This is a genomic window from Paraburkholderia sp. 22098 (assembly GCF_052045935.1).
Classification (GTDB): Bacteria; Pseudomonadota; Gammaproteobacteria; order Burkholderiales; family Burkholderiaceae; genus Paraburkholderia; species Paraburkholderia caledonica.
Window position 1 is genome coordinate 229532 of record NZ_JBQEPV010000010.1, and the last position, 57206, is coordinate 286737.

A 57206-nucleotide genomic window follows, 5' to 3' on the forward strand; every position below is an offset into this window, starting at 1 on the left:
CGTCGATAGCGTCGAAGTCGGTCACGTCCAGCACGCGGCCCCATGCGCTGTCAGGTGCAAGCGCCTCGAACTCTCTTTTCGACGCTTCGCTGCGCACCGTGCCAATCACACGATGACCCGCCGCAAGCGCTTCCTGAGCCAGCGCGCGGCCGAAGCCGCTGCTCACGCCGGTGATCAGCAAAGTCTTGGTCGATGCCATGATGCCTCCTTTCTCAAGTTGAACAGAAAGTGCATACTATTCTCTTCAACCCGCCGGTTTGAGGCCGAATCGTCGATTTTTCTTGCCTATTCTTATGACGACCGAAAAAACGCCCCCGGAGGCGCGCGCTGCCAGCCGACCCGCTCGCCGACCTGCTGGTCAGGAGCAGCAGAAAATGGCGGCCCTGCTGCGCGCACTGGCGCCCCAGGAGGGCTACAACCTGACGGCCTTGCCGGGCGTTCGCATCCTGCGCTCCGACCGGCCGTTGTCGTCCACGCCCGTGCTGTACGACCCTGGCATCGTGATCGTCTGCCAGGGACGCAAGCGCGGCTATTTCGGCGATCAGCTTTACGTGTACGACGAGCAGCACTATCTCGCGGTGTCGGTGCCAGTGCCCTTCACTATGGAGACCGACGCGACGCCGGAGCACCCGCTCCTCGCTATCTACATGCACCTCGACTTCAAGCTGGCCGCGGAACTGATGGCCCAGATCGAGCGTCATGAAATGCCCAACCATGCACAAGCGCCGCAGAGCATGATGTCGAGCCCAATGGACGAGGCGCTGCGAGACTCGGTGCTGCGCTTCCTGGAAGCGATGAACCGCCCGCTCGATGCAGCGGTTCTTGGCCCAGAATTATTGCGCGAGCTGTACTTTCGGGTTCTCACAGGTGCGCAGGGCAGCGTGATGCGCGCCGCGCTCGGCATGAACGGGCAGTTCGGCAAGATTGGCAAAGCGCTGCGCCGCATTCATTCCGACTACGCCGACGCGCTCGACCTCGCGGAACTCGCGAGCGAAGCCGGCATGAGCGTTCCCACGTTTCATACGCACTTCAAGGCGATCACGCGTACATCGCCGATGCAGTACGTGAAGTCGACGCGCCTGCACCAGGCCCGCTTGCTGATGTTGCGACAGGACATGACGGCCGAGGCCGCAAGCAATGCGGTCGGTTATGCGAGCACGTCGCAGTTCAATCGCGAGTTCAAGCGGCTTTTCGGGCTCACACCTGCCGCGGAAGCGCGGCGCATGCGGGCGAGTTTCGCCATACCGCCCGCGCACGCCGGTTCGGAGTTTGTCTCTTCGCATTGAGGCCGACGGTCGCGCCATCGGTCAACGCGCCGCCACTTGGATTGAGTTCGCTGGCTACACGCGCCCGCCAGGAGCGTGGACAGGCCCGCACGTCGCGAGCCCCGGCTCAGTCCGCTCGCTTCGCGCCTGGCTCGCGCCCGGTTCGCGCCCGGTTCGCCCCCGACTCGGTGCCACGTGCTAGCCCGCAGTGCCTGCGTACGCCGCCTTTAGCGCGGCGACGTCGAACTTCACCATCTTCATCATGGCCTCGGCGGTGCGCCGCGCTTTTTCCGGATCCGGATCGGCCATCATGGCGATGACATCGGCCGGCGCAATCTGCCACGACACGCCGAAGCGGTCTTTCAGCCAGCCGCACGCGTCGGGCGAGCCGCCGCCTTCGAGAAGCGCGTCCCAGTAGCGGTCGACTTCCGCCTGATCGGCGCAATTCACAAGGAGCGAAACGGCATGGTTGAACGGTTCGTTGCCGGGGGAGCTCATGGCAATGAACGGCTGTCCGAACAGAACGAACTCGACGACCTTCGTCGAGCCGGCGCTCGGCACCGGCGTGACGCGGACTATGCGCGAGTCCGGAAAGATGCTTGTGTAGAAGGCCGCAGCCTCCTCGGCTTCGGTGGAATACCAGAGAAAGGGGGTGATCTTCTGAATCGTCATTGAGCGTCTCCTGTCAATATCGGCCAGATGAGCGGCGAGGCCGCATGCCGCTATGGGGACGACGAAAGAAGACCATCAAAATCGACACGCCGGGAAGAAAAATACGGCTCGCGAGCCGCCCCCGGATAACGCAACGACTGCGCCGCTCCACCGGAGCCGATTATAGGCAATCAAGCGGGCAATCAAGCGCTTCGCTATCCGTCCGATACATCCCCGCGCGCTCGGTCAGGCACCAAGGCGCTGCCACCGCGAACTACCCGAATCACGGCGCGCGTGGCAATCGGAAAGAGGCCTACGAGAGCAGACACCTCGTGCCGCGCTGACGCAGCGCACTCCCTCACGCGATTCTGCATGCGCCAACGGCCTCCGGGACCGGAAGCATCGGCGACCGCGCGCGCAGCTACATGACGACGCTGACTGCGATCGTAGCGCGCCTTGTCATGGACGGGCGCGCCAGCGTTCTCGCAGCCTTTACTGCTTGACCTCACCCGTTCGGCCCGTCCCGGACGCTCCTTGCGGCGACAGCGCGTTTGCGCGCTTATCCATCAGCGTTCCCGGTTTGTTGCCGGGCGCGCCCATGGCCGCGGGCTCGTCGACGGTGTGCCCGGCCTGTCCAGGCTGCGCCTGCGTGCCGCTCTGCGTGCCACTGTTCGCCGGCGCGTTACCGCTTTGTTGCGCATAGACCGTGCTGCCCACGCACAGCACCAACGCGACACCTGCCACTTTCAGCATACTCATGACTGTCTCCCGATTTCACGGCCTTTTGCCGTTTTAAAGGAATCCAGCATGGCGCGTGCCGCGAACCGAATTACGGCGCGCAAAGCCCGGCACAACCAAGGGAAGCAAGGACAGCGCCGCTATTCGACGCGCCGCCGTGTGGAAATTGCAGAGGCCGTTGAAATGACCAGATCGGCGAAGCGCTTCTCGTCGCGATCCGCCTGCCAGCGCGAGCGGGCCACCGCAATATTGACCGCGCCGATGCCGCGCCCGTGCGCGTTCGTGATCGCCGCCGCCGTCGAAATATCGCTCACGAAGTATTCGTCTTCGGTATGCGCGTAGCCCTGCTTGCGGATCTGCGCGATCCGCTCCCTGATCTTGCGCGGCTGGTAGACGGTGGACGCCGTGTATGCCACGAGATTCGTGCGCGACAGAATGTCGTCGATTTCGCCGTCGGCGAGCGTCGCCAGAATAGCGAGGCCGGGCGCAGTGCAATAGGCGGGCAGCCGCGAGCCCGTGATGACATGTGCGTTGAACACGTTGCGGCTCACGATCCGCAGCACGAACACGATGTCCGTATCGTCCAGCACGGTGAGGTTGGTTGCCTCTTCCGTTTCGGAGCCGAGCTGCTGCAGATAAGGCGTCGCACGGCTCACGAGATCGTTTGACGTGAGATAGTGATACGTGAAGTCCAGAAGCCGCGGCGACAATTCGTACTTGCGACTGTCCGGGTCCTTGAAGAGATAACCGAGCGCGGCGAGCGTATAAGTGAAGCGCTGCGTCGCGCTCATGTCGAAACCCGTGAACGACGAGATTTCCGAGAGCGACAACTGACGCTTGCTGCCGTCGAACGCGGTGAGCACCTTCATCGCCTTTTCCACGGACTGCACGTAAAGCGAAGACGCGGTCGGGTCGACGGCTTCGGCCGACGGCTTTGCCGCAGAAGTCTTGCGCTTGCGCGGGGCTTTGGGCTCGTCGCTCATCAGGTCAGTTCGTATCCGGTTTGAACGGAGAATTATCGCATAGCCCTAAAGCGCTATCTATATACGATAGCTACTGCTTTGCGGTGGCGAGCCGGTCCCACGCGTTCCCAGTGTCGCGGGACAGCAGGTGTTTCTTCACGCGCTCGCTCGCCGTCATCTCGAAGCCGGCCACCGCGCGGTAATAGCGCGGCAACTGGAAACTTGCGAGCCGCTCGCACGCCCACGCGTGCAATGCGGGCCACTCCACCGGTTCGTCCTTGAACTGCACGTCGAGCAAGATGTCCTGCTCGCCGATCGCCGACGCGACACCAATTGCCGCGCTAGCGCGGATCGCCGGATGCGCCGCAAAAATGCGTTCGATTTCCCAGGCGGACACGTTCTCGCCGCGCACGCGCATGCTGTCCGTCTGCCGGCCGATAAAGAACAGATCGCCGTCCGCATCGCGGCGCGCCCGGTCGCCGGTATGAAGCCGGCCGTTGCGCAAAGCGGCTCTGGTTGCGTCGGGATTCTTCAGATACGCCGGCAAAAAAGTGCCCTCTACCTTGCTTGTCAGCACGATCTCGCCCGCCTCGCCCTCTTTCACCGGACGGCCATTTTCATCGAGCAATGCGATGTCGATCCAGGGCAACGCACGGCCGATCGAACCGGTCTTGCCCGTCACGTTCGCCGTAGCGAAGCTCGAACATTCGGTCATGCCGTAGCACTCGCGCAGCGACACCTTCAACCGCGTCTGAATCGGCTCCCACGATGTTGCGCTCACGCCCGCGCCCCACGCAACGCGCAACGTGTGCTTTGCGGGTTGTTCCGTCTCGGGCAACTGCATCAGGATATCCAGCACGCCGCCGAGATAATGGAGTTGCGTCGCGCCCGCGCGCTCGATCTGCGTCCAGAACTGCGATGCGGAGAAGCGCGGCACGGCGTGCAGCGTCACGTTTGCAAGAAACGGCAGCAGCAGCATCTGAGCACCGCCGATGTGGCACAACGGCTCCCACAGAAAGAGCCTGTCGCTGTCGCGCACGTCCGCCACGCGAAGTGCCGCCTCGCTCGCGATACGCATCATCCGGTGCGTGAAGACGACACCTTTCGGCGCGCCGGTCGTACCGGACGTGTAGATGACGCACAGCGGATCGTGCACGCCGATAGCCGGCGTCGCGAATTCCGCGCTCGTATCGTGCGCTTCGAATGCCGGCAGATGCGTGCGGCGCGCCGCGCCGCAATCGAGCTGCGCCGTCACCGCGTCGAATTCATCGTCGACAACGAAGAGCTTGGGCTCTGCATGCTGCAGCAGATATTCGAGGCCCGCCGCGCGCAGCTTCGTGTTAACAGGCACCCACACCAGACCGCTCAGATGCAGCGCGTAGATCAGATGAATATGCTCGGGACTGTTGCCGAGCATCACGGCAACACGGTCGCCCTGCTTCAGACCTTGCGCGGCAAACCAGCGCTGCAATTGCACGACGTGGCGCGCGGCGTCTTCGCACGAAATCGCGCGATCCTCGAAGTGCACGATGGTGCGCGCGGCGTCGCGGCGCAATCCCGCCGCGAGCAGCGGTACGCAGTCGAGTTCGTCGTTGCTGTGCCGGTGAGCGAAATATTCTGGATAACGATGCATGTGTGAACCGGTCGAAATACGAAGACTCAGCGCGTCTTGCGCTTGAGCCAGGAGGAAACCGCGACGACGAGCGCGATCAGAATGACGAGTGTTGTCGACACGGCTGCAAGTGTCGGCGTAATCGCAAGCTGGATGTCGTCCCACATCTGCTTGGGCAACGTCGAGTTGATGCCGCCGGAAACGAAGATCGCAATCGTGAGGTCGTCGAACGAAACGAGGAATGCGAACAGGAACGCAGCCGTCACGCTTGCCATGAGAAGCGGCAACACGATCGACGTAATGCGCCGCAATGGCGACGCGCCCATCACGCGCGCGGCGTCGTCAAGACGCCAGTCGAAGCGCTGGAAGCCGGCAGCGAGCGTGACGACCACATACGGAATGGCGAGCACCGTATGACCGATCACGAGGCCGAGGTTGGTGCCTGTAAGGCCGAAACGTCCGAACAGATAGAGCAAGCCGACTGCCACCACGATACGCGGCACGATCAGCGGTGCGACCAGCAGCGCGAAGATCGGCTTGCTCGCGCGGCGCGGCATGCGCGTCATCGCGAGTGTGGCGCCGAAGCCGAGCAGCAGCGACAGCAGCGCGGTGCCGAGACCCACTTCGAACGAGCGGACGATCGCGCTTTGCCACACCGGCGAATCCATGAACGTGCCGAACCAGCGCACGCTGAAAAGCTTCGGCGGGAAAGAAATGTAGTCGCTCTTCGTGAACGCATAGGGAATCACGGAAAGCACCGGCACGACGAGCACGATCATGATCGCGCACGTATAGAAACCGAGCGGGCTGACCGCGCGCGCGCCCTCTTCGGCGTGCGTCTTGCGGCGCATCACGAACGGCGCAAACACCCGGCCCGCCGCGATCAGAAGCGCGAGTTTGATGCCTTGCGCACGCGAGCCGCGCTGACGCTCCGCCACTTCGCCGGTGAGCGACGTGAGGCCCACCATGCGGTCGTACACGAAGAAGATCACGATCGAGCAGACCAGCAACACGGTCGACAACGCGCCGGCAAAGCGCATGTCGAAAAGCTCCAGCACCGACGAGATCACGAGTTGCGCGATCATCGTTTCCTTCGGCGAGCCGAGCAGCGCCGGCACGATGAAGAAGCCGAGGCTCGAGATAAACACGAGCAGGCCGGCCGCCGCGACGCCCGGCGAGGACAGCGGCAGAAACACTGTGAAAAAGCTCGTGCTGCGTTCGGCGCCGAGCGTTTCGGCGGCTTGCGTGAGCCGATCGTCGATGCCGCGCATGACCGGCAGCATGGTCATCACGGCGAGCGGCAGCATCGAATGCACCATGCCGATCAGCACGCCGGTGAGCGATGGAATCGTGCCGCTCGTCTCGCGCACGAGGCCGAGCGATAACGCGATGGTCGACAGCACGCCGGTCTTCGAAAGCAGCAACATCCATGCGTAAGTCTTCACCAGATAACTGGTCCAGAACGGCAGCATGATCCACAGCAGCCAGCGTTCGCGTGCTCGCTCAGACAGGCGGCTCAGCATGTAGGCAACCGGATAGCCTAGCAGAATGGATAGCGCCGCCGTCATGAACGAAATGGCGAAGGTGATCCTCAACACTTTGGCGTAGACCGGTGTGCGTGCAATGCGCTCGAACTGCGCGAAGCCGACCTGCCCTTCGGCGCTGACAAGTCCCCCTTGCAGGATTTCGCCGACCGGCACTATGAAGAACACCAGCAGGAACACTAGCGTCGGCACGATCGGCAAAAAGCGCATGCAGCGCGCGAGCCACACGGAGCGGCCGCGGCGCGAGGCTTCGTTCTCGCGGCGCGCATGAAGAGCGATGGTCATCGTGGTCCTCTCAGGCCTGCAGAAGCGTCGTGCGATATGGGTCCCACACGAGGCCGACCTTGTCGCCGATGCGCGGCGAGAGGCTGCGCTCGCAGCGCACGGTGAGTTCGCTGCCGTCGTTCATCGCGAGTTGCACACGTGTATCGCTGCCGAAGAACACGATGTCCGCAATCGTGCCGTCGACAAAGCCGCGTTCGGGTTCGACAAGTCGCGGCGCCTCCGGGCGGACCAGCAGCGTGTGACGGGTGCCGGCCGCGCCGGATGCAACGGATGCGTTCATTGCGTTCATTGGCAGCGGAATGCGGCCGCCCGCCGCGAGCAGAATCGCCTCGCCGCTTGCGCCGCGCGTATCGTCGAGCGCGCCTTCGAGCAGGTTCGAATGACCGATGAAGCCGGCCGCGAAGCGCGTCGCGGGACGGTCGTACAGATCGGCAGGCGTGCCCACCTGCTCGATGCGCGCCTGATTCATCAGGCAGATGCGGTCGGACAGCGTGAGGGCTTCGTCCTGATCGTGCGTGACATATACGAACGTTGCGCCGAGCTCCTTATGCAAGCGGCGAATCTCCGACTGCATATGCTCGCGCAGTTTCTTGTCGAGCGCGCCGAGCGGCTCGTCGAGCAGAATTACCGAAGGCCGGTACGCAAAGCAGCGCGCGAGCGCAATCCGCTGCTGTTGTCCGCCCGACAACTCCTTGGGAAAACGCTTGGCATATTCGGTCATGCGAACCATCGCGAGCGCGTCGTCGACGGCCCCGCGCACTTCGTCGCGCGACTTGCGTCGCATGCGCAAACCGTACGCGACGTTGTCCCACACGCTCATGTGCGGAAAGAGCGCGTAGCTCTGAAACACCATGCCGATGCCGCGCTTGCCGGGTTCGACATGCGTGACGTCGCGCCCGTCGATCTCGATACGGCCCGCGCTCGGCGCGACGAGTCCCGAGATCATCTGCAACAGCGTGGTCTTGCCCGAGCCCGACGGACCGAGCAGCGTCAGGAACTCGCCGGCCTGCACGGCGAGGTCCGTCGGTTCCAGCGCGACCGCATCGCCGTAGCGCTTTGCAATGCCGATCGCCTCGAGCTTCGAACTCATGATGCGGTCCTTACGAAATGATCCACGAATTGAACCGCTCAGTGACCTTCTGACGGTTCGCTTCCCACCATTGAGGGCTCGGCAGCCGCATATCGCGAATGTTGTCGGGCGCCGTGGGCAACAACGTCGCGCGGTCTTTGGAGATCGTCTCGAACGCTTTCTTGTTGGTCGGACCGTAGGCAAGCGTGCGTGTGAGCAGCGCCTGACGCTTCGCGTCGGCGCAAAAGCGCACGAACTGCTTTGCCGCCTCCGCGCGCGGCGTGCCCTTCGGAATGCCCCAGCCTTCGATCGAATAAAGACCTTGGTTCCATACGATCGTGACCGGCGCGCCGCCGTCCTTCGCGGCTTGCGCGCGGCCGTTCCACGCCGAGATCATGTCGACGTCGCCGCTCTGGATCGCCTGCATGGCTTGCGCGCCCGAGGTCCACCAGATGTTGACGTGCGGCTTGATCTTGTCGAGGCTCCTGAACGCGCGATCCACGTCGAGCGGATAGAGCTTGTCGAGCGGCACGCCGTCGGCGAGCAGCGCCTGTTCGAGCGTGTCGAGCGGACTGCGCCGCAGGCAGCGGCGGCCGGGGAATTTCTTTACGTCCCAGAAGTCGGCCCACGATTTCGGACCGTTGTCCTTGAACTTGTCCGCGCGATACGCGAGCACCGTCGAATACACGTCGACGCCGAGCCAGTTCGGCGTGATCGCGTCGGGCATGATGTCCGGATAGTCGCTCGTCTTCAGGCCGATGGGTTCCAGCAGCCCTTTCGATTCAAGGTACGGAATATCGGCCGACAGCGTGAGCGTGGTGACGTCCCACACATAGTTCTTCGTCTGCACCATCGCCGCGAATTGCGCGACCGGCTGCGATTCACGCGCGACGCTCACGACCTTGATACCGGTTGCTTTCTCGAACGGGTCGTAGAACGCTTCGCGATAAGCGGTCGTATAGGGGCCGCCCGGGTCCGATACCACGATCTGCTTCGATTGGGCTCGCGCGGCGAGCGGCATCGCGCTCGCGACGGCAAGCGCGCCCGCGCCATGAAGAATGCGACGGCGCGTTGCGTTGAAGTCTTGCGTCATTGTTCAGGTCTCCCGCACATGGGTTGAGATTGGAACGGTGCGACTTTGACTCGATTCTGGCGGCTTCGGGCTCCGCATTCAGCCCCGCTCGCGGCCGGCTACTTTCCGCGCTTACGGAAGAACTCTTCCATCATGCGAGCGGGTTCGCCCGAGTCGTACGCTTCACGCTGAATGCGCTCCCCCGCTTCGATGCAGTCGACGAACCCCGGCTCCGTCATCTCACGAAAGCGCTGCTTGTCCAGACGCATCGCGACGGGCGGCTTCGCGGCGAGTTCGGTGGCGATTTCCAGCGCCTTGTCGAACACCTTGTCTTCGTCGACCAGATGATGGATGAGGCCGATGCGATGACACTCGTCCGCGTCCATCAGACGACCCGTCAGCGTGAGCTCGATGGTGCGCGACATGCCGAGCATCGAGTTCATGATCCAGGGGCCGGTCGTGCTGGCAATGCCCGCATTGATTTCCGGCTGGCCCATGCGCACACCTGCATGTGCGACGCGAATATCGCCGAGCAGCGCCACCTGGAATGCCGAGCCCGCGGCTGTGCCGTTCAGCGCCATGACGAGCGGCTTCGCAAGACTGCGCAGCGCCGTGTAGTAGCGCTGCCATTCCTTGACCCACGCCACCGCGCGTTCGCCGTCGAAATCATGTGCTTCCGACAGGTCCTGGCCCGCCGAGAACGCCCGGTTGCCCGCCCCCGTCATGATGATCGCGGCGACGTCGGGGTCGTTGTTAAAGCGCTCCAACGCCTCGATGATCATTTCGCGCATCGGCGTGGTCCACGCGTTTAAACGCTCAGGACGATTGAGAGTGATGACCGCGACGCGGCCGTGATTCGAGAACAGCACGTCATTGCTCATGGATTATCGCATCGCAATAGTTGATGGTGTAATGCAATATAGGCGCATCAAAATTAAGGTGCAAGCGGGTTTACCAGAGAGATGATCGGTGAAGCTCCCTGGCGCACGCTCTGCGCGTTTCGAGCGCTTAATAGTTAGTTGGACGATCGGACACAACCGCGTCGAAGTGCGCGGTGGAGCTTGGTTTAATAGAGGGAGGATTGGCACCGCGGCGCTGACGCACAACGGCATTGCGCCGCTGGAAACGATCACGACAGATCGCGGATCGCGGAGCACGGAACCACAGAGGCCCGCATCGATGACAAAATCGACGCGCAGAAAAAAGCCGCAGACAAGCTGCGGCGAACAAACACACACGCCGAACGTTTGGGAACGCTGACGCCTGATGAATCGTAGCGACGTTTGCGGGGCATGAACATCGGGTGTTTTGTATGAAAGCATGCGCTGAGCGCGTCAGAAGCTTGTGGCACGTGCGTGTCGGCGCAACTGGCTCTTCGTCAAGTCGCGAAAAAACAACGCGAAGCGCACGACAGTCCGCCCCATACATGGCGGGCGATGGAAGCGATCGCCGGTCGACGTCCGCGCAACAATGTAAAATCACACGCCGGTCGAATGCTGCAACCCCGCTGCAACCCTTATTCGCGCAGTCACCGCGATGCGCGTGTATCGCTTCGTCACCAGGCCACGCTGTGCGGACGTGCAGCACGGTTCCCGCGTGGCGTCTTTGGCTTCCATCTCGTTCGCAAGACTGCGGACGATTCCGTGTTCAGCACGAAATTGATTCGGCGCGACGACCAACGTGCTCGCACCGGGTGGTAAAACGCCAGCCGGTCCAACTTATTACTCAGGTTTCAATTTGACTCCACTATCCGTCTACGTTCTCACATACAACAGCGAGCGTTATCTGGACAAGGTTCTGGCGGCCGCGAAGCGTGTCGCAGATGACCTGCTGGTCGTGGATAGCGGCAGCACCGACGCGACGCTGTCGATTGCGGCTAAACACGGCGCGCGAATCGTGCATCGGCCGTTCGATAATTTTCGAACGCAACGGCAGTTCGCCAACGGGCTTTGCCTGCACGAAACCGTGATGTTTTTCGATAGCGACGAAATCGCGAGCGACGCGTTGATCGACGAAGTGCTCGCACTGAAAGCCCGCGGTTTCGATCACGAAGCGTATGCCGTCAGGCGCGATTGGGTTGTCATGGGCAAGGTCATTCACGCGCTGATGCCGATCTCGTCTCCGGACTATCCGATCCGCATCTATCGGCGCGCCACGCTGCGTTTCACCGACCATAGCGTTCACGAAACGCTGACCGGTTACGAGAACTGTGGGCGAATCGAATCGCCGGTGGTTCATCGTACGTTTGAGACCGCGAGTGAGATGAAGACCAAGCTCGATCTGTACACGGACCTCGCCGCAACCGACCTGCTGGATAGAAGAGACCCGGCTCGCGTTCTGTGGCTCAAAAGCTGGTTCAGCCCTTTGGGCGCATTCCTGAAGTGGTACATCCGCAAAGGCAATGTCCGCGACGGTCGCATCGGCCTAACCCTCGCGCTTTACGCTTCGTCCTACACGCGGCGAAAGTATCGCAAAGCGCTCGTGCAACTCAATGCAAATCGTTGAGGTGCTTTTTTCTGTCGGCGCGTGAGAGCAGAATGAAAAGCCGCCGCCCACACTGAACCGTGCGATCTGGCCAGGATCGCACCCTGCCGACCGGGAGTTTCGTATGATCGTATCGATGAATACGTATTTCGACGTTCCCGGCGGCTTGCGCACGGGCACCGTCGGGCTGACTCTGGCTTTCGTCGTTTCCACCGCGGGCGCGGCGTCGAGCTGTCCGACAGTGATCACGACGCCGGGCGGCAGCGCGTTCGACATGGCCTCGCTCATTTCGGACAACGGCTCGCCGGCAGCGGCGCTCGCGAAGCTGCGCTCGGTGTTGTCGAAGCTCGGCTGGGGAAGCCGCTGCAGCATGCTCCGAAACGTGGCCGCATGCGAGGAAACGGTCGAGCTTGCGAAGCGGGCAGTCGTCGCGCTCGAAGCTTGCGCCGGCTCGACGCCGCCCACGACGCCGCCCAATACTGGCGCCGACAAGCCGCGCGAACAAAGCGGCGACCGAGGCCAATCAGCACGACTCGGCGAATGAAGCCGTAGGCCAGGCTACCTGGCGATTCGCGCAATGCTCATTCGTTGTTCTACGCACGCGATGCGCGACACGCGTCACTGCGATTCGTACTTCAGTCCGAGGCAGCGGCCGTACGTCGAAGCGCGGCTTCGACGGGCGTCGCCGCAAGCGGCGAACTATCCACATCCGCTGTTTCCACGACCACGCGTTCCAGCGCTCTGAACGGCGCGAGTAGCGCCTCGTCCGCGACGTTCGATGTTATGAGCCGCCAGTCGCGTTCGAGAGGAGTCCAGTGTTGTTGCCGCGAGCGGCCGAGTTTGTCGGCGTCGGCAAGCACGAGAACCTGCGCCGCGCGCCGGATGATGCAGTCTTTCAGATACGCTTGCTGCGCGCTGGCTTCGCACAGCCCGAATTCGGCGACCACGCCATCCGCGCCGAGAAACGCCTTGTCGACGCTCAAACGGCTCAGCGAAAGTTCGGCAAGCGGCCCGAGCGTGCTCATGCTCGAACTGCGCAAGTCGCCGCCGATCAGCGTCAGATGCACACCCGGAGCGTTCGCGAGCGTCATCACGGCAAGCAGATTATTGGTGACCACGTGAAGATCGACGCGCGAGCCGAGATGCCGCGCGAGCGCGGCGCAAGTCGTGCCGCCGTCGAGCAGCACCGTATCGCCGTCGTGCACATGCGCGGCAGCCGCCCGCGCAATCGCTTCCTTCTGCTCGCGCTGCGTCGCCTTGCGTTCCTCCAGCGACGCCTCCGGCTCATGCGAGCCGATCAGCGCGGTCGCGCCGCCATAGGTGCGCACGAGACGGCGCTGGTTCGCAAGCGTCGTGAGATCGCGCCGGACCGTTGCCTCGGACACGCCGAGCGCGGCGCTGAGCTGTTCGACGTTGGCGTCGCCGGTCACAACGAGATCGAGAATCGCGCGATGGCGCTCGGACGCTTTCATGGCTGTCATCTGCAGTAAAGAGGCTGCCGATCTTACACCACGGCCGCCCGCTATTTGCCCTGCTTCAGCCGCGCCGCGTGGCGAGTTCCGCGCCCTGGCGAAGTGCCTCGAGCAAGCTGCGCTCGTCGGCGATGCCCTTGCCCGCGATGTCGAATGCGGTGCCGTGATCGACCGACGTGCGGATCACTTCGAGGCCCACGGTCACGTTCACGCCGGCTTCGAGGCCGAGCACCTTCACGGGGCCGTGGCCCTGATCGTGATACATCGCGACCACCAGGTCGAAATCGCCGCGGCCGGCGCGGAAAAACAGCGTGTCGGCGGGCAGCGGCCCCGTCACGTCGAGCCCCCGTTCCTGCAGCACTTTCACCGCCGGCACGATCTTCTCTTCTTCCTCGCCGTAACCGAACAGGCCGTTTTCGCCGGCGTGCGGATTGATGCCGCACACGCCGATGCGCGGCTTCGCAATGCCGGCCTTGACGAGCGTCGCGTTACCCCGCTCGATGGTGCGTTGTACGAGACCCGGCTCGATCTTGCGGATCGCGTCGATGATGCCGATATGCGTGGTCACGTGAATCACGCGCAATTGCGGCGCGACCAGCATCATCGACACCTCGTCCACACCCGTGAGATAAGCGAGCATTTCCGTGTGGCCGGGAAACTTGTGGCCGCCCGCGTGCAGCGCTTCTTTATTCAGCGGCGCCGTGCAGATCGCGTCGATCTGCTTCGCCTCGGCGAGTTGAACCGCGCGCGCGATGAACTGATAGGCGGCGTCGCCCGCGACTGCCGACAACTGGCCGAACGGCATGTCGGCAGGAATCAGGTCGAGGTCGATGCAGTCGATCGTGCCCGGCTCGTAGCGCGCCTCGGCCGCTTCCTTGATACGGCGGATCCGGGCGTTGCCGCCGACGATCTCGTTCGCGCGCTCCAGCCGCCGCGCGTCGCCGATCACGAGCGGACGGCACTGCTTGTAGACGATGTCGTGCGCAAGGCTCTTGACGATGATCTCCGGGCCGACGCCCGCTGCGTCGCCCATCGTGATGCCGATGACTGGAAGGTAATTGCTCATGATGTTTTGCCTGGTCCTTGATGTCTGCCTAACCTGCCCGCCTGATTGCGCCGATGCGGCGCTCAGGCTGGAGCGTGTGAGCCGGTTCCCGCGACCGCCGACGTTGCCGGCGCTTCGTGCAGATAGCGCCACGCGGCGAACAGCGCGTGATCCGTGCCGAAGGCGCCCGCCTTCGTGACGATACGCAAATGCGGTTGCGACGCGCGGGCTTCGACGGGCTTGCCTATGGCCACGCCCGGTTCGATCTCCGCAATCAGTTCTACACCGCTGACGCCGACGGCACTCAGCATCGCGCGCGCGGTCTCGCCGCCCGTTGCGATCAGTCCGCCGAGCGCATCGAAGTGCGGCTCGACGAGCGCCGCAAGTGCTGTGGACAGCAACGCGCCTTCGGCGGGATCGAACGCGTCGTCGCGGCCGATGCGCAGCAACAGATCCGCGCGCGTCGCGATCACCTCGCCGATCCGTGCCCGCCATGCGGGCCAGTCGGGATGACGCTCTCCGTCGCGCAGCATCGCGGGCGGTACAGTCAGTTCCGCCATGCCCGCGCGTTCGCGCAGCATCGCACACTGCCGCTCCGACACCGCCGAAAGACTGCCCACGAGAATCAGCACCGGCGCGTTTTCATCGCGCGATTGCGGTGGGCATTGAGTCTGTGCCGCGGGTCGGGCTTCGAACAGACCGGCGAGGCCCGCGATCTCGCGCGCGAGGCCGCCTGAGCCGACCCAGAACAGCGCCTCGCTCATCTGCGTCGTGACCTGAGCGAGCGTCGCTAAATCCTGCCTTGTCTCGGCGTCCACCACCAGTGCCTGCGCGCCGCTCGCTGCCACGGCCGCGATCTGCGCGGCGAGCGTGTCAGCACCTTCGCGCAACGCGTCGACTTCGAGTTGCGCAGTCGACAAGCCGGCTTCCGCCAGCATCGCGTGCAGGTCGGCGGCGCGACCGGGATTGTCGAGTTGCCACGTGTCCGTCGATTCGAGCGGTTCGCCGTGCACGAACACGCGGCCGCCGCGCAACGTGCGACCCGTCGCCGGGAACGCAGGCGCGACGATCGCGAGGCCGGCTAGCGGCTGCAACGCGGCGACCTCGGCCGCCCAGTTGCCGCGCAGCGTCGAGTCGATTTTCTTGTACAGACGCCGGCCCGGACCGCGCAATGTCTGCCACGCCGCCGCGCTGCGTTGCGCGGCCTGGGCTGGCGTGAGACGGCGGGTGTCGGTGTCCGCGGCGATCACGTCGGCCGCCTGTGCGTCGAGCCCATGTGCCGGCACGTCGAGCGTAACGATGGTGCGGTGGCCGGCGCTTGCAAAGCCGATCGAGCAATCTGCGGCGCCGGACAGATCGTCGGCGATGATCAGTATGCTCATCGCGCCAGCTCTCCTGCTTCGCGGCGAAGCTGCACGCGTTTCGCGACGGCGGCAGTGAGGATCGGAGACAGGATCGCGGTCACCACGACGCACGCAGCCACGAGCAGTGTCGCGCTTTTAGCAGCCTCTGAGTAGACCGGGTTCGCCGCGGCGATCAGCGCCGGCACAGCGGCCGCATTGCCCGCGGTATTCGCTGCCGCGACGCCCGCGACACCAGTGCCGCCCGTCAGACGATCGGCCAGATAAAGCGGAATACCTGTGACGATCACAACCGCAATGCCGAGCCCGATGCCGAGGATGCCGGCCTGCCACACCTTGTGCAGATCGAGGCTCGCGCCGAGCGCCAGAGCGAAGAATGGAATCATGACTGGTACGGCTTTGCCGAGGAACGCGCGCATTTCGCGGTCCAGGTTACCCAGCAGCATGCCGAAAACCAGCGGCAGAATGCTGCCGACGAGCGTAGGCCACGGGAACGCCGACAGACCGGCGACGCCGAGCGTGACCATGGTCAGGAAGGGGCCGGATTCGAGCGACATGATGGTGTAGGCGCCCACGTCTTCCGAGCGGCCGTATTGGCCCATCAACGCCATGTAGAGCCCGCCGTTGGTGTCGTTCATCGCCGCGACGACGGCAAGTGTCGACAGGCCGGCGAAAAGTCCCGACGAAATGGGCTGTTCGCCGAGGAAATGCCCCATCACGACGCCAATTACGATCGCGGCACCAACCTTGGTGACGAACAGCGCGCCGCCTTTTTTCAGCAGATAAGGCGTGGCTTTGACGTCGATGCTCGCGCCCATGCAGACGTAAAACACCGCGAGAATCGGCAGCGCGCCGGTGAACAACGCGTTTGTGAACGAGCCGAAGAATTTCGGCATGCCCGGCAGGAAGGTCGCGACGAGCGCGCCTAGCAGCAACGGGACGATCATCATGCCGCCGGGTACGCGTTCAATGCCGCGCTTTATGTGTATTTGGGCCATACGAGTCTCCAGTCTGATCCGACCTGATTGATTTGGTCACTGATTTGATTGAAACAATCAGATTGAAGTGTACTTCTTCCGCGAAACTTGCGCAAATCAATCATTTGTGTGATCGATGTGAGCAGACGGCGACCCGGCGCGCGTGCCCAACGCGCTGCTGCGTATCTCGCTAACCGGCTGGAACTGCCCGCGCCGACGGCGCGAAACCTATGCCGACCACGTACACTGCGGTCAGCAACGGGCAATCAAAAGGAGCGAGGTAAGCAATGACGAGCGCGGCGTTCTCCCCTGCAGGTTCTGACAACTGGCTAGAGGCGCGGCGCGATCCGGAGACGGGAATCGAAAGCCTGCGCGCGCATTTTAGCGGCCACGCCTACGATCCACACGACCACGACGACATGCTGGTCGGCTACACGGAACAAGGTGTACAGCGCTTCCGGTGCCGCCGCTCGCTGCATACGAGCGTCCCGGGCCGTGCGATCCTGATCGAGCCAGGCGCGCTGCACGACGGCCATGCGCCGGAAGCAGGCGGGTTCACTTACGCAATGTTGTATCTGCCGCAGACCTGGGTCGAACGCGCGACGCGCCGCCTGAACGTTCCCGGTCTCCAGCGGGTCGACGCGGCTTTCGCGCATACGCTCGTCGACGACAGCGGCCTCGTCGACGCCATCCGGCAAGCGTTTCTCGCGATCTACGGCAACGAAGGTCGACTGGCGCGCGACCAGACGTTGGATCGCCTCGTCAGGCGGCTCGCCGGTCACCTGGGCGATATGCCGACGACGGATAGCATGGCTATGTCAGCCACGATCGCGCGAGTCCGCGACTTCTTGCACGACCACATGGACGGCAACGTCGGACTCGATGAACTGGCCAGTATTGCGGGGATTGACCGGTTCCGGCTGACGCGTCTGTTTCAGCAGGCGTTCGGCACGTCGCCGCACGCGTATCTGGTCCGCCTGCGCCTGCGCGCGGCGCGCAGACTGCTCGCAAACGGCCGCACACCCGCGGAGGTTGCCGCGGAAGTCGGATTCGCGGATCAAAGCCATCTTGGCCGCTGGTTTCGCCGTGCGTACCGGATGACCCCAGCCGCGTACCGGCGCATGTGCACGAACGTTCCAGACTGATTGCGCAGGCTCGCCGATCATGAGCGCCTCACCGAGGAGCAAACATGTTCGATACGAAGGTAGCGCTGATCGTGCGCGACGATCTCGCAGTCTGGCAAAAACTCAATGTAGCCGCGTTTCTCGCGACGGGTGTCGCCGCCGCGATACCGGACGCGCTGGGCGAGCCTTACGAGGATGCCGCCGGGCGCCGATATGGCCGCATGCTAGGTCAACCGATGCTGGTGTTCGCCACCGATCTTTCCGGGCTGCAAGCTGCGCATCGGCAAGCCGTCACGCGCGAACTCACGATCGTGCCTTACGTGCACGCGATGTTTTCAACCGGCCACGACGCGGCGAACCGCGAGGTTTTTCGTGCGCAGGATGTGGCGAACCTGGACCTCGTGGGTCTCGCGCTGCATGGGTCCAAAAAGGCCATCGACAAAACGGTGAAAGGGCTGAAATTGCACTCGTGAGTCGGCGCGAGCGCCGGGCACCTGGCGCCGAACCAGACCACGCGCGCCGCGCTCAGCCAATACGAAACACCGCGACCTGCCGGCTCAACTGCCGGGACTGCTCGTCGAGTAGTTGCGCGCACGCGCTCGCCTGCTCGACAAGCGCCGCGTTTTGCTGCGTGATCGAATCCATCATGGTGAGTGCCGCGTCCACCTGCTCGATGCCGGTGCGCTGCTCGTCGGCTGCGGTGGCCATTTCGCTCATCACTTCCCGAAAGCGTCCGGCTGCGTCCAGTACAACCCGGATCGCCCGTTCGGCGTGTATGACGAGCGTCGAGCCGTCGGCGGCGGCACCTACGGAATCCGCTACCAGCACACCGATTTCCTTCGCCGCCGTCGACGCATGTTGCGCGAGAGAACGCACCTCTGCGGCAACGACCGCGAAGCCTCGCCCGTGCACGCCAGCCCGCGCCGCCTCGACGGCGGCATTCAATGCGAGGATGTTGGTCTGGAACGCGATGCCTTCGATGATCCCGGTGATGTCCGCGATCTTTCGCGAACTCGCGTCGATGCGCGCCATCGTGCTGCTCACCTCGTCGACGGCACGGTTGCCTTCGTTTGCGGCGGACGCCGCCTCGTGCGCGACGGTATACGCTTCTTGCGCGCGCAGCGCGTTGCGCCGGACCGTCTCGGTCAGCCCGCTCATGCTCGCGGCTGTCTCCTCGAGCGAGGCAGCCTGCTCCTCGGTACGCGAGGACAGGTCGAGCGTACCGGCAGCGATCTCACCGGCGGCGGAGCCGATCGACTCGCAACTGTCACGCACCGTCGTGACCGTTCGCGCGAGCCGCCCCTGCATCTGTTGCAGTCCGTCGAGCAGTTGTCCCATTTCATCGGCACGATGACGGCCAACGGGGCGGCTCAGATCGCCTGCCGCAATGGCATCGAAGTGCGCGAGCGCGTCGCGAAGCGGCGCAACGATCGCACGGCGTAGCGCTAGCCAACTGAACGCCGCCGCGGCAATGCCGAACGCGAGCATCGCCGTCGATCCCGCAAAAAACAGCCTGAAATAGCGTTCCGCCTGGTCGTAGCTGCGCTTTGCGTTGGCATAGAGCGCGCGCTTGAGCGTGTCGTTTGCGCTGCTCATGTCATTAAACAGCTTGCTTAGCTGCGATGTACCGATCCGCTCGGCGGCGGACCGGTCGCCTGCCTTGAGAGCGTCGATGAACGTCCGCATGGCGGCACGCATTGCGTCGCGGCGCTGCCCAGCGGCGGCGATGAGCGCGGCTTCGCCCGCTTCGTGCGGCTCGGCAACGAAATTGCGCCACTCATCGTCCGACTGGGCAAAGAACTCGCCCGCGTGGCCGATCTGCTCCCGGGCGTGGGCGCTGTCAGCGCTCGCCATCGCACCGCCGAGCACGAGGCGGGTGCGGGCGATCAGCAGCTCTGCGTTGCCGATGTGCACCGCCGCCGTCAGCTTGTTCTCATAGGTATCGCGTGTCGCCTCGTTCGCGCGCCATGTGCCCGCGAGACCAAGCACGCCGATGGCCGTCATCAGCGCGGCGAGCAACGCCATGGTCAACGCAATGCGCTGCTGCAACGAGATGGCTTTGCGCCGCCCGACAGCTACAGCCACGGAATCACCAGGACCGGACTCATCGGCGTCGTTCACGCGCTGTGGATCGGGAGCGGGTGCGACGGCCCCGGCGGTGGAAACGGACAGCATGATTCAAACCTTTTGCTTTGTGAATACACATGGATCTTGTCGTGCCGTGCCTGTCTCATTCGAATCCGACCTGACGAACGCCTGATGCGACGGCTCGCGCCGAAGTGCTGCCCTGCTTACGCGGCATGCGTTCAAGCCATCGACTCGCCGGCCTCTCGCCGCCGGTTCCAGCCTAACCAGACCGATAACAGCGCGATGAAAACGAAGACGCTCGACACGTTCGTGAAAAGGTCCGCAACCGGCAAATGCATCGCCAGCAGCACGCCACCCAGCACCGAGCCGACCACCGAGCCAAGCTTGCCGACGCCGATAGCCGAGCCGACTCCCGCGGAGCGCAACATGGTCGGATAGAGCATGCCGGCCACCGCATAGAGCGCGAACTGACTGCCGATCACGCATACGCCGCTAATGAACGACGCGCCATAAAGCCACAGTGCCGGCATCGGCATGCCGAGCGAGACGCAAACCGGGAGGCCGAGCATTGCGAGCAACAGGATCACCGCGACGCCATAACGGTCCACGCAGCGGCATAGCACGAGTGCGCCGACTGTTCCGCCAACCGGAAACATCATGGCGGCTTTTGCCGCTTGCGCCGGTGGCAGCGCGCTCATGTTGAACAGAATAGGAAGCCAGTTCTGCAGGAAGTGAAGCGCCAGCGAATTCAGCACGAAAAGCGCCCACAGCAAAGGCGTCACGCGGACAAGGCCGTTGCCGAACAACGCGAATGGCGTGGCGCGGACACGCTGTTCATCGTCAACGATATAGCGAACGGCTTGCTGATTACCGGCGGCCACCGAAGCGCCTCCGAATCGCGCTGCCGCCCCCAGGCGGCTCGCGATGCGCGCGATCTGCTCTGGCGCACGCCCTTTGAGGATCAGGAAACGGACAGATTCGGGCAACACGGCCAACGACACAATGGCTACCGCGACGGCCGCCACGCCGCCCACCTGAAAAAGGACGGGCCACCCGAAGCGCGGCAGCATCCACGACGCGATCGCGCCGCCACCGCCGGCGCCAATCGAAAAACCCGAGAACATCAGCGTGATCCACGTCGCGCGGCGCGCCTTCGGCGCATATTCGGAGACGAGCGCGACGGTGTTGGGCACCACCCCGCCCATGCCAATTCCGGCGAGAAAACGGAGCGCTGTCAATTGATCCAGTGACGTTGCAAGGCTGCAGACGAACGTTAGTATCCCGAACCAGAAGACGCCATAAATAATCGTCAAACGCCGTCCGATGCGATCGCCCATAAAGCCGAGCAGCAACGAACCCACGAGCACGCCGAGAAGGCCGTAGCCGAACACATGGCCGAAGTCAGTGGCCTTGACGTGCCACGCGTGTATCAGGGTTGGCGCCGCATACGCAGCGGCAACCTGATCGTAGCCGTCGATCAGCACGATCACAAAGCACCATGCAATCAGACACAAAGAAAAGCCGCGCAGCTTTTGCCGCTCGATCAGCGCGGTTATGTCGACTGCGGGTGCAACGGCGCGATCGTCCTCTGAGAGCAGCTTCATTGCATGCACCTCACGAGTCGCCCAACGCCGAGCGCATCTCCTTGAGGCGAGCGTCGTCCTGTTTGTGCTGGTCGCCGAATCGCGCCTTGTACAGTACCGCGAGCACCGTCGAGAAGATCGTGGCGAGCAGGAAGAGACCGGACGCCGCATAGAACATCTGTGAGAAAGGCAGATGCATCGACAGCAGAATCCCGCCGACCACCGGCCCCGACACCGAGCCGATCTTGCCGACCGAGATCGCGCTGCCCACCCCGGCCGAGCGGAACGACGTCGGGTAGATCATGCCCGCGACGGCGTAGAGCCCGTACTGCGCACCGACCACGCAGAAGCCGGTTGCGAACACGGCAAACATCAGCCACGCCTCGGACATGCCATGCCCGAGGAAAGCAACGACGGGGCAGCCAATCGCCGGCAGCGAGATGATCGCGAGCACGCCGTGACGATCGACGAAGCGGCACAGAATCAGCCCGCCCAGCACGCCGCCCACGGAGAACATGGTGGTGATGAGCCCGGCGCTCTGCGGATTGATACCGACGCCTTCCATCAGAATGGGTAGCCAGTTCTGCAGGAAGTACAGCGCCATTGAGTTCACGATGAACACAATCCACAGCAACGGCGTAATCCCACGCAGGCCGTCGGAAAAAATCAGCTTGAGGACGAAGCGCTTCTTCTCCTGGACTTCGCCGGGCACGAATTGCGCGTCGGCCGGAAGTGCAAGTTCCGGACGCAGGCGCGCAACCAGCTTGCGCACTGTTTCGACACTGCGTTGGCGCACCACCAGCAGCTTCGCGGATTCCGGCAGCGTCAGCATCAGCACGATCGCGACCGCGAGCGAGCCGATGCCGCCTACGACGAACATCACCGGCCAGCCATAGCGGTGAATGAGGGCCGACGAAACGAGCCCACCCGAACCCGCGCCGATGGAAAACCCGGAAAACATCAAGGTCACCCACGTCGCGCGCAGCCGTTTGGGCGCGTATTCGGCGACCAGCGCCACCGAATTCGGCACCACGCCGCCCATGCCCAGACCGGCGATGAACCGCAGCAGCATCAGTTCATGCAACGAAGTAGCCCACACCGATACAAGCGTGAGCAGGCCAAAAAACAGGCTGCCCGACACGATCGCGCGCTTGCGGCCGAACCGGTCGCCGAGATAGCCGAAGATGAAGGAGCCGATCAGCGTGCCGAAGAGCCCTGCGCCGAACACCGGCCCAAAGCCGCCGCGCGCGACATGCCACTCCTTGATGATCGCGGGCGCAGCGAAGGAAACCGCCGTCTGATCGTAGCCGTCCATCAGCATGATGAGGAAGCACCAGAACAGCAGGCCAATGGCGAAACGCCCTGTCTTCTGCTCTTCTATGAGTGTCGAGATGTCGAATGTGCGGTCTGCTTGCATGTGCGTCCCAAAGTGCCGATCAGACGGTGGCGTGCTGTGGCTGCGCGCCCCGCTTCTTTCTACTTGCCGTTGGCGCCGCCGGAGGAGCCTCAATATACGGCTGGCCAGCGTGCTACAGAATCAAAAAATCCCGATCATGAAATCGAAAAAGGTGAAGAAAGCCTGCTGTGCGTATCCTGCTGCAAATCCGCTGCGTGGTTCATGTCCGCCCGCCGTCTTCGCACCTTACGTCCCGGCAGGCGCGTCGCGTCAAAACATCTGATTGATACCGATGCGCGCAACCGTCTGCGCGCTGGAACTCGACGGCTGATAACCGAACTGCTCCGCTTTCGCATTCGTGCCCGAAGCGCGCTGCAAACCGACACCTGCGTAGATCTGCGTGCGTTTGGACAGATAGTGCGTGAGGAACAGGTTGTACTGGTTGTACGTCAGACCTTCGAACATCGAACGGTTGTACGAAATGCCCATCACGTAGAAGCGCGCGCCGCCGCTCAAGTCGATGTTGACGCCGACCTGGTAGTTGCGCTCCGTCACCGAGCCATGCGCGTCTTCGAGCTTCACATCGGTAAACGTCGCGTGCGGAATGAAGTTGCCCGCCGTAACGGAGCCGCCAACCGCGATGGTGCTATAGCGGTCGGCGTTGAACAGGGTGCCCTGTTTGAGCTGCTGACCGAGCACCGAGGTCACGCCGAAGACACCGAACAGGTCGGCGGTGCGGTTGTGCGACATCGAGTACGCCGCGCCCAGCTTCACCATGCCGTTCTGATAACGCGCACCGACGCTGTACTGCCGTCCTTCGCTGAAATTCGTCTGGTTGCCGAAGCTGTTCATCGCACCGGCCTGAAAGCCGCGATAATCGATCGACTCGTACTTCACCGAGTTGTCGAGCGCTCGCGTGTTGGCCAGTCCGTCCAGGTTACCCACGGTGTAGAACGACGAGATGCCCGGCACCGAGTTGTTCAATGCACCCACGTATTCGTACACGTAGTCGGGAATGTGGCCGAGACTCAGCGAGCCGAACCGGCTGTTCGCAATGCCCACGTACGCGTCACGGTTGAAGAAGCTCGTCGGATTGATCTGTGCGCCGGTGTTCGTCAAGAAGCCCGATTCGAGCCGCGCAAAAACCGTGTTGCCCCCGCCGATGTCCTCCTTGATCAGGAAGCCGAAGCGGTCTGGCGTGCGCTTGCCTGCCGACTCCTGATACAGATGCGCCCCCCGCGAGTTCGAAACCAGATCGACACCCACGTCGACGCTCCCGTAGAGCGTCACCGATGACTGCGCGAACGCGGGACTCCCCAGTACAAAGGCGCAGCCGCCTAATAACAGACTCGTCGTTCTCAACAAATGTCTCCAATGTTTTTTTCGCCGGCCGCATGTGCACGTGCCGATCCGCATGTGGCGGATGCGAGCGACTTCGCTTCGCGTTTCGCTGCGCTTTTGCCAGATGTTGGCGAGAGTGTAGCCAATGGATTTAGCGTTTTGAATCGGAAATTATTTATCAACCCATCGAACAAAACGAATAAAGTCCTCAATGATCGGTAAAAACACCAGGTAGACGGGATTAATTGGCAGCCGCGCTTCTATTAGCGGGAACCCGGTGCTAACATCCGCCGCGTCGAGATTATGGATTTGCATTCGGGAGAACCATATGGATATGAGAGGCATGCCGCCGCGACGCATGGTGGTCGGTATTAGCGGCGCGTCGGGCGTCATTTACGGCGTGCGGCTGCTGCAGTTGCTGCGCAAACTGGAGATTGAAACGCACCTGGTGATGAGCCGCTCGGCGCAAGTCACGCTCGCGCACGAGTCGGACTACAGCGTCGCCGACATCCGCGCGATGGCCAGCGTCTGTCACTCGAACACCGACATCGGCGCGTCGATTTCGAGCGGCTCGTTTCCGACCATGGGCATGATCGTCGCGCCCTGTTCGATCAAGACGCTCTCGGAAATCGCCACCGGCGTGACGAGCGGCCTGCTCTCTCGCGCCGCCGACGTTACGCTGAAAGAGCGCCGCCGGCTCGTGCTGATGGTGCGCGAGACGCCGCTGCATCTCGGACATCTGCGCACCATGGCAGCCGTTACCGAAGCGGGCGCAATCGTCTACCCGCCGGTACCCGCCTTCTATGCCAACCCCGAGTCGCTGACCGACATGGTCGACCACACGCTTGGCCGCGTGCTCGACCTCTTTGGGCTCGACACGGCGACCGTGCAGCGCTGGGGCATGTGAGCCCGCCGCCACGCCGCGGTTACCTTTGAAGTTTCCTCACAATGGCCTTGAATTGCCTTTCAATTATCCATCGCGCTTCTACAACCGAGGGTTTTTCCCAACCCTTTCCCGATTATCAAAATTCAGTGATAAGCCATTCGGATTAATTTGCTTCTTTCGCATGACGCGCTGAATTAAAGTAATTCCCGATTTCACCGGGTTTACCACTGACAAATATTATCGATTGATTGATAAACAGGATCGATAAAAGCGCCCATTACGAAAGAGGTCGAATCGTCGAATGAAGATAGTTATTGCAGGCGCCGGTATCGGCGGATTGACGGCCGCTGCCGCGTTGTTGAAAAAAGGTTTCGATGTCACGGTCTTCGAGCAGGCGCAGGCGCTCAAGGAAATCGGAGCCGGCGTGCAACTGAGTCCGAACGCAACTCGCGTGCTCTATCAGCTCGGCGTGGGCGACGCGCTCCAGGGTCTCGCGTGCGAACCGCTCGGCAAGCGCGTTCGTCTTTGGAACACGGGGCAGACCTGGCGGCTGTTCGATCTGGGCGCCGAATCGCGGGAAACGTACGGTTACCCTTACTTCACGCTGCATCGTGCGGATCTGCATGAAAAACTCGCCGACGTAGTGCGCGCGATGAAGCCGGACGCGATCCGTCTCAACCATAAGGTGGAGAGCTTTTCGCAGCACAACGGCAAGGTGCTGGTGCAGGCCGTCAACGGCGAAACGTGCGAAGGCAATCTTCTGATCGGTGCGGACGGTGTCCATTCGCGTGTGCGGCACGCGCTCTTCGGTCCCGACGAGCCGGTGTTCTCGGGCGTGATGGCGTGGCGCGGCGTAATCGACGCAAACAGGCTTCCCGAGCATTTGCGTTCGCCGTATGGCGCGAACTGGGTCGGCCCGGGCGCGCACGTGATCCACTATCCGCTGCGCGGTAACGGCCTGATCAACTTCGTCGGCGCGATCGAGAAGTCGGGCTGGCAGGTCGAATCATGGTCCGAACGCGGCACGCTCGAAGAATGTCTCGCCGATTTCGAAGGTTGGCACGAAGACGTGCGCACGCTGATTTCCGCGATCGATATCCCTTACAAATGGGCGCTGATGGTGCGCGAGCCGATGACCCGCTGGAGCCACGGCCACGCCACACTGCTCGGCGATGCGTGCCACCCTACTCTGCCGTTTCTCGCGCAAGGCGCCGGCATGGCGATCGAGGACGGCTATCTGCTCGCGCGCTGCGTCGAACGCCATGCGCACGACGTGCCCCGTGCGCTGCAGCGCTATGAAGCGCTGCGGCTCGAACGCACCTCGAAGGTCGTGCGCGGATCGGCGGCCAACGCAACGCGCTTTCACAACCCGCAACTGGCCCATGCGGAAGGCGCCGCCGCCTACGTGGATCGGGAATGGAGCGAGGAACGCGTGAAAGAGCGCTACAACTGGCTGTTCGAATACAACGTCGACGCGGTCGAGGTCTGATTCGCACCGACCTCTCATTCGACGCTCCCCGTACGACCCAGCAATACAAGGAGACACTGTGTCCATCGCTCTTAACCCTGCGGCGCCGGTGCTAGGCCTGCATCACTTTGCATGGCGCTGCCGCGACGCGGAAGAAACGCGTCACTTCTATGAAGACATTCTGGGGCTGCCGCTCGTGCACGTGATCCGGCTCGACCGCGTGCCGAGCACCGGCGAATACTGCCCTTACGTGCACCTGTTCTTTGAAATGGCCGACGGTTCGAATATCGCGTTCTTCGATCTGGGTGACGCCACGGCCGCGCTTGCGTCGCCGAACACGCCCGCGTGGGTCAATCACATTGCGCTGCGCGTCGGAACACTCGGTCAACTCGAATCGATGAAAGCACGTCTGATCGGCAACGGCGTCGAAGTGCTCGGCGTCACGGATCATCACTTCGTGCGCTCGATCTACTTCTTCGACCCGAATGGCTTGCGAGTCGAATTGACGGTTCCCGTTGCGCCCGCCGAAGAACTCGCGGGTTATAAGAAGCAGGCCCGGCCGGCACTCGACGCGTGGACCGCAGAAAAAGGCAAAGCATCGGAGACACGCCCCGCATGAGCGCACTCAATTCCACGCACGATCCGGCGCGGCGCAGCTGGATCGAATCGGCGAACGCCGGTAACGCGGATTTCCCCATTCAGAACCTGCCGTTCGGCGCATTCATGCGCGACGGCGAAGCGCGCAGCGGCGTCGCAATTGGCGATCGCATCGTGGATCTGCGCGCGCTGCACGACATGGCGCTGCTCGACGGCGACGCGGCGCTTGCGTGCGCGGCGGCCCGCGACGGCACGCTGAACGCGTTGATGGCGCTCGACACCCGCCATGTGAGCGCCCTGCGCGCCGCGCTGTCGGCGCTGCTCCAATACGATGCGCCCGCACGTTCGCAGCTGGAGTCGTCAATCGACGCCGTGCTGCCACGCATGAGCGATGTGGAACTCACACTGCCCTGCACGATTGGCGATTACACGGACTTTCTGACGTCGCTCCATCACACCGAGCGGCATGGGCGCTACAAGGGTCTCGCCGACCCGCTTCCCCCTGCGTTCAAGTCGCTGCCGATCGCATACCATGGGCGCGCTTCATCGCTTCGCGTGAGTGGCGGCGCAGTGCGGCGTCCCCACGGTCAATATCGCGACGCGGAGGGCAACGTGTGCTTCGGCCCCGCGCCGATGCTGGATTTCGAACTCGAACTCGCTGCCGTGATCGGTCGCGGCAATGAACTCACACAAGCCGTTCCAATCGACCACGCTCGCGCACATATCTTTGGCTATTGTTTGCTCAACGACTGGTCGGCCAAAAGCATTCAATGGTTCGAGCAGGTGCTCGGGCCGTTCCTTGGAAAAAGCTTTCACTCGAGCATCTCGCCGTGGATCGTCACCGAGGAAGCGCTCGCACCGTTTCGCAAGGCAGCACCTCGGCGCGCGGCGACCGATCCTTCCATCCTTCCGCATCTGTTCGGCGAAGAAGACCAGCGAAACGGTGGTCTGAATCTGCAGCTTTTCGCCCATCTATCCACGGCTGCGATGCGGCGCGTGCACATCGATCCGGTGCGGATCACGCATACGCATCTCGACAATCTGTACTGGACGTTCGCGCAGATGGTCGCGCATCACACGAGCAACGGCTGCAATCTGCGCACGGGCGACCTGATCGGCAGCGGCACGATTTCCGGTGCGAGCGATGAATCGCGCGCGTGTCTGACCGAATTGACCAATGCCGGCAAGAATCCGCTGACGCTGCCAGGCGGCGAATCGCGCATCGCGCTCGAAGACGGCGACGAAGTCGTGCTGAGCGCGCGAGCGAGCGCGCCGGGCGCCGTGTCGATCGGCTTCGGCGAATGCCGTGGATATATCGCGCCCGCTTTGCCGTACCCGCCACCGTTCAATGCATCAGCGCACGGAGAGCAGTGAACCATGACGACCCTCAACGGCTTCTCGCAGTTCGGAAACGGTCCGCACAAGGTCTTCGTGTTGAACGGCTGGTTCGGCAGCTCTGCCGACTGGAGCGCGCTCACGCCGGCGCTCGATCCTGACCGCTTCACCTACGCGTTCTTCGACTATCGCGGCTACGGGCTTTCGCGCGACATTCAAGGCGCATTCACGTTCGACGAAGTGGCAAGCGATGTGCTCGCCCTCGCTGACCATCTCGACTGGCGGCGCTTCAGCCTGGTCGGCCATTCGATGGGCGGCATGGCGATGCAATGCGTGCTGCTTGCGGCACCGGAGCGCATCGTGAAAATGGCAGGCATATCGGCTGTGCCCGCATGCGGCTCGCGAATGGACGAAGCGCGTCTCGCGATGTTTTCCGCCGCAATCGACGACGTGGCGAAGCGCGCAGGCATCATTCACTTTTCGACGGGCAGCCGGCTTGCCGCGCGATGGAGCGCGCACCTCGCGCAGCAATCGCAGCGCGAGTCGCGGCGCGAAGCGTTCGCAGCGTATCTGCCGCATTGGGCAACGGGCGATTTCGCCGCGCAGGTGGCGGGCAAGCCGACGCCGGTCAAGCTCTTCGTAGGCGAACATGATCCGGCTATCACCGCGGATCTGACAACGGGCACGTGGCTGAAGTGGTATCCCAATGCCGCGATGGAAACGTTGCCCAATGCTGGGCACTATGCAATGTACGAAGTGCCGGTGGCGCTTGCCACCGCACTCGAAAACTGGCTCTCGAAGCCGTAACCGACCGCATCCAGCAGTCGGGCATGCGCGCGAGGACGACGCACATGCCGCAGGAGACACGATGTACGAAACCACTTATTTGCGCGCGGCATCGCTGGACGAGGCTGTCGGCTGGCTGCGCGAGCATGAAGAGGCGCGTCCGCTATCGGGCGGCATGACGCTCATTCCCACACTCAAGCAGCGCCTCGCCGCACCGTCGCACCTGGTCGATCTCACGCGGATCGACGCACTTCGCGGCATCGAAGTGCGCGGCGGCGTTTTGCGCATTGGCGCGCTGACGAAACACGCGGAAGTCGCGGCCTCCACGATCGTGCGCGGCGCGATTCCCGCGCTCGCGTATCTGGCGGGTGTCATCGCCGATCCGCAGGTACGCAACCGCGGCACGCTGGGCGGCTCGGTCGCGAACAACGATCCCGCCGCTGACTACCCCGCCGCCGTGCTCGGCCTGAACGCGCACGTCGTCACGTCGTCGCAACGCCGCATTGCGGCCGACGAATATTTCGTCGACACGTTCGAGACCGCGCTCGGCGCGGACGAACTCATTACCGCGATCGAGTTCGCGATTCCGGCGCGTGCGGCCTATGCGAAGTACCGGCATCCGGCGTCCGGCTATGCGGTGGCCGGCGTATTCATCGCCCAGTACGACGACGGGGTTCGCGTCGCGGTGACGGGCGCGGGCGCGTCGGTGTTCCGCTGGTTCGATGCGGAAAACGCATTGCACGACGATCTTTCGCATGCGGCGCTCGCGTCGCTGTGCATCGACCGCGATACGCTTCCCGACGACGACAATGCGTCGGCGGCGTATCGCGCCCATCTGATCGAAACCTATACCCGCCGCGCGTTGCACGCGCTGCTCGCACCGTAACGGCGCGCGCTCATCGAGGAGACAAAGAATGGAATTTACCGGATCGCAAACCATCGCCGCGTCGCGCGAACAGGTATGGCAAGGACTCAACGACGCATCCGTGCTGCAGGGCTGCGTGCCTGGATGCGAATCCTTCGAGGCAGAAAGCGAAGACCGCTTCATGGCGGTCGTGGTGGCTTCGGTCGGACCCGTGAAAGCGCGCTTCAAGGGCACGCTCGATCTGTCCGATCGCGACGCGCCGAACGGCTACCGGATCGTCGGCCAGGGCGAAGGCGGCATTGCCGGCTTCGGCAAGATGACGGCAACCGTGACGCTCGCCGACGCCGAAGACGGCACGCTGCTCACCTATGTGGCACAAGCGCAGGTCGGCGGCAAGCTTGCGCAGATCGGCTCGCGTCTTGTCTCCTCGGTGGCCAATAAACTCGCCGCTGAATTCTTCAAGCGCTTTAACGCGACGCTCACTGCAGCGAGCCAGAGCACCGCGCAATGAACCGCAAGAACGGGAAACACGGGTGAAACATGGTTGAAGTCCAATTGCGGGTAAACGGCGCGGACGTCACGCGCGACGTACCCGATAACACACTGCTCGTCGAGTTCCTGCGCGAGCATTTACGCCTCACGGGCACGCACGTCGGTTGCGATACGAGCCAGTGCGGCGCGTGCACGGTGCATCTCGACGGCCAGGCCGTCAAATCCTGCACCGTGCTCGCGGCGCAGGCGAGCGGAGGCCAGGTCGTCACGGTAGAAGGTCTCAATGCGAAGTGCGGCGGCAAGCTGCACCCGGTGCAGGATGCCTTCGTTCAATGCCACGGCTTGCAATGCGGCTTCTGCACGCCGGGCATGATCATGTCGAGCGCGTTCTATCTGCGCGAAGAGCCGGCGCTCGACGAGGCGAGCATCAGTCATGCGCTGGAGGGCAACATCTGCCGTTGCACGGGTTATGTGAACATTATCGAAGCGGTTCGTCATGCGGCGCGCGAAATGTACCCCGATGCACCGTTCGCGAAGACGGAGGCGCCCACGTCATGATCGGCAAACCGATACCTCGCGTCGAAGACCAGCGCTTCGTGACCGGCCGCGGCCAGTACACGGACGATATCCACGTCGACGGACAGTTGCACGCGGCCTTTTTGCGCTCGCCGCATGCACACGCCGTATTGCGTTCGATCGACATCGCCGCCGCGCGTGAAGCGCCCGGCGTTATTGCAGTGCTCGTCGGCCAGGATTATCTCGACGACGGCTTCCAGGGCGTGGATCATGTGCCGAACCCGGTCGATGCGGTCGACGCGACCAGGAAGGCCTTCCTCACGTCGCTAACGGGCTCCATTTTCAATCAGCCGCATATCCCGTTGCCGACAGATCGCGTGCGCTACGTGGGCGAGGCGATCGCCATGGTGATCGCACAGACGCCGCTGCAAGCACGCAACGCAACGGAGCTGATCGAGGTCGATTTCGAGGTGCTCGACGCGGTCGTCAACGGCGACGACGCGATGCAGCCCGATGCGCCGCAACTGTGGGACGGCGCGCACGGCAACCTGTGCTTCCAGACGCAGATCGGCGAGCGCGAAGCAGCGCGCAAGATCATCGCGGGAGCCGATCATGTGGTGCGCCGCGAGTTCCATCACAGCCGGCTCGTCAATTGCCAGATGGAGCCGCGCAGCGCAATAGGCGTTTATGACGCGGCAACCGACGCCTACACACTGATCTCAGGCAGCCAGGGCGCCGTCCGCCAGCAGCTTTGCCTCGCGCTCGCGCTGAAGGTGCCGCCCGCGCGCATGCGGGTTGTGTGCCCGGACACCGGCGGCGGCTTCGGGCCGCGCTCTTTCGTCTACGTCGAACAGCTGGCCGTCGTATGGGCCGCCCGACGCATCGGCCGGCCCGTGAAATGGACGAGCGATCGCAGCGAAGCGTTTCTCTCCGATTATCAGGGGCGCGATGCGATCATCCGCTCGACCATCGGCTTCTCGAAAGACGGCCGTATTCTCGCAATCGACAACGAGTGGATCGGCAACGTCGGCGCGCACACGGTCTCGTATGTGCCGATGTCCAACGGCACGCGCATCATGACGACCGTCTACGATGTGCCCGTGGCCGCCGTGCACGTGAGTGCGGTACTGACCAACACGGTGCCGACGGCGCCTTATCGCGGCGCGGGCCGTCCCGAGGCGACCCATGTGATCGAACGCATGCTCGACCTCGCCGCGGCGGAACTGCACATCGATCGCGCGGAGATTCGCCGCCGCAATCTCGTGCCGCGCGACAAGCTGCCCTACCGGAGCCCCATGGGCCTCACGTACGACAGCGGCGACTTTGGGCGCAACATGGCGCGCGCCCTGACGCTTGCCCAATGGGACACCTTCGAGGAGCGCCGGGCGCAGTCCCGCGCCAATGGGCGGTTGCGCGGCATCGGTCTCGCCAACTACATCGAGTCGCCGGTCGGTGCGCCACGCGAGCGTATCGAACTCACGGTGCGCGCGGACGGCAGTGTCGATATCGTTTCGGGCACTCAATCGACCGGTCAGGGCCACGAAACGACGTTTGCGCAGGTGATCTCGCATCACCTCGGGGTGCCGATGGAAGCCGTGAAGCTGCGCACGGGCGACACCGCGTTCGTGAGCGTGGGCGGCGGCAGCCACTCGGATCGCACCATGCGCCTCGGCGGCATGCTGCTTGTCGCTACGGCAAACCAGATCATCGCAACGGGCAAGCGCGTGGCCGCGGTGCTGTTCGACGTCGACCCGCAAAGCGTCGAATTCGCCGATGCGCAGTTCACGGCGCCGGCTAGCGGCCAGCAAGCGAGTCTGGCCGACATCGCGCTACACGTCTCGAAAGACGGACTGCCCGGCGATCCCTCCACGAAGACGCTGCACGCCCACGCGGAGGTCAGCACACGCGTGCCCGCGCATCCGACGGGCGCAGCCGTCTGCGAGCTCGAGATCGACCCGGACACCGGCATGGTGGAACTCGTGAACTACACATCGGTGGACGACGTGGGCCAGCCGATCAATCCATTGATCGTCGAAGGTCAGGTGCACGGCGGCCTCGCGCAAGGCATCGGCCAGGCGCTGTCCGAGGGTTTCTATATGGACCGCGAGACCGGACAGGTGTTGACCGGCTCTTACATGGACTACGGCATGCCGCGCGCCGGAGTGATTCCGCCGCTCAACGTCGAGTTGACGGAAGATCCGACGCACGGCAATCCGCTGCGCGTAAAAGGCGGCGGCGAAAGCGGCATCACGCCTGCCACGGCCACCATTTTCAACGCGCTGGCCGACGCGCTGCGCGAGTACGGCAACGACGAACTGGCGATGCCGGCCACGCCCAAGGTCGTCTGGGAATACATTCACCGCGCGCAAGGAGGCGCTCATGTCAACTGATTCCGTGACTATTCGCCGTCAGGGCGCGTTGCTCGAAGTGGTGCTCGACCGGCCGGAAAACGGCAACCTGATCGACCAGCCGATGAGCGATGCGATCATCGCCGCCATCACCGCGATCGACGACGACACGAAGCTCGTGCGCATTGTCACGAGTGGCAAGGACTTCTGCAAAGGACGTCAATCGCCGATGCCGCCGGCCGGCGCCAAGCCGTCCGCGGAAACGCTGCGCCGCGTGGTCGCCGCACCGCCGCTCGCGCTGTACGATGCGCTGAAGGCCGTGCGGGTGCCGGTGCTGTCCGTCGTGCGCGGCGAGGCGATCGGCGTGGGTTGCGCGCTCGCGGGAGTGTGTGACGTCGCGCTCGCCGCTGACGACGCGGTGTTCCAGATTCCGGAGATGGAACGCGATATTCCCCCGACGCTCGTCATGTCGGCACTGCTCGGACGCGTGCCGCTGAAGACGGTTGCGCATATGGTGCTGAGCCGCGCGCGGCTTACTGCTCATGAAGCCCTGATAGCGGGACTCGTGAGCCGCGTCGTTGCCGCCGCGTCGCTCGACGCCGAAGCGGATGCGCTCACTGAAATGCTGCTCGGTTGCAGTGCGGTCACGCTGCGCGCGGTCAAGCAGTTCCTGCACCTCGCTCCGGAGATGCCCGCCGCGGCTTCGAGCGGCTTTGCCGCTCATCTTGCAGCCACCGCGCTGTCAGCACGCTTCTGAGGGCCGCGCGCCGCCCTTTGCACAAGGACACTACATTGAGACCCAAGACCACCATTACTTCCACCGCGCAAGGCGCGCAATTGCCCGACCTGGAGCGTTTCCGGCTGCGGCGCTTTCTCGAATCGCTCGACGAGACCGAACTCGAGCGGCGCAACGAGCCTGTCGATCTCGCGGATATCGCCGGCATCATGGAAGGCAACCCGCGCGCCGTGTGGTTCGCGAAACCGGCGGGCGGCAACGTATCGCTCGCGGGCAGCGTGGCGGCTAGCCGCTCGCGCCTCGCTCGGGCATTCGACACGACGCCTGAGCAACTGCTCGAAGTCGTGCGCGAACGTCTGCGCACGAAAGGCAAGCTCGTCGAAGTGAGCCGCGAGCAGGCGCCCGTGCAACAGGTCGTGCTGACCGGCGACGATTGCGACTTCACCGCGCTCCCCGTGCATTTGCAGCACGATCTGGACGGCGCGCCGTATATCTCGGCGTCGATCGATTTCGCTGTCGACCCCGACACCGGCTGGACCAATGTCGGCATTCGCCGGCTGATGCTGCGGGGGCGGCGCATTGCCGGCGTTGATCTGGTGGCGCCGTCCGATTTGCGCGCGATCTCCATTGCGCATTCGAAGCGCGGCGAGCGCCTGCCGATCGCGTTCGCCGTGGGCTCGCATCCAATCGATCACGTCGGCGCGACGATGCGGATTCCCGCCGACGAACTCGAACTCGTTGCAGCGTTGCGCGGCGCCCCGATGGGTGTCGTCAAATGCGTCACCAACGACCTGCTCGTGCCTGCCGACGCGGAGTTCATCCTCGAAGGCTATCTCGACGAGCGCGGCCACGCGGAACCCGAAGGGCCCTATGGCGAATTCCTGGGCTATTACGGCGGCATCAAAACCAACCCTGTGTTTCATCTGACCGCGATCACGCACCGCAAGGACGCCGTGTTTCAGACGTGCACGATTGGAGGCCGCACGATGGCGCGCACCGACACGGCCCAACTGGCCGCGCTGCGCACGGAAGTGACCGTATGGCGCGCGCTCGAAACGGCTGTGCGCGAAATCAAGGCGGTGTATGCGAGCCCCGCAACGGGCGGCATGTTCAACGTGCGTATCGCGATGCTGCAGCGCGTGCCGGGCGAAGCGCGCAACGCTATCGCGGCCGTGTTCGCGTCGCTCGCCAACGTCAAACACGTGTTCGTGGCCGACCCCGACATCGATATCTTTTCCGACGAACAGATGGATTGGGCACTCGCCACACGCTTCCAGGCCGACCGCGACCTGGTGATGCATAGCGGCATGCGTGCGATGCCGCTCGACCCTTCCCTTGCCGGTGCGACGGTCACGGCGAAGCTCGGCTTCGACCTTACGCTGCCGCTGCTGCGTCCGGGCGAAGTGCGCGATCTGGAACATCGTGTGCCGACACCGCCCGCCCTCACCGGCGCGCGTTTCGACTCGCTGGAAGCCGCGCTCGAACACGGCCCCAAGCGATTCACGGAACTGATGTCGGCGGCAGGAACGCGCGACGGGCGCGAAGTGGTGCGCTGGCTCGAAGATACGGCCGCGCGCCGTGCCATTGTTCGCGACGACGAGGGACGATACGGATTTGCATGACAGGTAGCGTCAGATCCGCGTCACTCCGCACATGAGCCGCGATCGGGTGTTGTCCCGGTCGCGGACATCCGTGCACGGCGATAGAATCCAGGCAGCCCTCTCGTGCCCTGCCACCAAGGATCGTCGCAGATGAATCTGTCCCTGAAGCAACTCAAGGTGTTTCTTGGCGTCGCCAACGCGTCGAGCTTTACAAAGACCGCACAGAGCATGCACCTGAGTCAGGCAGCGCTGAGCGCGATCATCCGCGAACTGGAGACGCAACTCAATTGCCGGCTGTTCGAGCGCACCACGCGCACGGTCGCATTAACGGAAGCCGGCCGCTTGTTCTATCCGACGGCAATGAAAATCGTCGACACGCTCGAGAAGTCCGTTATCGAACTGAACGAGCTTGGCCGGCAGAAGAAGGCGTCGTTGCTGCTCGGCTGCACGCCGATGATCGCCGCGAGCCTCATGCCGCAAGTGCTTGCGCGTTTCGCCGAGACGAGTCCGCAAGCACAACTCGAACTGGTCGATCGACCTCCGGGCGAGCTTCTGAAGATGGTCGAGGAAGGCGATCTCGACGCGGCGTTCGGCATCTTCTTTTCGCAACTGTCGGGCATAGATCGCGTGCCTATCTTTCCGACGCGGCTCGTCGTCGTGTCGTCGACAATGGAAGGCGCGCACGGAATCGGCAAGGTGCCGCGCGACGGTGTGCAATGGCGCGCGCTCGAAGGGCTGCCGCTCATCACCTTGCCGAAGGACAACCCGCTGCAGCGGCTGATAGAAGCTTCGCTGTCGAAAGAAGAAGTCACCGCGGGACGGCGGACGGTCGTGGGTCACCTGCAGACCGCCGTCGCCATGGCTCACGAAGGACTTGGCGTCGCGATCATGCCGTCGTTCTGCGAACACATCTGCCGTCACTACGAGGTGCGCATCGACGTGATCCGGCCGGAAGTCGAATTTTCGTTCTATCGGATCACGCGCAGCGGCCGCGATACGCTGCCCGCGTTGGATCAGTTCACGCAGATGTTCGCGGCGGCGGCGCAGCTGAGTCCGTCCAACGCGGCGTCGAGAGCAAGGTAATCGCGTCGGCGTGTCCGACACCGCTTGGCCGCCTCGCCGTCCCGCACGTGGCGAAGCGGCATTGCCTCACAAGTACTCGACGTTGCCATCCACACTGATTGCCTGCCCCGTCACATTGCTGCCCGCCGGCGACGCGAGGAACAGTGCCATCGCCGCGATGTCGTCGACAGTCACCATGCGGCGCAGCGAGATCTTCTTCAGATACTCTTCGCGCATCGCGTTAAACGGGATTCCAAGGGCGTCGGCACGAGCGGAGATCACGCGGTCCATCCGTTCGCCTTCCACTACGCCGGGCAGAATCGCGTTGACGCGGACATTGCTCGGCCCGAGTTCCGCAGCGAGCGATTTGACGAGCCCCACGATCGCCCATTTCGTCGACGCGTATGGCGTTCGGAACGGATACCCAAGGCGTCCCGCAACAGAAGACATCGCGATGATGCTCGCGCAGTCCGATGTCTCCTTGAGTACCGGCACCGCCTTGCGCAGGAAATAGAACTGACTGTTCAGATTGGTGGAGACAGTGCTTTCCCATTGCGCGGGATCGAGTTCCTCCACGGCACCCGTAGGTCCCGCTATGCCGGCGTTATTGACCAGAACATCGAGTCCGCCGAGCTTGCGCCGCGCATCGTCGATGATCTGATCGACCTGTGCCTGCTTCGACACGTCGGCGATGCCCGCGTGCAGTTTGGGGAATCGCGACGTGGCCGCATCGATGGCGGGCTGGTTCACATCGCAGATATAAACCTCTGCTTGCGCCTCGATGAAGGCTTCGGCTATCGCCAGGCCAATTCCCGCAGCACCCGCTGATACGAATACCCGCAGCCCGGGCCTCGGCTTCAAAAGATCAATGATGCTCATGCTCGCGTCTCTCCGATGTTCTTGATATGGCTCGTTATGCGGCCCGTTGCGTGGCTTGTGAAGTGGTTAATAACGCTGCTCACAGCGTGAGTCCGCCGGTGGCTTCAATAACCGCGCCGTTGACATAGCTTGCTTCGTCGCTCGCGAGGAACGCGTAGATGCTGGCGATTTCCTCGGGCTTGCCGAGCCGGCGCAGCGGCACCTGGTCGCGCATCTTCGTCAACACATCTTCGGGGATCGTTTTGAGGATGGGCGTGTCGATGAAACCCGGCGCAACCGCATTAACGCGAATGCCTTTCGGACCCAGCTCGCGACTCCACGTCTTCGTGAAGCCGATCACGCCGAACTTGGCTGCGGCATAGTTCGTCTGTCCGTAGTTACCGTAGATGCCTACCACGGAACTCGCGTTCAGGATGACGCCCGAACCCTGTTCGATCATGGTATCGACAACGGCCTGTGCGGTATGGAAAACGCCACGAAGGTTCACGTCTATCACGTCGTCGAATTGCTGCAGCGTCATTTTTTGCAAACGGGCGTCGCGCGTGATGCCCGCGTTGTTCACCACCACATCGATGCGCCCATATGTGCCGCGCACTTTGGCGACCATTTCATCGACCTGCGTGCGATTGGTGACATCGACGGCAAATGCGTCGGCCTTCCCGCCCGCTTCGCGACACAGGTGCGCGACCGTCGCCACCGCATCGAGATTCATGTCGCACGCGATCACGACCGCCCCTTCGCGTGCGAACTTCAATGCCGTTGCCGCGCCGATCCCCTGCCCCGCGCCGGTAATGATCGCGACTTTTCCGTTCAGCTTCATCGTTGAATATCCTTACTGTAAAAGCCAGGCTCGAACATGCCCGCTATGGTTTCATCTGTGCAGCCGACCCCGACGACGCAAGCACACCGGCCTCGCTGCGCATTGCTCGCGCCAGCACAGGAACGAGTGCGAGACCGAGCACCCCGGCAATCAGGATCACCGTGAAACCGGCGTCGCTTCGACCGGAGGATGTTTCTGCAATACCGAACAGATACGGTCCCACGAAGCCGCCAATCAAACCGATCGTGTTGACGAACGCAAGGCCGGCGGCTGCCTGAATGCCTTGCAGACGCTTCATCGCGATCGCCCAGTACGAAGGCAGCACACCGCCCGCGAAGAACGCGGTCACCGTGAGCAGCGCAATGCGCGCGGCGGGATTCGTCACTGCAAGGTACGCACAAGCACCGAGGATAAGCCCTGCGGTCAGGATACCGAGAAACACACAGTCACGATCCGTGCGGCGGTGAATACGCGGAAGAACCAGCACGCCAAGCAGAAAGCCGAGACCGACGCTCGCCGAGAGAAAACCTACCACGAGCGACGAATCGACATGCATCTGATGAATGATGGCGGGCGTAAAGAAATAGAGTCCGACGAACGCGACCTGATTCAGAAAGTAGATGAGGCCGATCAGCACCGTCGTCGGCCGTTTCAGAGCGGCGATCCAGTTAGCGGACGAATAGTCGGCGCGGCCGTGCCCGTCGATCACCGCATGCGTCTCAAGCACATCGCGCTCGGCCGCCGAAAGCCATCGTGCGTCGCGCGGCCGTTCGGGCATCTTGAAGAACAATACGATGCCGACGATCACGCTCGGAATGCCTTCGAGCATGAACATCCATTGCCAGCCGTGCAGGCCGCCGAAGCCGTCGAGTTGCATCAGCGCGCCGCCCAGCGGATTGCCGAGCATGAGCGCGAGCGCCGGCGCAATGTAGATCCAGCCGACCACGACAGGCCTGTCGTGAGGTGCGAACCAGAGCGTCACCATATACATCAGCGCGGGGAAAAGGCCCGCTTCCGCAATGCCCAGCAGAACACGCAACACGTAGAACGAGGACGTTCCCTGCACGAACATCATCGCCGTCGACAGAATGCCCCACGTCACCGCGATGCGTGCGATCCAGCGGCGCGGCCCGACCTTGTGGGCCGCGAGGTTGCTCGGAACTTCGAGCAATGCATAGCCGAGAAAGAAAATGCCCGAGCCGAAACCATACGCGGCGGCGCTGATGCCCACATCCGCCGCAAGCTGAAGCTTCGCGAGCGCCACGTTGGTGCGATCGAGGAAGGACATGAAGTAGATGGCGCACATCAACGGGATGAGTCTGGCCATTGCTTTGCGCGTGGCGATGCGATGCAACTGTCCGACCCGCTGATCGGCGGAAGCGGTATCCATAACGTTGTCTCCAATATTTGAAATAGCTCTATTTTTTTGTTGTTGCGAGGCAAACCAGGACTCATCGGGTGATGAGTCCCGTAGCAGGTACAGAGCGGCTACAGATTGACCTGATCGGCGCCCTTGAGGCCCAGCATTTTTCGCGCGTCGGCGGGCGTGGCGATTTCCAGAGACAGTTCCTCCAGAATGCGCCGGATTTTGCGGACCTGTTGCGCGTTGGTCTCCGCCTTCACGCCCTTCGCGAGATACACACTGTCTTCCAGACCCACGCGCACATTGCCGCCCATGATCGCGCTCATGGTCACGAGCGGCATTTGATGCCGACCTGCGCCGAGCACCGAGAAGTGATAATTCTCGCGGCCGAACAGCCGGTCTGCCGTCGAACGCATCAGCAGCATGTTTTCAGGGTCGGCGCCCAGACCGCCCAGAATCCCGAACACCGATTGAATGAAGAACGGCGGTTTAACGAGGCCCTGATCGACGAAATGCGCAAGGTTATAGAGGTGGCCCACGTCGTAGCATTCGAATTCGAAGCGCGTGCCGCTTTCGCCCAGTTCCAGAAGAATGTTGCGGATGTCCCTGAAGGTGTTGCGGAAGATCATGTCTTCCATTCCTTCGATGTAGTCCTTCTCCCAGCCGTAGCGCCACGATGAAATTTTTGCGGCGACCGGATGGATCGAAAAGTTCATCGAGCCCATATTGAGCGAACACATTTCAGGTCTCGCCAGTCGAGGATACGCAAGACGTTCTTCGAGCGTCATACGCGTGCTGCCGCCTGTCGTGATGTTGATCACGGCGTCGGTCGCTTCGGCGATCGCGGGCACGAAGGCCTTGAAGATTTCCGGACTCGGTGTCGGGCGGCCGTCAACCGGATCGCGAGCGTGCAAGTGGATGATCGCGGCGCCCGCCTGCGCCGCTTCGATCGCCTGATCCCTGATTTGCTCCGGCGTGATCGGTAGAAATTCGGACATCGACGGGACATGCGTTGCCCCCGTGATGGCGCATGAAATGATGACCTTTCGGCTGGTGTCGCTCATTAAAATATCCTCGATTGCGGACATGATCCGGCGCACTGTCGTACCCGACCGGATCACGCGTCCACGTTGTCCCCATTGTCTGCAGATGCCGCGACCGCTGTGCGGGCGCATCGTCTTGTGTAGTCAATCTTATTTCGATACGATCGCAGTGGTAAGGTCATTTCCGGACATGGAGATGTCCCCCGAGGACAATTTGCGGAGCTTTCTTTGGCATCGACCCGCCCATTGCTTAACGAGCGTATTTACGCGCCGTACAAAATCGCCGCGCTGGTCGAAGTCCTCGCGGAGCAAGGCATTGCGGCCGAAACCAGTCTGAAGGGAAGCGGCCTGACAGTGGATCAGCTCAACGACGCGTCCGTGATGACCTCGGTGCGTCAATATGCAGTGGTGGCCCGCAACGCGGTGCTGCTCTCGCGCGACCCGGCGACGCCGTTCAAGGTCGGCTCGCGTCTGCACCTGTCGGCGTACGGCATGTACGGCTATGCGTTGATGTCGTGCCTGTCGTTGCGCGATTACTTCCGTCTCGGCGTGAAGTACCATCGCCTCGCAACACCCACGGTGACGATCGACTGGACGGAGTATCCGGACAAGGCTGTCTGGTCGTTTCCGGACGCGTTCGTTTCGAGCCCGTCGCGCGAACTGCGCGAGTTCATCATCGAGCAGCAGTTCACGCAGCATGTCACGCATCTGCAGGACGTCGCCGGCCATAGCTGTCCGCCGCTCAAGGCCTGTTTTTCGTACCCTGCTCCGCCGCATGCCGGTATCTATTCGCAGTACCTCGGCTGTCCGTGCTTTTTCGACGCGCCGCAATGCGAGCTCATCTACGACAGCGCGATTCTGAACCAGAAGCCGCAACTCGCGCACAAGCTCACGGCAACGCTGCTGCAGGAAACGTGCGATCGCCTGATCGGGCAGGCGAAGACCTCGGTGGGCACATCCGGCGAGGTGTACCAGATTCTGATGAGCACGCCCGGTGTTTTTCCAGGCATGGAGGAAGTGGCAACAAGGCTGAACCTTACGAGCCGGACCTTGCGGCGCCACCTTGAAACAGAGGGAACCTCGTTCGTGGCAATCGTCGACGATGTGCGCTGCTCGCTCGCTATCGAATATCTGCAGTCGACAAGAATGAGCACCGAAGATGTCGCAATGCTTCTAGGCTTCAGCGACGCTGCAAACTTTCGCCGCGCCTTGAAGCGGTGGACAGGAAAAGGGCCTGGCGAACTGCGGCGGTGAGCGCGTTTCCGTTGCCCGATGCCTGCGATTGAATGGCAGTACTGCGAACGACAGCGTGCTCTCCGAACGCAGATGCCGTTAGCGGAAACTCGCGCGACCTGGCGGCATGAAAAGGCTTTACCTTCAGATCCGCGCGTAAATCGAACTGCCGATTGTCAACGTCGTCGCATTGGTCGACGCGAAACGGATCTCGTAGAGGTCGCGCCCGAAATTGCCCGGCACCTTGACCGACATGCCACCGAGCGTGTCGCTCAACGGCACGAATAGCTGGTAGCGAAGGTCTTCGTTGCCGTACAGCACGTAGCCCGGAAGTTCGCTCAGTGTCGCGAAAAATCCCGGCGGATTGCCAAGAACGACGATCGGCACCGCGCTCGGCGAATCGTTGGTCAACGTCCATTGCGTACCGACGCGTTGCTGCCACGCGCTGTCGAGCGCCGCCAGCGGTGTCATTTGCTGACCGACCGGCAACGTCAGATAGGCATAGCCCGCGCCCGGCACGACGCGCTTCATCAGATAGCGATAGTTGAACGCATTTCCCCCGCTGTCGCTGCCCGACACGACTGCGAAGCGGTACGACGCCGTGTCGGTATCGCTTGCCCACCAACCGTCGCTGCGATACCGGTATGCGCCAATCTGCGCCCAGCCTCGCGTGTGGGCGTCCCACTGGTTGATCTGCAGACTACCGTCCGCGTTGGCAAGCACCTGATACGGCGAATCCGAATTGCCGTAAATGCCCGCGCCGCTCGCAATGCCCGGCCCCGATGCAACCGGCGGGGGCGTCGTACTGATCCTCGCCGGCAGCGACGAAATCGTGCCGTCTTCTTTCAACGCCGACAGCACCAGCGTTTCAGCAATCCCGCGAGCGTCGTATCCCGCATTGCCGGTCACCAGCAGCGCGAAACGCGAGTTGGGGACGACGAAAAATTCGGTCGAATAGAACGCAGTGCCGCCGTCTTTTTCCCAGCCGAGCACGCCTGCAGCGTTGAGCGCCGGCTGCACCACGGTGTCCCAGCCTAGACCCCAGCGCCATTCGGGCGATGGGTTGATCGTCAGGCTTTTCGTCTGGTCCGCGCCCATCTCCGCGATGCCCGCCGCGGAGACGATGCGCCGCCCTTCGAACACGCCGCCGCCGTAGATCATCTGCGCGAGGTTCATCATGTCGACGGGCGTGGAGCTTAGTCCTCCGGTCGCGTACGCATTGACGAATTCCTGGCGCTGCGTGCCGTTCACGTACGGCAGCGAGAACGATCCGCTGGAAGGCACGCTCGTCAGATAGCTGGAGTTCGTCATCTTGAGCGGCGCGAGAATCTCCGACTGGACGAAGTTCACGAAGCTCTGCCCCGTCACGGCGAGCACGACCTGCTCGACCATCGTGAAGCCGTCGTTGCAATACACGGCCAGTTCACCGGGCAAATGCTTCAGGTGCGAGTTGGCGAGTTCGGCTTGCGTGTCGGCGGCGTAGCCGGCAACCGGCTCGAACGTGAAGAGATTGCGCCCATTTGTGCCGGGCAGACCGGATGCATGCGACAGCAGATGACGCATGGTGATCTGCGCGTATTGCGGCGACAGCATCGTGAAGGCCGGCAGATATTTGACGATTGGCGTGTCGAGCGTGATCAGCCCACGATCGACGAGGATCGTCGCCGCCAGCGCCGGGAACAACTTACTGACCGAGCCGATGTTGAAGCGCGTCTGCGGCGTCGCCTTGATCTGCCCCGGCACCGATGCCAACCCGAAAGCCTGCTGCCAGACCACCGCGTTGCCTTTGACCATCGCGACTGAAATTGCGGCGACGCCATTCGACGGATCACTGACAGCCTGTTGGATCACCTGTTGACCAAGTGCAATGGTCTGCTGATAAGGCGTCGAATGAAGCTCGTCGTTGCCGCAGCCGGGCAGCACGGCCGCGAGCACCCCGGCGCCCGTGTAGCCGAGAAACTGCCGCCGCCCTTCGCTGGAAAGTCCCTCGTTATTGCGGTTGCATCTGGCCACGGCATTCCCCTTTGTTCAAGTTTTTCAGGACCTGCGACAAGTGTTTCTTCAACCGTGGCACCGCCAGCACAGCGAAGCCATTTCCTGCATCTTCGACACAATGCAAGGGCGTTTTTCGCGTACTGCACCCTGCCCCAATCATAGCGGCGCAATGAGAGCGCGAGTAGCAATGTGTCGAGATGCTGCGAGGCTTTGGCTCAAGAGTGCGCCTAACGAGTTGCAACACCTGGTCGGGGCAGCCGGCTCAGCTTGCTAACGATATGTACCTTTCGAAGGACCGCCTAAGCAGCCGCTTCTTGCAGTTTTTCCATCAGCATCAAGGCGTTGGGCACCGCCTCGCCGTGCGCGGTGTTGTCGAAAATACACCAGACGTCGGCTCCGGATTCGCGGGCTTCGACAATGCGCGCCGCGACCGCTTCGATGAACGGCTCGTCGTAGGCCGAATAGTAGATTCGAGGCGAGCCGTGCAAACGGATGTACAAGGTGCGCGGATCGCCCACCGGTTCGGCGCTGGCGACGGGCGGTGGATGCGCGCGCACGCAGGCGACCCTGCCGTCGATTAGCGTTTGCGCGGCTTGGTCGGTGAACCACGATGCATGACGCGGTTCGCAGACAACGCGCACGTTTGTGAGGTCGCGCAGCAGCGCAAAGAAGTCGCGTGCGACGGATTTATCGAATGCGAGGCTCGGAGGCAACTGCAGCAACAGGCAGGCCATTTTCTCGCCTAGGGGCGCGACTTCCGCAAGAAATGCGCTCATGGCGGCATGGGCGTCGCGCAACCTGAGTTCGTGCGAGACCGCCTTCGGAATCTTCACGGAAAACCGGAATGCTTCGGGTACGGTTTCCGCCCAGCGGGCGTAGGTTTTCGGCTGATGCGGACGATAGAACGACGAGTTGATTTCCACGGCCGGGAACACCCGCGCATACCGCTCGAGATGGCTGCCATCCGTGGCAAATTGCGCCGCGACATTGGATGACAGCGCCCAGCCTGCACAGCCGATAAGTATCGGCGATGCGGTGGGACGAGTCTCGCGATGCGTCGAATGGGTCATGCGTGTAGGCGCAGCAAAGTCCGGGCCTATGCGGCGTGGTGATGCCGCTGGTTTAGCAGCTAGATGTGGTACCTATAAGAAAAAGGCCCGCGGGGAAGCGGGCCTTGCGAGATGCTGACGGCGGGAAGGCTGCGGAAGCAGCGTTCCTTTGCGAGAGCTTTTACGTCGACGATGGCTTTGGTCGCGCTTGGTAGCAGCTAGTCGGCTTCGGTCTTTTGCGTCGGTTAATGGACCGGACGTGCTCGATCTGCACGCCGGTTGTTACCGCTTACTCCCACTCGATCGTCGCCGGCGGCTTGCCCGAGATGTCATACACCACCCGGTTGATCCCGCGCACTTCATTGATGATGCGGTTCGACACATGACCGAGCAGCTCATGCGGCAGATGCGCCCAATGCGCGGTCATGAAGTCCAGCGTCTGCACGGCGCGCAGCGCGACCACGTACTCGTAAGTGCGGCCATCGCCCATCACGCCGACGCTCTTCACCGGCAGAAACACCGCGAATGCCTGGCTCGTCAGGTCGTACCACGACTTGCCGGTTTCCTTGTCGATGAACGTGCGCAGCGTCTCGATGAAAATGGCGTCTGCGCGACGCAGCAGGTCCGCGAAATCGCGCTTCACTTCGCCGAGAATCCGCACGCCCAAACCCGGGCCCGGGAACGGATGGCGATACACCATAGCCGGCGGCAGACCGAGCTTCACACCGAGTTCGCGCACTTCGTCCTTGAACAGTTCGCGCAGCGGTTCGAGCAGCTTCAGGTTCAACGTCTCAGGCAGGCCGCCCACGTTGTGGTGGCTCTTGATAGTCTGCGTCGCCTTCTTGCCCTTGCCCGCCGATTCGATCACGTCCGGATAGATCGTGCCTTGCGCGAGCCACTTCGCGTCGGTGAGCTTGCCGGCTTCCGTCTGGAACACCTCGACGAACTCCGCGCCGATGATCTTGCGCTTCGCTTCCGGGTCAGTCACGCCTTCCAGCTTGCGCAGGAACACGTCGCTTGCGTCGACATGAATCACCTTTACGCCCAGGTGATCCGCGAACGTAGCCATGACCTGCTCGGCTTCGTTCAGGCGCAAAAGGCCATGATCGACGAACACGCAGGTGAGCTGATCGCCGATCGCGCGGTGCAGCAGCGCCGCCGCCACCGACGAATCCACGCCGCCCGACAAGCCGAGAATCACATGTTCGTTGCCGACCTGCTCGCGAATCTTCGCGACTGCTTCGTCGATATAGTGGCCCATTTCCCAGTCGGGCCGCGCGCCGCAAATCTGCAGCACGAAGCGCTCGAGCATCGCACGGCCTTGCACGGTGTGCGTGACTTCCGGATGCCATTGCAGGCCGTAGAAGCGGCGCGTCTCGTCGGCCATTGCGGCGATCGGGCACGATTCCGTCGATGCCATCAGCGCGAAGCCAGGCGGCATTTCGAGCACCTTGTCGCCGTGGCTCATCCACACCTTCAGCATGCCGTGACCTTCCGGCGTAGTGAAGTCGCTGATGCCTTCGAGCAGGCTCGTGTGATTGCGCGCGCGCACTTCGGCATAGCCGAATTCGCGCAGATGGCCGATGTCGACCTTGCCGCCCAGTTGCTCGGCCATGGCCTGCATGCCGTAGCAGATGCCGAGCACCGGCACGCCGAGTTCGAACACCGCTTGCGGCACGCGCGGCGTGTCCGTTTCGGTGACCGAGCTCGGGCCGCCGGACAGGATCACGCCCTTCGGCGCGAAGTCGCGGATGAACGACGCATCGACGTCGTAGGGATGGATTTCCGAATACACGTTGGCTTCGCGAACGCGACGTGCAATCAGTTGGGTGACTTGCGAACCGAAGTCGAGGATCAGGATCTTGTCATGCATGGCAGCGGACGGAGTCAAAAGTGAGCGGATACGGAATGCCGCGCACGAAGCGCGGCGTTGAATTCAAAGCGGTCCACGCGGACATGCGGGCCCGCGGATGCGATGGCGAAACGCGATGATGAAGCCTGTGTGCGCCAGGTCCGCCACTGCTGCAGAGAACTGCCTGCGGCGCGCGCACACGGATTGCGGTTGCTTCGGCGAATGCAGTGGCGCGCGGCGCGTCAGCCATGAAACGGGGGCCGGGGCGCATTGGGCGCATCGGCAGCGGCATTGCGGGCCTCGTCGCGAGCGACAGCAGCTTGCGCGCGTGCAGCGCGTTCGGATGCGCTCAGACCGGGCTCGTCGACCGCCGGATGCAACGGCGCGGTAGATGCCGAGCCGAGCGGCCGCGTGTCCGGAGCAGCAGGCACCGCCGTCGCAGGCACAACCGTCGCAGCAGGCATGGCCGGCTCGACGAGCGGCTCCGCGCGATACACCGGGAAGCCTGCCGTAGCAGGCACCACGGGCTCGCGCCGGCCGTCCGTGCTTGCCGTGCTGGTTGCCGTGTTGATTGCCGCTTCGTTCGCCGCCCTGTTGGCTGCATTTTTGGCGGCGTCTTTCGCAGCCTGCCTTTCTGCACGCTCCGCGGCAGTGGCTTCAGCGACGCGCAACTTCTCGCGCCGCCGCACCGCGCCCGACAACCGCACGCCGCCCAGACCCAGCACCAGCAACACCACACCCGTGAGCACCGCGACGATCTGCCCGAAGCCGGTCAGCGCCGGCGTGTGCAAACCGAGCAGCCAGACCAGCATCAGCACGCCGGTCAACCAGTTCACGTGGCCCACAGTCCTTGCAACCGAAGATGTCAGCCCGCCGTCGATCGACGCATGCAACGCGAGCCACGCGAGCCCGATCAACGCAATGCCAAACGCCTGGCCGACCAGCGCCGGCTGCGTTTGCACCAGCAGCAGCGCGTTGTACAACGAAGTCCACGGCGTCAGCAGGAACAACAGGCCGAACGCGAGCAGCAATAACGCGTCGACGATCAGTACAGCGCGCAGCAATGGCTTCATTGGCGTTTAGTCCACGTGGTAGTTGGGCGCTTCCTTGGTGATTTGCACGTCGTGCACATGCGACTCGCGCAAGCCCGCGCCCGTGATTTGCACGAACTCGGCCTTGTCGTTCATCTCGGCAATCGTGCGGCAACCGCAGTAGCCCATGCTGGCACGCACGCCGCCGATCAGCTGGAACAGGATCGCGTTGACCGAGCCCTTGTAGGCGACGCGCCCTTCGATACCTTCCGGCACGAGCTTGTCGATGTTTGCCGAGTTGTCCTGGAAGTAGCGGTCCGCCGCGCCGTCCTTCATCGCGCCGACCGAACCCATGCCACGGTAGGACTTGTACTGGCGGCCCTGATACAGGAACACGTCGCCCGGTGCTTCTTCGGTGCCGGCGAACATGCTGCCCATCATCACGGCATTTGCGCCCGCTGCAAGCGCCTTGCTGACGTCGCCCGAGAAACGCACGCCGCCGTCTGCGATAACCGGCACGCCTGTGCCCTTCAGCGCTTCGGACACGTTCGAGATCGCGGTGACTTGCGGCACCCCGACGCCCGCGACGATTCGCGTCGTGCAGATCGAGCCCGGGCCGATACCGACCTTCACACCGTCTGCGCCGTATTCGACGAGCGCCTTGGCTGCCGCCGCGGTGGCGATGTTGCCGCCGATCACCTCGACGTGCGGGAAGTTCTGCTTGACCCAGCGCACGCGCTCGAGCACGCCCTTGCTGTGACCGTGCGCGGTGTCGACGACGATCACGTCTACGCCCGCCTGAACCAGCAGTTCGACGCGCTCTTCATTGTCCGCGCCGACGCCGACCGCCGCGCCCGCGCGCAGCTTGCCGTGTTCGTCTTTACAGGCGTCCGGGTGCTCGGTCTGCTTGGTGATGTCTTTCACCGTCATCAGGCCGCGCAGTTCGAATGCGTCGTTGATGACGAGCACGCGCTCCAGCCGGTGGCTGTGCATCAGCGCCTTGGCCTCGGCGAGCGAGGTGCCTTCCTTGACGGTCACGAGCCGTTCACGCGGCGTCATGATGTTGCGCACCGGCTCGTCCAGACGCTCTTCGAAGCGCAGGTCGCGATTGGTGACGATGCCGATCAGCTGCGCGCCTTCCACAACCGGGAAACCGGAGATGCCATGCTGTTGCGACAGTGCAATGACGTCGCGCACCTTCATTTGCGGCGGCACCGTGATCGGATCGCGGACGACGCCCGACTCGAAACGCTTGACCTTGGCCACTTCACGGGCCTGCTCGGCCGCCGTGAGGTTCTTGTGGATGATGCCGACGCCGCCCATTTGCGCCATGGCGATAGCGAGGCGGGCTTCGGTGACCGTGTCCATAGCGGCGGACACGAGCGGCATATTCAGGGAAATATTGCGGGTCAGCCGGGTCTTGAGGCTGGTGTCGCGCGGCAGAACATCGGAGAAGGCCGGGACGAGGAGCACGTCATCGAACGTGAGTGCTGTTTGGATCAGACGCATGGCAAATCCTATAGGCGCAAAAGCGAATTATACGCGATACCTCCCCGCTTTTCACTGCGCGAACAGCAGCTTAGCGAATTTCGGGTGCTTTTTTTCGTGGCTTAGCGTCCGCTATTTCGCTTCGTCTTTCGCCTCGGGTTCGATCGCGTTTCGTTTGCTCGCCTCGAATGCAGAATCAAACAAGACGCGCGCGGCGCCCAACGGCTAATCTGCGGACCATCCCGGTTTTCTTGCAGGAGTGGTCGATGCAGCGCGGTGTCGCATATGGAGTGATAGCTGGAGCCTTGTGGGGCATGGTTTTTCTGGTCCCGCGGGTGCTGCCGGACTTTTCACCGCTTCTGCTGTCCGCCGGCCGGTACACCATGTACGGCGTCGTCTCGCTGGCAGCGGCGTTGCCAATGGCGCGCTCGCTCGTCAAACGCCTGACTCGCGAGGACCTGGTCGCGCTCGTCAAGCTCGCGCTGGCCGGCAATCTGCTGTATTACCTGCTGCTGACTGCCGCTGTGCATCTGGTCGGGATTGCGCCGGCGTCGCTGATCGTCGGCGTGCTGCCCGTCACGGTGACGCTGATGGGCCGCGGCGACCACGGCGCGGTGCCGCTTTCCCGCTTGGGCTGGCCGCTCGCGATGGTGATGGCCGGCATCGCCTGCATCAATATCGACGTCTTCACGGTCGCCGAAGGCACGCCGGTCAGCGTTCTCACCAAAATGCTCGGCCTCGCCTGCGCGGTCGGCGCGCTCGGCTGCTGGACGTGGTTTGCAGTCGAAAACGCTCGCTACCTTCAGCGGCAGACGCGTTTCACCGGCAACGAGTGGTCCGTGTTGTGGGGCGTGGTGACGGGCATGCTCGGCGCCGCGCTCTGGCTCGCGGCCGCCGCGCTGCCGCCGGGCGGCCCGCAAGGCGAACTGGCGTCAGGCCGCTGGCACAGCTTCTGGATGCTCAACCTCGGTCTCGCGATTGGCGCGTCGTGGGTCGGCAACGGGCTGTGGAACGCGGCGTCGAAGCGGCTGCCCCTCACGCTTTCCGGCCAGTTGATCGTATTCGAAACGCTGTTCGCGCTGCTCTACGCATTCATTTACGACGAACGGCTGCCGCGGCCGCTGGAGATCGCGGCAATCCTGTTACTGGTGGCGGGTGTGTGCTGGTCTGTGCGTCAACATGCGGATGACGATTCCGGCGGCGCCACGCCTATCGGGAAAAAGGCGCACGGTTCGGCGCCTTGAAGCGGGCGATGCGCCTGTGAGCGGGCGCTACCGCGAATCCTTGTTCTGCCAGCGGCGGCCTTCAATGGAGCCCGCCTTCCGGGTTTTTTCGACGCGGCGTTGGCGAGAAACCTTCGGGTCCACCAGCAGCGGCCGGTAGATCTCGACGCGGTCGTGATCGGCCAGCGCCGTATCGAGTGGCTTGAGCTTGCCGAATACACCGACCTTCTGCGTGCGCAGATCGATCTGAGGATAACGCTGCAAAACGCCGCTAGCCTCGATCGCCTGCATGAGTGTGGCGCCCGCGGGCAGCTCGACGTCGATCAGCACCTGCTCGGTCGCGAGCGCATAGCAGACCTGAACGGACAGACGTTCGCTCATGCCTTGCCGTAGCGCTGATCGGCGCGCTTCACGAACGATTCGACGAAAGTATTGGCGATGTGATTGAACACCGGCCCAATGATCTTCTCGAGAATGATGTTGGTGAACTCGTAGTGCAACGCGAATTCGATCTTGCAGGCGTCCGCGCGCAACGGCGTGAAGCGCCAGAAACCGGTGAATTTGCGAAACGGGCCGTCAGCGAACTCCATGTCGATACGCGTGGGCCGCTCCATGCTGTTGCGCGTGGCAAAGTGCTGCTTGATACCCTTGAAGTTGATGTCGATCTTCGCCTCCATGCTGGTGTCGTCCCGGTGGCGGACCTCCACTCCTCCGCACCAGGGCAGGAAGTTGGGGTAATCGGCGACGTCGGTGACGAGGTCGAACATCTGTTCCGCCGAATGGCGGATCAACACGGTTTTTTGGACATCTGCCATAAATTGAACAGCGCGCGGCGAGGGTGGACGAGCGCGGCGGGCTTTCCTTGCCCCGCTTTGCTAAAATCGTGATTTTAAACGAGTTGGGCACTTTCCATTCATGAGCATTATCGACAACAGAAAAGCCTTCTACGACTATTCGGTCGAAGAACGCTACGAAGCAGGGCTCGTGCTCGAAGGATGGGAGGTCAAGGCCTTGCGCGCCGGCCGTGGCCAGATCAAGGAAGGTTACGTCGTGATCCGTAACAACGAACTGTTCCTGATCGGCACGCATATCAGCCCGCTGCCCGAGGCCTCGACCCACATCACGCCCGATCCGGTCCGCACACGCAAACTCCTCTTGCATAGCGAGGAAATCAGCAAACTGATCGGCAAGGTCGAGCAGCGCGGCTATACGCTCGTGCCGCTGAACTTCCATTACAAGGGCGGCCGCGTCAAATGCGAAATCGGTCTCGCCAAGGGCAAGAAGCAGCACGACAAGCGCGAAACCGAGAAAAAGCGCGATTGGGAGCGCGAAAAGGCGCGTCTGATGCGCTCGCCGGGCTGAGCTCTTGCACGGTCTGCGTCGTTCGCTTTACGCGACGCGAAAGAACTGTCGCGCGGATATGCCGCACCTTGCCCGCGAGACCGCCGCATCTTTTTCACCTGATCTAACAAAAATGGCCCGCACTGATGCGGGCCATTGTTTTTGCTGCGCCATTATTGAAACGGTCTTACGGCCGACTCGCCCGTGCCTCGCCCGGATTGGTCAGCGCGCGTCTGCCACACCCTTGCCTTTATTCACGATGGCGAGCGCCGACGCGATCATCGAACTCATGTCCGACAGATTGCCCGGCACGATCAGCGTGGTGCCCTGCTTTGCCAGATTGCCGAACGCGTTCACGTATTGCTCGGCGACCTTCAGATTCACCGCCTCCATGCCGCCGTTCGACTGAATCGCAGCGGCAATCTTCTGAATGGCCTGCGAATTTGCGTCCGCAACGGCAAGAATCGCCGCGGCCTGACCTTGCGCCTGGTTGATCGCCGCCTGCCGCTCGCCTTCCGATTTCTGGATCGCCGCTTCGCGGCCGCCCGACGCGATATTGATCTGCTCCTGCTTGCGCCCTTCCGACGCCGCGATCAACGCGCGCTTCTCACGCTCGGCAGTGATCTGCGCCTGCATCGCGTGAAGAATTTCCTTTGGCGGCGTCAGATCTTTAATCTCGTAGCGTAAGACTTTGACGCCCCAGTTCGCCGCGGCTTCGTCGAGCGCGGAAACAATGCTGTGATTGATGAAATCGCGCTCTTCGAAAGTCTTGTCGAGTTCGAGCTTGCCGATCACCGAGCGCAGCGTGGTCTGCGATAACTGCGTGATTGCGAACACGAAGTTGCTCGACCCGTACGACGCCTTCATCGGATCCGTGACCTGGAAGTACAGCACGCCATCGACCTGCAACTGCGTATTGTCGCGCGTGATACAGACTTGGCTCGGCACTTCGAGCGGGATCTCCTTGAGAATGTGCTTGTAAGCGATCCGGTCGACGAAAGGAAACACGAAGCTCAAACCCGGCGTCAGCGTGCTGTGATAGCGGCCAAGGCGCTCGAGCACCCATGCGTGCTGCTGCGGCACGATCTTGATGGTCTGCGCCGCCAGCACGATCACGATGACCAGAAACACCGCCCCGATGATGGTCGAATCCATATCTGCACTCCAGAACCGTTAGTTGGTTTAATTAATTGCTGCGAGCCTACCGGTCAATATCAAAGATGCGCCGCATTGGACCGTGCATGCTGCGCCGCTGCCACCACGAGGCAACTGCCGCGCAACTCTTTGATCTCGTAAATGCGGGCATCGTCCGGCTCTCCGGGCGCGAGTTCGACGTCCCATTCCGCCCCGCGATAACTCACTCGCGCACGACGCTCGTGCCATGCCGGCACGCTCACCGTCTGACCGATGTCGAGATTGACGTCCGGATTCCTGGACGCCTCCTTGCGCGTTCTGCGGCCGAAACGCGAACGCCTCAACACGAGCACCGCGGCGAGCGCGACGATCGCCGCGACCGCGAACTGCATGTCTGCTGCAGCGCCCGCGATATGCGCAATGGCTGCAGCGACGCAACCGAGCGCGATCATCAGCAAATAGAAAGTGCCGCTGAGCAACTCCAGCACGACTAGCACACCGGCCCCGATCCACCAGAACAGTCCACCTGGCGCCACTTCGACCTCCACAAAGCAAAACACCCCGGATCTACCGGGGTGTTTATAGCACGAAGCGGATGCGGATTACCGGCATCGAACGTGCGATTCAGCCTGCCTTTGATGCGCGTTCGATGTGCTTTCGCTACGCGTTCGATCTGCCGCGCGTTTCGTCATGCGTGCCGCTTACGGCGCGGCACGCGCAACGCTTACTTCGTCGACGTTTTTGCCAGCTGTTGCCAGGTCTCGATGATCGTGTCCGGGTTCAGCGAGATCGACTTGATGCCTTCGTCCGTCAGCCACTGAGCAAAGTCGGGGTGATCCGAAGGACCCTGACCGCAGATACCGACGTACTTGTCGAGGCGCAGGCACGTTTCGATAGCGCGCTTGAGCATGAACTTGACCGCCGGGTCGCGTTCGTCGAAATCGACGGCCAGCAACTCCATACCGGAGTCGCGGTCGAGGCCGAGCGTGAGTTGCGTCAGGTCGTTCGAGCCAATCGAGAAACCGTCGAAGAACTGGAGGAATTCCTCTGCCAGAATCGCGTTCGACGGCACTTCGCACATCATGATGAGACGCAGGCCGTTCTCGCCGCGCTTCAGGCCGAACTTTTCGAGCAGCCCGACCACGCGCTCGGCCTGCTTGAGCGTACGCACGAACGGCACCATGATCTCGACGTTGTCGAGGCCCATCTCTTCGCGCACCTTCTTCAGCGCGACGCATTCCATCTGGAACGCTTCGGCGAAGTCTTCAGCGATGTAGCGCGACGCGCCGCGGAAGCCCAGCATCGGGTTTTCTTCGTCCGGCTCGTAACGCGAACCGCCAATCAGCTTCTTGTACTCGTTCGACTTGAAGTCCGACAGACGCACGATCACGGGCTTCGGATAGAACGCTGCAGCGATCGTCGCGATACCTTCGGTCAGCTTGTCGACGTAGAACGCGCGCGGCGAGGCGTGACCGCGAGCGACGCTTTCCACGGCCTTCTTCAGGTCTTGATCGATGTTCGGATATTCGAGAATCGCCTTCGGATGAACGCCGATGTTGTTGTTGATGATGAACTCGAGCCGCGCGAGACCCACGCCGGCATTCGGCAATTGCGAGAAGTCGAAAGCCAGTTGCGGGTTGCCGACGTTCATCATGATCTTCACCGGAATCGGCGGCAGGTCGCCGCGCTGCACTTCGGTGATTTCGGTTTCGAGCAGGCCGTCGTAAATCTTGCCTTCGTCGCCCTCAGCACACGAGACGGTGACGAGCGAGCCCTCTTTCAGTACGTCGGTCGCGTCGCCGCAGCCCACCACGGCCGGCACGCCCAGTTCGCGCGCGATGATCGCCGCGTGGCAGGTACGGCCGCCCCGGTTCGTAACGATCGCGGATGCGCGCTTCATCACCGGCTCCCAGTTCGGGTCGGTCATGTCGGCGACCAGCACGTCGCCCGGCTGCACACGGTCCATTTCCGACGGATCGTGAATCACGCGCACCGGACCCGCGCCGATCTTCTGGCCGATCGCGCGGCCGGTGGCCAGCACGTTCGATTGTCCCTTCAGCTTGAAGCGCTGCTCCGCCTTGCCGGTCGCCTGGCTCTTCACCGTTTCGGGACGTGCCTGCAGGATAAAGATCTTGCCGTCGCGGCCGTCTTTGCCCCACTCGATGTCCATCGGACGCTCGTAGTGTTTTTCGATGATGACCGCGTACTTCGCGAGCTCGATCACGTCTTCGTCAGTAATCGAGAAGCGGTTGCGCTGTTCGTGCGGCACGTCGACAGTTTTCACGCGGCCTTCTTCGCCGGCCTTCGTGAATTCCATCTTGATCAGCTTCGAGCCGATCGAACGGCGGATGATCGGATACTTGCCTTGCGCGAGCGTGGTCTTGTAGACGTAAAACTCGTCCGGATTCACCGCGCCTTGCACGACGGTTTCGCCCAGACCATAGCTCGACGTGATGAAGACCGCGTCTTTGAAGCCGGATTCGGTATCGAGCGTGAACATCACGCCGGCCGCGCCGACGTCCGAGCGCACCATGCGCTGAACACCAGCCGACAACGCGACTTCAGCGTGCGTGAAGCCCTTGTGTACGCGATAGGAAATAGCGCGGTCGTTGTACAACGACGCGAACACGTGCTTCATGCGATCGAGCACTTCCTCGATGCCGACCACGTTGAGGTAGCTTTCCTGCTGACCCGCGAACGACGCGTCCGGCAAGTCTTCCGCCGTTGCCGACGAACGCACGGCAAAGGAAAGCTCTTCAGGCGAGCTGTTTTGCAAGGTCTCGAAACCTGCGCGGATGTCAGCCTCAAGTTGCGGCTGCAACGGCGCTTCGACGATCCATTGACGGATCTCCTTGCCCGCTTCGGCGAGCGCCTTCACGTCGTCGACGTCGAGCGTCTCCAGACGTTTGGCGATGCGTTCGGTCAGGTTGTTGTGATGCAGGAAGTCGCGGAAAGCCAGCGCCGTCGTGGCGAAACCGGTCGGCACGCGCACGCCTGCTTCGGCGAGCTGACTGATCATCTCGCCTAGCGACGCGTTCTTGCCGCCGACAATCTCCACATCGGTCATCCGCAACTGCTCGAACGGAACTACATATGCCCTATCCTTTGCGACGGTAACTGCGTTAGTCATACAAGCCCCTAAGTGTGAAAGAAATTCACGGCTGTGCAAGTGGGCTCGAACGCGAGACGCCCATTGGGAGCGTGACCTCGCGTCTTGCACAACCTGTTGGAGAAGCAATCGCTTACGGAGCTTGCGGCGCTTGCGTACCACGCCGATGCAACGCGCTTGTGCAATGCATCACGCCGGCAACGCCAACGAAGCCAACCAGGGCGACGAAGAGCGCGAATGCCCGGATTTAGCGATCGATGCGCCGCGTTCCGTGGCGTTTGACGTCCGATACCGGAGCGTTGAACGACCGTTCGCGGCGAGTTAGGCGCCAATCGCCTGCAATTGCTTATCCAACAGGTTGCCGCTATTCTACCGTGCCGACTCTCGAAATGTGACTGTCGGACGAGAATTGCGCCTCCAACCGCGCCCGGACCGCCTGCGCGGCTCTTTCAATCTTTTCCGAAGAGTCTGCAGGTGCTTCCCGGCGCAGTAGCGGTGCCCACGGCGCGTTGTTTGACGCCGCTGCTTTGCGGTCAGCCACCGCGCAGCGAAATCAACGCAGCGATGTTCCATTCGAGCGCTTTTTGCCGCTCACGTTCCCTGCCCCACTGATGCCGCCCACCGTATTCATCGTCTCCGACGGTACCGGGATCACTGCCGAAACCTTCGCGCATTCGATCCTCTCCCAGTTCGACCAGAAATTCCGCCTGGTTCGCGTGCCTTTCGTCGACTCGACGGAAAAAGCCTACGCCACGCTCGAAAAGATCAACGAAGCGATCCAGCAAGACGGCCGCCGTCCGATCGTGTTCACGACGCTCGTGGACAGCGCCTCGAATCAGATCGTCAAGGGCTCGAATGCGCTCGTGCTGGACATGTTCCAGACCT

52 protein-coding genes (2 of these 52 running past the window's edge) are annotated in these 57206 nt (G+C 62.8%); 21 read left to right on the plus strand and 31 right to left on the minus strand.

Translation table 11 applies throughout. From position 1 onward, the window contains the following. Positions 1 to 199: the start of an oxidoreductase gene (locus tag ACTJLB_RS22155; protein ID WP_408418095.1), read on the minus strand. It extends 635 nt beyond the left edge of the window; the window shows 199 of its 834 coding nt (coding positions 1-199); its start codon is at positions 197 to 199; its stop codon lies off the left edge, out of view. 175 nt (positions 200 to 374) lie between these two features. On the opposite strand from ACTJLB_RS22155, the gene ACTJLB_RS22160 reads away from it, so the two are divergent. Further along, positions 375 to 1286, plus strand: a complete 912-nt coding sequence (locus ACTJLB_RS22160) for an AraC family transcriptional regulator N-terminal domain-containing protein (RefSeq protein WP_440784467.1) — start codon at positions 375 to 377, stop codon at positions 1284 to 1286. Positions 1287 to 1463: 177 nt separating this feature from the next. On the opposite strand, the gene ACTJLB_RS22165 is transcribed toward ACTJLB_RS22160, so the two are convergent. The 8 genes from ACTJLB_RS22165 to ACTJLB_RS22200 form a co-directional block, all read right to left on the minus strand. Then, the gene (locus tag ACTJLB_RS22165; RefSeq protein ID WP_087752184.1) at positions 1464 to 1937 is read right to left on the minus strand and encodes a VOC family protein; all 474 of its coding nucleotides are present in this window, start codon (positions 1935 to 1937) and stop codon (positions 1464 to 1466) included. Positions 1938 to 2408: 471 nt separating this feature from the next. Then, positions 2409 to 2675 carry a hypothetical protein gene (locus tag ACTJLB_RS22170; protein ID WP_440784468.1) on the minus strand — a complete coding sequence of 89 codons (267 nt, stop codon included), beginning with the start codon at positions 2673 to 2675 and terminating at the stop codon, positions 2409 to 2411. 119 nt (positions 2676 to 2794) lie between these two features. Beyond that, positions 2795 to 3637, minus strand: coding sequence for an IclR family transcriptional regulator (locus ACTJLB_RS22175; protein ID WP_020065678.1), 843 nt, complete (start codon positions 3635 to 3637; stop codon positions 2795 to 2797). A gap of 70 nt (positions 3638 to 3707) precedes the next feature. Next, entirely contained in the window at positions 3708 to 5249 is a 1542-nt protein-coding gene (locus ACTJLB_RS22180) for an AMP-binding protein (RefSeq protein ID WP_440784470.1), read from the minus strand. 26 nt (positions 5250 to 5275) lie between these two features. Next, a complete protein-coding gene (locus ACTJLB_RS22185; RefSeq protein WP_440784472.1) occupies positions 5276 to 7057 on the minus strand; it encodes an ABC transporter permease subunit in 1782 nt (593 codons plus the stop codon). Positions 7058 to 7067: 10 nt separating this feature from the next. Further along, positions 7068 to 8147, minus strand: coding sequence for an ABC transporter ATP-binding protein (locus tag ACTJLB_RS22190; RefSeq protein ID WP_020065675.1), 1080 nt, complete (start codon positions 8145 to 8147; stop codon positions 7068 to 7070). Between the two features lie 10 nt (positions 8148 to 8157). Then, a complete protein-coding gene (locus ACTJLB_RS22195) occupies positions 8158 to 9219 on the minus strand; it encodes an ABC transporter substrate-binding protein (RefSeq protein WP_392393024.1) in 1062 nt (353 codons plus the stop codon). 98 nt (positions 9220 to 9317) lie between these two features. Beyond that, positions 9318 to 10079, minus strand: a complete 762-nt coding sequence (locus ACTJLB_RS22200; protein ID WP_131318063.1) for an enoyl-CoA hydratase/isomerase family protein — start codon at positions 10077 to 10079, stop codon at positions 9318 to 9320. An 856-nt stretch (positions 10080 to 10935) separates the two neighbouring features. Between ACTJLB_RS22200 and ACTJLB_RS22205 the strand changes: the two genes are divergently transcribed. Both ACTJLB_RS22205 and ACTJLB_RS22210 read left to right on the plus strand, forming a co-directional pair. Beyond that, a complete protein-coding gene (locus ACTJLB_RS22205; RefSeq protein ID WP_440784474.1) occupies positions 10936 to 11703 on the plus strand; it encodes a glycosyltransferase family 2 protein in 768 nt (255 codons plus the stop codon). Between the two features lie 103 nt (positions 11704 to 11806). Beyond that, entirely contained in the window at positions 11807 to 12226 is a 420-nt protein-coding gene (locus ACTJLB_RS22210; protein ID WP_088174675.1) for a hypothetical protein, read from the plus strand. A gap of 91 nt (positions 12227 to 12317) precedes the next feature. Here the strand turns inward: ACTJLB_RS22210 and ACTJLB_RS22215 are convergent, their stop codons facing one another. From ACTJLB_RS22215 to ACTJLB_RS22230, 4 genes are all read right to left on the minus strand, one after another. Beyond that, on the minus strand, positions 12318 to 13154 hold the full coding sequence (locus ACTJLB_RS22215; protein ID WP_408164053.1) for a DeoR/GlpR family DNA-binding transcription regulator: 837 nt from the start codon (positions 13152 to 13154) through the stop codon (positions 12318 to 12320). 64 nt (positions 13155 to 13218) lie between these two features. Then, positions 13219 to 14220: a 4-hydroxythreonine-4-phosphate dehydrogenase PdxA gene (gene pdxA, locus ACTJLB_RS22220; RefSeq protein WP_020065668.1), complete on the minus strand. Its 1002-nt coding sequence runs from the start codon at positions 14218 to 14220 to the stop codon at positions 13219 to 13221. A gap of 62 nt (positions 14221 to 14282) precedes the next feature. Beyond that, the gene (locus ACTJLB_RS22225) at positions 14283 to 15581 is read right to left on the minus strand and encodes a four-carbon acid sugar kinase family protein (protein WP_440784475.1); all 1299 of its coding nucleotides are present in this window, start codon (positions 15579 to 15581) and stop codon (positions 14283 to 14285) included. After that, positions 15578 to 16558: a 2-keto-3-deoxygluconate permease gene (locus ACTJLB_RS22230; RefSeq protein WP_020065666.1), complete on the minus strand. Its 981-nt coding sequence runs from the start codon at positions 16556 to 16558 to the stop codon at positions 15578 to 15580. The genes ACTJLB_RS22225 and ACTJLB_RS22230 overlap by 4 nt, the downstream gene beginning before the upstream one ends. 266 nt (positions 16559 to 16824) lie before the next feature. Between ACTJLB_RS22230 and ACTJLB_RS22235 the strand changes: the two genes are divergently transcribed. Then, positions 16825 to 17682: an AraC family ligand binding domain-containing protein gene (locus tag ACTJLB_RS22235; protein ID WP_440784476.1), complete on the plus strand. Its 858-nt coding sequence runs from the start codon at positions 16825 to 16827 to the stop codon at positions 17680 to 17682. Positions 17683 to 17726: 44 nt separating this feature from the next. Further along, positions 17727 to 18134, plus strand: a complete 408-nt coding sequence (locus ACTJLB_RS22240) for a DUF2000 family protein (RefSeq protein WP_440784477.1) — start codon at positions 17727 to 17729, stop codon at positions 18132 to 18134. A gap of 52 nt (positions 18135 to 18186) precedes the next feature. Here ACTJLB_RS22240 and ACTJLB_RS22245 read toward each other — a convergent pair whose 3' ends face one another. The 4 genes from ACTJLB_RS22245 to ACTJLB_RS22260 all read right to left on the minus strand — a co-directional run bounded on the left by ACTJLB_RS22245 (position 18187) and on the right by ACTJLB_RS22260 (position 24090). Further along, entirely contained in the window at positions 18187 to 19836 is a 1650-nt protein-coding gene (locus tag ACTJLB_RS22245; RefSeq protein ID WP_440784478.1) for a methyl-accepting chemotaxis protein, read from the minus strand. Between the two features lie 131 nt (positions 19837 to 19967). After that, on the minus strand, positions 19968 to 21353 hold the full coding sequence (locus tag ACTJLB_RS22250; protein ID WP_440784479.1) for an MFS transporter: 1386 nt from the start codon (positions 21351 to 21353) through the stop codon (positions 19968 to 19970). A 10-nt stretch (positions 21354 to 21363) separates the two neighbouring features. Beyond that, positions 21364 to 22749 carry an MFS transporter gene (locus ACTJLB_RS22255; RefSeq protein WP_087752195.1) on the minus strand — a complete coding sequence of 462 codons (1386 nt, stop codon included), beginning with the start codon at positions 22747 to 22749 and terminating at the stop codon, positions 21364 to 21366. 249 nt (positions 22750 to 22998) lie between these two features. Next, entirely contained in the window at positions 22999 to 24090 is a 1092-nt protein-coding gene (locus tag ACTJLB_RS22260; protein WP_088174682.1) for a porin, read from the minus strand. Positions 24091 to 24397: 307 nt separating this feature from the next. Between ACTJLB_RS22260 and ACTJLB_RS22265 the strand changes: the two genes are divergently transcribed. The 12 genes from ACTJLB_RS22265 to ACTJLB_RS22320 all read left to right on the plus strand — a co-directional run bounded on the left by ACTJLB_RS22265 (position 24398) and on the right by ACTJLB_RS22320 (position 36782). Beyond that, complete coding sequence (locus ACTJLB_RS22265; RefSeq protein ID WP_087752197.1) at positions 24398 to 24976, plus strand: UbiX family flavin prenyltransferase; 579 nt, start codon at positions 24398 to 24400, stop codon at positions 24974 to 24976. A gap of 280 nt (positions 24977 to 25256) precedes the next feature. Then, positions 25257 to 26444, plus strand: coding sequence for an FAD-dependent monooxygenase (locus ACTJLB_RS22270; RefSeq protein WP_440784480.1), 1188 nt, complete (start codon positions 25257 to 25259; stop codon positions 26442 to 26444). A gap of 58 nt (positions 26445 to 26502) precedes the next feature. After that, a complete protein-coding gene (locus ACTJLB_RS22275; RefSeq protein ID WP_440784481.1) occupies positions 26503 to 27042 on the plus strand; it encodes a VOC family protein in 540 nt (179 codons plus the stop codon). Beyond that, positions 27039 to 28394: a fumarylacetoacetase gene (fahA, locus tag ACTJLB_RS22280; protein WP_440784482.1), complete on the plus strand. Its 1356-nt coding sequence runs from the start codon at positions 27039 to 27041 to the stop codon at positions 28392 to 28394. The genes ACTJLB_RS22275 and fahA overlap by 4 nt, the downstream gene beginning before the upstream one ends. Before the next feature lie 3 nt (positions 28395 to 28397). Beyond that, a complete protein-coding gene (locus ACTJLB_RS22285; protein WP_408484915.1) occupies positions 28398 to 29162 on the plus strand; it encodes an alpha/beta fold hydrolase in 765 nt (254 codons plus the stop codon). 61 nt (positions 29163 to 29223) lie between these two features. Beyond that, a complete protein-coding gene (locus tag ACTJLB_RS22290) occupies positions 29224 to 30027 on the plus strand; it encodes an FAD binding domain-containing protein (RefSeq protein WP_440784483.1) in 804 nt (267 codons plus the stop codon). Positions 30028 to 30055: 28 nt separating this feature from the next. Next, a complete protein-coding gene (locus tag ACTJLB_RS22295) occupies positions 30056 to 30517 on the plus strand; it encodes a CoxG family protein (RefSeq protein ID WP_087752202.1) in 462 nt (153 codons plus the stop codon). A gap of 29 nt (positions 30518 to 30546) precedes the next feature. Continuing rightward, positions 30547 to 31056 carry a (2Fe-2S)-binding protein gene (locus tag ACTJLB_RS22300; RefSeq protein WP_440784484.1) on the plus strand — a complete coding sequence of 170 codons (510 nt, stop codon included), beginning with the start codon at positions 30547 to 30549 and terminating at the stop codon, positions 31054 to 31056. Beyond that, positions 31053 to 33404: a xanthine dehydrogenase family protein molybdopterin-binding subunit gene (locus tag ACTJLB_RS22305; RefSeq protein ID WP_440784485.1), complete on the plus strand. Its 2352-nt coding sequence runs from the start codon at positions 31053 to 31055 to the stop codon at positions 33402 to 33404. Before ACTJLB_RS22300 ends, ACTJLB_RS22305 begins: the two co-directional genes overlap by 4 nt. After that, positions 33394 to 34119, plus strand: coding sequence for an enoyl-CoA hydratase/isomerase family protein (locus ACTJLB_RS22310; RefSeq protein WP_440784486.1), 726 nt, complete (start codon positions 33394 to 33396; stop codon positions 34117 to 34119). Before ACTJLB_RS22305 ends, ACTJLB_RS22310 begins: the two co-directional genes overlap by 11 nt. Positions 34120 to 34154: 35 nt before the next feature. Continuing rightward, complete coding sequence (locus tag ACTJLB_RS22315) at positions 34155 to 35720, plus strand: UbiD family decarboxylase (RefSeq protein WP_440784487.1); 1566 nt, start codon at positions 34155 to 34157, stop codon at positions 35718 to 35720. 129 nt (positions 35721 to 35849) lie between these two features. Next, complete coding sequence (locus tag ACTJLB_RS22320) at positions 35850 to 36782, plus strand: LysR family transcriptional regulator (protein WP_087752207.1); 933 nt, start codon at positions 35850 to 35852, stop codon at positions 36780 to 36782. 66 nt (positions 36783 to 36848) lie between these two features. Here ACTJLB_RS22320 and ACTJLB_RS22325 read toward each other — a convergent pair whose 3' ends face one another. The 4 genes from ACTJLB_RS22325 to ACTJLB_RS22340 form a co-directional block, all read right to left on the minus strand. After that, positions 36849 to 37640 (minus strand): SDR family oxidoreductase, encoded by a 792-nt coding sequence (locus ACTJLB_RS22325; protein ID WP_408484911.1) that lies wholly within the window; start codon positions 37638 to 37640, stop codon positions 36849 to 36851. A gap of 79 nt (positions 37641 to 37719) precedes the next feature. Further along, positions 37720 to 38460 (minus strand): 3-oxoacyl-ACP reductase FabG, encoded by a 741-nt coding sequence (gene fabG / locus ACTJLB_RS22330; RefSeq protein ID WP_408164069.1) that lies wholly within the window; start codon positions 38458 to 38460, stop codon positions 37720 to 37722. 43 nt (positions 38461 to 38503) lie between these two features. After that, complete coding sequence (locus ACTJLB_RS22335; RefSeq protein WP_020065660.1) at positions 38504 to 39850, minus strand: MFS transporter; 1347 nt, start codon at positions 39848 to 39850, stop codon at positions 38504 to 38506. 98 nt (positions 39851 to 39948) lie between these two features. Then, positions 39949 to 40887: a 3-keto-5-aminohexanoate cleavage protein gene (locus tag ACTJLB_RS22340; RefSeq protein ID WP_020065659.1), complete on the minus strand. Its 939-nt coding sequence runs from the start codon at positions 40885 to 40887 to the stop codon at positions 39949 to 39951. A 207-nt stretch (positions 40888 to 41094) separates the two neighbouring features. On the opposite strand from ACTJLB_RS22340, the gene ACTJLB_RS22345 reads away from it, so the two are divergent. Continuing rightward, the gene (locus ACTJLB_RS22345) at positions 41095 to 42120 is read left to right on the plus strand and encodes an AraC family transcriptional regulator (RefSeq protein WP_027804256.1); all 1026 of its coding nucleotides are present in this window, start codon (positions 41095 to 41097) and stop codon (positions 42118 to 42120) included. A 123-nt stretch (positions 42121 to 42243) separates the two neighbouring features. On the opposite strand, the gene ACTJLB_RS22350 is transcribed toward ACTJLB_RS22345, so the two are convergent. The 5 genes from ACTJLB_RS22350 to guaB form a co-directional block, all read right to left on the minus strand. Continuing rightward, positions 42244 to 44112, minus strand: coding sequence for a serine hydrolase domain-containing protein (locus tag ACTJLB_RS22350; protein ID WP_440784488.1), 1869 nt, complete (start codon positions 44110 to 44112; stop codon positions 42244 to 42246). A 281-nt stretch (positions 44113 to 44393) separates the two neighbouring features. Beyond that, positions 44394 to 45164 (minus strand): DUF72 domain-containing protein, encoded by a 771-nt coding sequence (locus tag ACTJLB_RS22355; protein WP_440784489.1) that lies wholly within the window; start codon positions 45162 to 45164, stop codon positions 44394 to 44396. Between the two features lie 268 nt (positions 45165 to 45432). Then, positions 45433 to 47016: a glutamine-hydrolyzing GMP synthase gene (gene guaA, locus ACTJLB_RS22360; RefSeq protein WP_027775308.1), complete on the minus strand. Its 1584-nt coding sequence runs from the start codon at positions 47014 to 47016 to the stop codon at positions 45433 to 45435. Positions 47017 to 47237: 221 nt separating this feature from the next. Beyond that, positions 47238 to 48068 carry a hypothetical protein gene (locus ACTJLB_RS22365; RefSeq protein ID WP_440784490.1) on the minus strand — a complete coding sequence of 277 codons (831 nt, stop codon included), beginning with the start codon at positions 48066 to 48068 and terminating at the stop codon, positions 47238 to 47240. 6 nt (positions 48069 to 48074) lie between these two features. Then, complete coding sequence (gene guaB, locus ACTJLB_RS22370; RefSeq protein WP_020065652.1) at positions 48075 to 49535, minus strand: IMP dehydrogenase; 1461 nt, start codon at positions 49533 to 49535, stop codon at positions 48075 to 48077. Positions 49536 to 49780: 245 nt separating this feature from the next. Here guaB and ACTJLB_RS22375 point away from each other — a divergent pair, with 245 nt between their 5' ends. After that, complete coding sequence (locus tag ACTJLB_RS22375) at positions 49781 to 50758, plus strand: DMT family transporter (RefSeq protein ID WP_440784491.1); 978 nt, start codon at positions 49781 to 49783, stop codon at positions 50756 to 50758. A 27-nt stretch (positions 50759 to 50785) separates the two neighbouring features. On the opposite strand, the gene ACTJLB_RS22380 is transcribed toward ACTJLB_RS22375, so the two are convergent. Both ACTJLB_RS22380 and ACTJLB_RS22385 read right to left on the minus strand, forming a co-directional pair. Beyond that, positions 50786 to 51118: an RnfH family protein gene (locus ACTJLB_RS22380; RefSeq protein ID WP_020065649.1), complete on the minus strand. Its 333-nt coding sequence runs from the start codon at positions 51116 to 51118 to the stop codon at positions 50786 to 50788. Next, positions 51115 to 51552, minus strand: coding sequence for a type II toxin-antitoxin system RatA family toxin (locus ACTJLB_RS22385; RefSeq protein ID WP_006048694.1), 438 nt, complete (start codon positions 51550 to 51552; stop codon positions 51115 to 51117). Before ACTJLB_RS22385 ends, ACTJLB_RS22380 begins: the two co-directional genes overlap by 4 nt. A 100-nt stretch (positions 51553 to 51652) precedes the next feature. On the opposite strand from ACTJLB_RS22385, the gene smpB reads away from it, so the two are divergent. Next, the gene (gene smpB / locus ACTJLB_RS22390; RefSeq protein ID WP_020065648.1) at positions 51653 to 52099 is read left to right on the plus strand and encodes an SsrA-binding protein SmpB; all 447 of its coding nucleotides are present in this window, start codon (positions 51653 to 51655) and stop codon (positions 52097 to 52099) included. Between the two features lie 201 nt (positions 52100 to 52300). Here the strand turns inward: smpB and ACTJLB_RS22395 are convergent, their stop codons facing one another. From ACTJLB_RS22395 to ppsA, 3 genes are all read right to left on the minus strand, one after another. Continuing rightward, on the minus strand, positions 52301 to 53233 hold the full coding sequence (locus ACTJLB_RS22395) for an SPFH domain-containing protein (RefSeq protein WP_020065647.1): 933 nt from the start codon (positions 53231 to 53233) through the stop codon (positions 52301 to 52303). A gap of 59 nt (positions 53234 to 53292) precedes the next feature. Then, a complete protein-coding gene (locus ACTJLB_RS22400; RefSeq protein WP_408189469.1) occupies positions 53293 to 53748 on the minus strand; it encodes an NfeD family protein in 456 nt (151 codons plus the stop codon). Between the two features lie 188 nt (positions 53749 to 53936). After that, positions 53937 to 56342, minus strand: coding sequence for a phosphoenolpyruvate synthase (gene ppsA / locus ACTJLB_RS22405; RefSeq protein ID WP_027804254.1), 2406 nt, complete (start codon positions 56340 to 56342; stop codon positions 53937 to 53939). A gap of 590 nt (positions 56343 to 56932) precedes the next feature. On the opposite strand from ppsA, the gene ppsR reads away from it, so the two are divergent. Next, positions 56933 to 57206 carry the start of a posphoenolpyruvate synthetase regulatory kinase/phosphorylase PpsR gene (gene ppsR, locus ACTJLB_RS22410; protein WP_020065643.1) on the plus strand. 542 nt of this gene lie beyond the right edge of the window, so the window shows 274 of its 816 coding nt (coding positions 1-274); its start codon is at positions 56933 to 56935; its stop codon lies beyond the right edge, outside the window.

Excerpts from the sequence above, each read along its gene's own strand:
- ACTJLB_RS22240 (WP_440784477.1), top strand. The coding sequence starts at position 17,727 with ATGTTCGATACGAAGGTAGCGCTGATCGTGCGCGACGATCTCGCAGTC.
- ACTJLB_RS22305 (WP_440784485.1), top strand. The coding sequence starts at position 31,053 with ATGATCGGCAAACCGATACCTCGCGTCGAAGACCAGCGCTTCGTGACC.
- ACTJLB_RS22395 (WP_020065647.1), bottom strand. The coding sequence starts at position 53,233 with ATGGATTCGACCATCATCGGGGCGGTGTTTCTGGTCATCGTGATCGTG.
- ACTJLB_RS22380 (WP_020065649.1), bottom strand. The coding sequence starts at position 51,118 with ATGAGCGAACGTCTGTCCGTTCAGGTCTGCTATGCGCTCGCGACCGAG.
- ACTJLB_RS22250 (WP_440784479.1), bottom strand. The coding sequence starts at position 21,353 with ATGAAGCTGCTCTCAGAGGACGATCGCGCCGTTGCACCCGCAGTCGAC.
- ACTJLB_RS22225 (WP_440784475.1), bottom strand. The coding sequence starts at position 15,581 with ATGAGCATACTGATCATCGCCGACGATCTGTCCGGCGCCGCAGATTGC.
- ACTJLB_RS22300 (WP_440784484.1), top strand. The coding sequence starts at position 30,547 with ATGGTTGAAGTCCAATTGCGGGTAAACGGCGCGGACGTCACGCGCGAC.
- ACTJLB_RS22230 (WP_020065666.1), bottom strand. The coding sequence starts at position 16,558 with ATGGCCCAAATACACATAAAGCGCGGCATTGAACGCGTACCCGGCGGC.
- ACTJLB_RS22335 (WP_020065660.1), bottom strand. The coding sequence starts at position 39,850 with ATGGATACCGCTTCCGCCGATCAGCGGGTCGGACAGTTGCATCGCATC.
- ACTJLB_RS22215 (WP_408164053.1), bottom strand. The coding sequence starts at position 13,154 with ATGAAAGCGTCCGAGCGCCATCGCGCGATTCTCGATCTCGTTGTGACC.
- ACTJLB_RS22375 (WP_440784491.1), top strand. The coding sequence starts at position 49,781 with ATGCAGCGCGGTGTCGCATATGGAGTGATAGCTGGAGCCTTGTGGGGC.
- fabG (WP_408164069.1), bottom strand. The coding sequence starts at position 38,460 with ATGAAGCTGAACGGAAAAGTCGCGATCATTACCGGCGCGGGGCAGGGG.
- ACTJLB_RS22180 (WP_440784470.1), bottom strand. The coding sequence starts at position 5,249 with ATGCATCGTTATCCAGAATATTTCGCTCACCGGCACAGCAACGACGAA.
- ACTJLB_RS22165 (WP_087752184.1), bottom strand. The coding sequence starts at position 1,937 with ATGACGATTCAGAAGATCACCCCCTTTCTCTGGTATTCCACCGAAGCC.
- smpB (WP_020065648.1), top strand. The coding sequence starts at position 51,653 with ATGAGCATTATCGACAACAGAAAAGCCTTCTACGACTATTCGGTCGAA.
- ACTJLB_RS22255 (WP_087752195.1), bottom strand. The coding sequence starts at position 22,749 with ATGCAAGCAGACCGCACATTCGACATCTCGACACTCATAGAAGAGCAG.
- ACTJLB_RS22210 (WP_088174675.1), top strand. The coding sequence starts at position 11,807 with ATGATCGTATCGATGAATACGTATTTCGACGTTCCCGGCGGCTTGCGC.
- ACTJLB_RS22265 (WP_087752197.1), top strand. The coding sequence starts at position 24,398 with ATGGATATGAGAGGCATGCCGCCGCGACGCATGGTGGTCGGTATTAGC.
- pdxA (WP_020065668.1), bottom strand. The coding sequence starts at position 14,220 with ATGAGCAATTACCTTCCAGTCATCGGCATCACGATGGGCGACGCAGCG.
- ACTJLB_RS22185 (WP_440784472.1), bottom strand. The coding sequence starts at position 7,057 with ATGACCATCGCTCTTCATGCGCGCCGCGAGAACGAAGCCTCGCGCCGC.
- ACTJLB_RS22235 (WP_440784476.1), top strand. The coding sequence starts at position 16,825 with ATGACGAGCGCGGCGTTCTCCCCTGCAGGTTCTGACAACTGGCTAGAG.
- ppsA (WP_027804254.1), bottom strand. The coding sequence starts at position 56,342 with ATGACTAACGCAGTTACCGTCGCAAAGGATAGGGCATATGTAGTTCCG.
- ACTJLB_RS22160 (WP_440784467.1), top strand. The coding sequence starts at position 375 with ATGGCGGCCCTGCTGCGCGCACTGGCGCCCCAGGAGGGCTACAACCTG.
- ACTJLB_RS22175 (WP_020065678.1), bottom strand. The coding sequence starts at position 3,637 with ATGAGCGACGAGCCCAAAGCCCCGCGCAAGCGCAAGACTTCTGCGGCA.
- ACTJLB_RS22295 (WP_087752202.1), top strand. The coding sequence starts at position 30,056 with ATGGAATTTACCGGATCGCAAACCATCGCCGCGTCGCGCGAACAGGTA.
- ACTJLB_RS22385 (WP_006048694.1), bottom strand. The coding sequence starts at position 51,552 with ATGGCAGATGTCCAAAAAACCGTGTTGATCCGCCATTCGGCGGAACAG.
- guaB (WP_020065652.1), bottom strand. The coding sequence starts at position 49,535 with ATGCGTCTGATCCAAACAGCACTCACGTTCGATGACGTGCTCCTCGTC.
- ACTJLB_RS22200 (WP_131318063.1), bottom strand. The coding sequence starts at position 10,079 with ATGAGCAATGACGTGCTGTTCTCGAATCACGGCCGCGTCGCGGTCATC.
- ACTJLB_RS22290 (WP_440784483.1), top strand. The coding sequence starts at position 29,224 with ATGTACGAAACCACTTATTTGCGCGCGGCATCGCTGGACGAGGCTGTC.
- ACTJLB_RS22195 (WP_392393024.1), bottom strand. The coding sequence starts at position 9,219 with ATGACGCAAGACTTCAACGCAACGCGCCGTCGCATTCTTCATGGCGCG.
- ACTJLB_RS22355 (WP_440784489.1), bottom strand. The coding sequence starts at position 45,164 with ATGACCCATTCGACGCATCGCGAGACTCGTCCCACCGCATCGCCGATA.
- ACTJLB_RS22320 (WP_087752207.1), top strand. The coding sequence starts at position 35,850 with ATGAATCTGTCCCTGAAGCAACTCAAGGTGTTTCTTGGCGTCGCCAAC.
- ACTJLB_RS22325 (WP_408484911.1), bottom strand. The coding sequence starts at position 37,640 with ATGAGCATCATTGATCTTTTGAAGCCGAGGCCCGGGCTGCGGGTATTC.
- guaA (WP_027775308.1), bottom strand. The coding sequence starts at position 47,016 with ATGCATGACAAGATCCTGATCCTCGACTTCGGTTCGCAAGTCACCCAA.
- ACTJLB_RS22170 (WP_440784468.1), bottom strand. The coding sequence starts at position 2,675 with ATGAGTATGCTGAAAGTGGCAGGTGTCGCGTTGGTGCTGTGCGTGGGC.
- fahA (WP_440784482.1), top strand. The coding sequence starts at position 27,039 with ATGAGCGCACTCAATTCCACGCACGATCCGGCGCGGCGCAGCTGGATC.
- ACTJLB_RS22190 (WP_020065675.1), bottom strand. The coding sequence starts at position 8,147 with ATGAGTTCGAAGCTCGAGGCGATCGGCATTGCAAAGCGCTACGGCGAT.
- ACTJLB_RS22245 (WP_440784478.1), bottom strand. The coding sequence starts at position 19,836 with ATGCTGTCCGTTTCCACCGCCGGGGCCGTCGCACCCGCTCCCGATCCA.
- ACTJLB_RS22340 (WP_020065659.1), bottom strand. The coding sequence starts at position 40,887 with ATGAGCGACACCAGCCGAAAGGTCATCATTTCATGCGCCATCACGGGG.
- ACTJLB_RS22365 (WP_440784490.1), bottom strand. The coding sequence starts at position 48,068 with ATGAAGCCATTGCTGCGCGCTGTACTGATCGTCGACGCGTTATTGCTG.
- ACTJLB_RS22270 (WP_440784480.1), top strand. The coding sequence starts at position 25,257 with ATGAAGATAGTTATTGCAGGCGCCGGTATCGGCGGATTGACGGCCGCT.
- ACTJLB_RS22310 (WP_440784486.1), top strand. The coding sequence starts at position 33,394 with ATGTCAACTGATTCCGTGACTATTCGCCGTCAGGGCGCGTTGCTCGAA.
- ACTJLB_RS22285 (WP_408484915.1), top strand. The coding sequence starts at position 28,398 with ATGACGACCCTCAACGGCTTCTCGCAGTTCGGAAACGGTCCGCACAAG.